This window comes from Hymenobacter terricola (assembly GCF_017921975.2).
In the GTDB taxonomy this organism is placed as follows: Bacteria; Bacteroidota; Bacteroidia; order Cytophagales; family Hymenobacteraceae; genus Hymenobacter; species Hymenobacter terricola.
In genome coordinates, this window is the sequence record NZ_JAGEMO020000077.1 from 1 (window position 1) to 46,805 (window position 46,805).

The following is a 46,805-nucleotide window of genomic DNA, read 5'->3' on the forward strand; positions in this document are numbered from 1 at the left end:
GTTCGCGTCCCCCGCGCCGTTTCAACGATTGCAACCGGCGCGGGGGACGCGAACCACAAAGTTCGCGCTACTATGCCCAATCAATTCCGCGTCCACGCAGCCCTATTCATTGTTGCCGTCATTTACGCCGGCAGCTATTCGCTTTCCAAAGACGTGATGCCGGTTTACATGACCCCGTTTGGCATTGTGACGCTGCGGGTATTGGGCGCGTCGAGCTTCTTTGCCCTCATCAAATACTTCGTGGCCCCGCGGGATAAAATCATTGGCTGGGCCGACAACCGACGCTCCATTATCTGCGGCATTTGCGGCATTGGAGTCAACCAGATGCTGTTTTTCAAGGGCCTGAACTGGACTTCGCCCATTAGCGCCTCCCTGCTGCAAACCATCGCGCCGATTATCGTAGTCATTGCTTCGGCCATCTTGTTGAGCGAGAAAATCACGCTGCCGCGCGTGCTGGGCATTGCCGTGGGGGCAGCCGGCGCGGCCTCGCTCATCCTCAGCCGCAACGCCCAGGCGGCCATCTACCCGCACGCCACCCTCGGCAACCTGTGCATCCTGGCCAATGCCACGGTTTTCGGCCTCTACCTGGTGCTGGTGCAGCCGCTGATGCGCAAGTACCACGCCTTCGCGGTGCTGGCGCGAGTGTTTTTGGTGGGAGCCATCATCGCCGTGCCCTTCGGCTGGAAGGAAGCCCTAACGGCCAACTACGCCAGCTTCCCCCTGAAAATCTGGCTGGAAATCGGCTACATGGTGGTTTTCCTCACCATCCTGGCCTATTTGCTGAACAACTGGGCCCTGAAATACGCCTCCCCCGCCCTGCTCGGCGTGTACATCTATCTCCAGCCGGTGCTGGCCGTGCTCATCGCCGTGGCCTTGGGCAAAGACAGTTTTAGCTGGGGCAAAGCCGGCCAGGCCGTGCTCATCTTCCTGGGCGTGTGGCTGGTGAGCCAGAGACCGAAAGGCGCGCCCGCGCCGGCCGTGCCGCTGGAAGCGGTGCAGGATTAGTTGTCCTGGTTAATCAGGTTCACCACCAGCGTGACCATAGTATCCTTGTCCTCCGGCTTGCTTTCGGCGATGAGCAGCGTGAGAGCCACCAGCGCATTATCGGCCAGCCGGCGCGAGCCATCGGGGTGATACAGGCACTTATTCCGGTCCAGAAACCATACGAACAGAAAGGCGGCAATGCGCTTATTCCCATCTGAAAACGAGTGGTTTTTCACCACGAAATACAGCAGGTTAGCTGCCTTTTCCTCCACACTTGGATACAAGTCCTCGCCGCCAAAGCTTTGGTAAATGGACCGTACTGAACTTTGAAATGAGGCATCTTTTTCCCGACCAAACAGTGCACTACCGCCAAACTGCGTGCGCAGGCTGTCCACGGCTTCCAAGCCCGCTTCGTAGGTCAGTTCAAAAGGCTCTTCGGTAGCCGTGCCGCGCACCCGCAGGCGCTGGTGGTCATATTGGTCAAGCACGTCGAGGGCGCGGGCATAGTCACCCAGCACCCGCAACAAGGCCTCTGACTGGTCGGAAGTCAATTCCTGATTAGCCGCCACTTCGCCTTGCAGCTGCACCAGCCGCTTGAGGTCGGCCAGTTGGCGGGCGCTTTCGCGCAGGCGCTTCTCATTGAGGGCATAGCCCTGCACGAGGTATTGGCGCAGGATACTGGTTGCCCACTGGCGGAAATGAGTACCGCGCAAAGACTTGACCCGGTAGCCGACCGATATTATGACGTCCAGATTATAATGTTTGGTGCGGTATTGCTTACCGTCAGCGGCAGTTGTCAAGGAATCCTTGACAACTGCCGCTTCATTCAATTCTCCTTCACGAAAAAGATTCCTGACGTGAAGGCTTACATTTTGCTTGGTTGTGTCGAAAAGCTGAACCATCTGCGCCTGCGTCAGCCACACGGTTTCGTGGTCCAACTGTACTTCTAGTTGTGTTTGCCCATCAGGTGCCTGGTAGAGCAGAATGTTATTTGTAGGGGTCATCTTAAACGAGGAATTACAGAAGCAATGTAACCGCTAAAAACGAAAGGGGGCCCGGCTGAATCAGCCGGGCCCCTTTCGTTTTCAACAGGCAAATTCTACAAGTGAATCACCTCGCCGTACGCCGCCGCGGCGGCTTCCATAATGGCTTCCGACATGGTGGGGTGCGGGTGCACCGACTTAATGATTTCGTGGCCGGTGGTTTCCAGCTTGCGGGCCACCACTACTTCGGCAATCATTTCGGTCACGTTCGAGCCAATCATGTGGGCCCCGAGCCATTCGCCGTATTTCTTATCGAAGATTACCTTCACGAAGCCGTCTTTCACGCCACCAGCGGCGGCTTTGCCCGAGGCGGAGAAGGGAAATTTTCCCACCAGAATGTCGTAGCCTTTTTCCTTGGCTTCGGCTTCGGTGTAGCCCACGCTGGCGATTTCGGGCGAGGCGTAGGTGCAGCCGGGGATGTTCTGGTAATTGAGCGGCTCGGGGTGATGGCCGGCAATTTTCTCAACGCAGATAATGCCTTCGGCCGAGGCGACGTGGGCCAGCGCGGGGCCGGGAATGATGTCGCCGATGGCATAGATGCCGGGCACGTTGGTCTGGTAGAAATCGTCGACCAGCACGCGGCCGCGCTCCACTTTGATGCCCAGCTCTTCGATGCCGATGTTTTCCAGGTTGGTGGTCACGCCCACGGCGCTCAGCACCACGTCGCACTCAATTACCTGCTCACCCTTGGCGGTTTTAACGGTTACCCGGCAGCCCGCGCCGCTGGTGTCCACTTTGGTTACTTCGGCGCTGGTGAGCACGTTGACGCCGATTTTGCGGAACGACTTCTCCATCTGGCGCGATACTTCCTCGTCCTCCACCGGCACGATGCGGGGCAGGTACTCCACCACCGTCACCTCCGAACCCATGGTGCGGTAGAAATAGGCAAACTCGACGCCGATGGCGCCCGAGCCCACCACCACGAGGCGCTTGGGCAGTTGCTCCAGGGTCATGGCCTTGCGGTAGCCGATGATTTTTACGTTATCAACCGGCATGGTGGGCAGCTCGCGCGAGCGGGCTCCGGTAGCCAGGATGATGGATTTGGCTTCCACCATTTCCTTGCTGCCGTCGGCCTTGGTCACCTCCACTTTGCCGGGGGCCACCACTTTGCCGGTGCCCATCACGGCCTCAATCTTATTCTTTTTGAACAGGAAGTTGATGCCCTTGCTCATGCCGTCGGCCACGCCGCGGCTCCGGTTGATGACGGCGCCGAAGTCGTAGCCAATGCCTTCGGCCTTGAGGCCGTAATCGCCGGCGTGGTTGAGGTATTCGAATACCTGCGCCGATTTGAGCAGGGCTTTGGTGGGGATGCAGCCCCAGTTGAGGCAGATGCCACCCAGCGACTCGCGCTCGATTACGCCCACTTTCAAGCCCAGTTGCGACGCCCGAATGGCGGCCACGTACCCGCCGGGGCCGCTGCCGACCACGACCAAATCAAATTGCAATGCCATAAAATTCTCGGAAAGAAAAAAAGTACACCGGGCCCGGCTGGGGGACCCACCCAATTGTGGCCGCAAAGATAACCGCGCTCCCGCCCCCCATCGCTATTCTGCTCTTCCCGATTCGGACACGCAACAAAGTAGGGCCGCAGTACGTGCTACAGCTACTATTGCGTTGTCTCCGTATAAGCCTCCGGCTACGGCGCAGCTCGCCGTGGCCCTCATCATTCTGCATTCATGAAATCAATTTTCCGCGCTCCTTTGGCGGCCCTCGGGCTGCTGGCTTTCCTCACCAGCTGCGCCACCACCGTTACCGAGAAGGAGAAGCCCTCCAACACGAGCCAGCTCATGACGGCGCCCACGGCGACGGACGCCCGCCGGCCCGACTCGACCGGGGCCGCCACCACGGCCCCCGATGCCCGTACCCCCAGCCCGGCCAATGGCATTGACGCCACGCCCGCCACGGCCGTGGCCTCCGATGCCGCTTCGGCCTCCGCCCTGGCTGCCGACCGGCCGGACCCGAATGCGCTGTCGGCGGCGGCGGCGTCGGCCGAACGGGCCAAGGAAAAGAAGATGTCGGTGGTTGATTACCGCAACATGCTCACCGCCGCCGATGCCACCCTCAAGGGCAACCCCAAAGACCCGGCCGCGCTGCTGCAGCGGGCCAAGGCCAAGAGCTACCTCAGGCAGTACGCCGAGGCCCTGCCCGACTACACGGCGGCCATCAAATACCAGCGCAACAACCCCGATGCCTACTACAATCGCGGCGTCAACCGCCTGATGATGAAACAGTACAAAGCTGCTTCGGTTGATTTCTCCGGTGCCATCAAGTACCGGGCCGATGACAAGGAGTCGTATTTTGGCCGGGGCGTAGCCAAGATGCAGATGTACCAGTACAAGCCCGCCGTGGCCGACTTTACGAGGGCCATCCAACTCGATTCAACCTACGCTGACGCCTGGGAATACCGCGGCATCAGCTATTCCTCGTTTGATAAACTCTCGGAAGCCCGGCGCGATTTGGAACAGGCCGCCAAGCTCAACCCCGAAGCCGCCAAAAGCCTGAAGCGCTACGTGGGCAACGAGGAAGGCAAAGCACCCATCAAGCCTGCCCCGGCGGCCCGCACCGGCGGCTACCACCCCAAGCCCGGCCAGCACTAGAAAGTAGCTTGGCCTCGGCGAGTGCGAGCGCAGCGAGCATCGTGCGATAGGAATTGGGAGAACCGTAAGGCAAAAGCCCCGACTCAACAGACGCGGGATGCTCGCTGCGCTCGCGCCCGGACTCGCCGAGGCCAAGCTACTTCCCGCCAAACAGCAGCTTGAAGTAGAAGCCGGGTTTGCGCAGCTGCTCGCGCAGGTCCAAATCCATAAACATCATGGAGAGCGTGGCGGCCAGTGTGGGGTTGCTCACCGCGCGGTTGGCCACGATGTTGAACAGGCTGGGGAAGTTCAGCAGCCGCTGCATCACGCGGCTCAGGCGCAGCTCCTGGCCGAGGCGGTTGTACACGGCTTTGTCGTAATTCTTCAGGAATTCGGGGCTGAAATCGTTCTTTTTCACCGCCTCCGCGGCCCAGATGGCGGCGTGCCGGCCGCTCACCATGGCGTGCGAAATGCCCTCGCCCGAAAACGGGTCGATGAGCGAGCCGGCATCGCCGAGCAGGAAATAGCCGGCCCCCGACAGCGCCCGCCGCTTCGAGCCCAGCGGCAGGCCGAAACCCTTCACCGGCCCCAGCCGCGTGGCCCCCACGAAGCGCGGGGCCAGCGCCGGGTGCGTGGTCAGAATCTCGTCGAGCCGCTGGCGCAGGTTGATTTTCTTATCGGCCACGGTTTTCGAGAGCATGCCCACGCCCACGTTCGCCTGACCGTTGGGCAGCGGGAAGACCCAGAGGTAGCCCGGCAGAAAGTCCTTGATGAAGTGCAGCTCGATGAAATTATCGGGGCTCATCCCGCTCACGCCGTCGTAGTAGGTGCGCAGGCCGGCGCAGTGGTGGTCGGGCTCCAGGGCGTGGCCGGCCACTTTGCGGGCGAACTCGGACTGGGCACCGTTGGCGACGAGGAGCAGGCGGCAGGTGGCGATTTGCTGGCCGGCTTTGTCGAAGAGCTGCCAGCCGGCGAGCGTGCGCTCGGTGCGGGCCACGTCCACGTTTTCGCGGAAGTCGATTTCGGGCCGCTGGCGCACTTCTTCGACCAGGAAATTATCGAAATCGATGCGCTTGGCGACGTGGCCGGCGGTGGCATCGGCGGCTTTGTCGAACTTAGGCTTGAAGGGGATGCTGAGCTTGCGGCCGTTGGGCGCGATGAAGTCGATGCCCCAGCTGGGAATCTGGAGGGGCGAGGCGGCCAGCTTGGCGTGCAGGCCGGGCGCGATGCGCTTCAACTCGTTGATGACCTTGCCGCTGAGGGCATCGCCGCAGGTTTTGTCGCGCGGGAAAGCGGCGCGGTCCAGCAGCAGGCAGGCGTGGCCGGCGTTGGCGAGGTGCAGGGCGGCGGCGGCCCCGCCGGGGCCCGCGCCCAGGATGCAGATGTCGTGGTAAGGCATAATATGAGGCGAAGTTAGGCCGATGTCGCGCGAACGTAGCGCGGACTTTGTAGTCCGCGCCCCCGCGCCATTTCAACCGTTCAGACACGCGGACTACAAAGTCCGCGCTACGTGTGCGCTACTTACCTTCGCCCCATGACCAACACACTCACCGGAAAAGTGGCCCTCGTGACGGGCGCTTCCAAAGGAATTGGCCGCGCCATCGCGGCGCATTTCGCCCAGCTCGGCGCCGATGTCGCCTTCACGTATTTATCCTCAGTTGAAAAAGGCCAGGCCCTGGAAACCGAGCTTTCGGCCGCCGGCACCAAGGTAAAAGGCTACCGCTCCGACGCCTCCGACTACGCTCAGGCCGAGAAGCTGGTGGAAGACGTGGTGGCCGATTTCGGCAAGCTCGACATCCTCGTCAACAACGCCGGCATCACCCAGGACGGCCTGCTCATGCGCATGAGCGAGCAGCAGTGGGACAACGTGCTGAACGTGAACCTCAAGTCCGTCTTCAACCTCACCAAAGCCGCCACCAAGCCCATGATGCGCGCCAAAGCCGGCTCCATCATCAACATGACCAGCGTGGTGGGCATCAAGGGCAACGCCGGGCAGGCCAACTACGCCGCCAGCAAGGCCGGCATCATCGGCTTCACCAAATCGGTGGCCCTGGAGCTGGGCTCGCGCAACATCCGCTGCAACGCCGTGGCCCCCGGCTTCATCGAAACCGAAATGACCGACGCCCTCGACCCCAAGCAGCTGGAAGAGTGGCGCAAGGCCATCCCGCTCAAACGCGGCGGCCGGCCGGAGGACGTGGCGAAGGCGACGGCTTTTCTGGCCTCCGATGATTCGGCCTACATCACCGGCCAGGTGCTGCAAGTGGATGGCGGGATGCTGACGTAAGACGTCGCTTATCCAAGGCTTTTCCTACCGCTTCATCCATTCCTGAAACAGGCTGTCATAATCGTTACTCCTCCTTTTGGGGATGGGGTATAGATAATAACAGCCTGTTTCAGTTACCAGTGTGTAGTTGCTGTGCGGAGTAAAGCCACCTCTAGCCGTGAAAATAACATTAAACCGTTTGGGTCCGACGTTCATTAGATAGTAGGAGCATAAACCATCCGTATTTATTCCGTCTATGCTGCTTCTCACTATTGAATCATTATACCGACCTAAATGAGTTGAAGCCATCCGCTCATCAAGGTTTCTTTTGAATTTCTCAGCCCTGCTGAAACCCACATCGGGGAAGCACCAAGTTGTGCCAGGCGGAGGTGGCTTTATAATGATTTCTGACGGCAAAAACTGATAACCGCTTTTTGCCCAGCCGTAGCCGGCGCTAATAAATCCGCCAGCAAAGCCTAGAATCAACAGCAACGGGAAGGTTACCCATTTTGAAGTCAGCACTTTTAGATAGGGTTCTTTCCGGCTTATCCTTTTCATAATTAGGCAAACCCGATGGGCCGTTTTTTCGAGGTTTTACTTCGCACCAGAATTGGAGTAGCAATAGTAACGCTTGGGGTATTCTTATCGGTATGCGCCCCCGCCGCCTACCCGCGCCTGCTCCGCTTCCAGAGCCACCGCGCCGCTGAGGCCACTACCGCCCAAATAGCGCCCCAGCTCCGCGACGGCGACCTGATTTTCCACACCTCCCAATCGGCCCAGAGCCGGGCCATTCAGCTGGCCACGCACTCGGCCTGGAGCCACTGCGGCATTGTGTATAAAGAAGGGGAAAACTGGCAGGTGTTCGAAGCCGTGCAGCCGGTGAAGCGCACGCCGCTGGCCGATTGGGTGGCGCGGGGCCAGGGCGGCCACTTCGTCACCAAGCGGCTGGGCGACGCGGCCACCGCCCTCACCCCCGCCGCCCTGGCCCGCCTCAAAGCGGCCGGGCAGCCCCTGCTGGGCCACAAGTACGACCTGTATTTCGGCTGGTCCGACGACCGGATTTACTGCTCCGAGCTCATCTGGAAAGTGTACGAGCGCGGGCTCGGCCGGCAGCTGGGGCAGCTCCAGCACCTGCGCGATTTCGACCTGAACCACCCCGCCGTGCAGGCCAAGCTGCGGGAGCGCTACGGCGACAGCTTGCCGCTGAATGAAACCGTCATTTCGCCGGTCAGCCTCTTTAATAGTCCCGAACTGGTTACCGTGCTCCGCCGGTAGCCCAGCCGCCGGCTGGCCCCACCAAGCCGGTGGCGGGCCCTCCCGAGCAGCCACTTGGTTAGCGGGAGCTACCAGTTGCCTCTCCGGAGACACGACTTAGCCATCCAGACGTGCCACTTGCCTACCCACAGACGTCACTTAGCCATCCAGAGAGGCCATTTGACTATCCAGAGATGCCACTTAGCCATCCAGAGAGGCTATCTGGCTATCCGGAGACGTCACTTGGGCATCCGGAGAGGCTACTTGGGCATCCCAAGTCACTACATGTCGCTGGAAACGGCCTTTTTCTTCCCGCCGCCCCCCGCCCAACTGCGCCAAACCGGTTACCTTCCCCCTGCGTTGAACCAGCGGCCGGCGGCAACTTTGGCGGCGCGGGCCGACCTTTAGGGCGGTTGCCCGGTGTTTTACGACCTATCTTGCTCACCATGTCCACCCTCACGCTCACCTTCGACGACGATTTGGCCCGGCAGGCCCAGGAGTATGCCCAGCGCACGGGCACCGATTTATCGGTGCTGGTGGCGGAGCTGTTGCGGCCGGTGGTGGCGCTACCGGCCCGCAAGCGTCGCCCTCTATCACCCGAAGTCGAAGCACTTTCCGGGTGCATTTCCCTGCTTCCTGACTTCGATTACAAAACCGTTCTGGGCGAGGCTATTAGTGAGCGGGAGTGTTTATGAAGCACTATTTTCTGGATACCAACATTGTTATCGACTTTCTGGCCCATCGGGAGCCTTTTTGGGCGGGTGCGGCCGAATCGATGCAGGCTAGCTTTGATAAGCAGGTTCGCCTGCGCGTAGCCAGTCTGTCATTTGCCAACATTTATTACATCATCCGCCGGACTGGAACGGCTGAATATGCTCGTGAATTACTCGTGAGATTGGAGCGGCTAGTACGAATTGTAGCCATTGATGATGTTGTTATTCGACAGGCTTTGGCTAGCTCATTCAAAGATTTTGAGGACGGCATTCAGCATTATCTGCGTCGGTTTCAGCTATCGTTACTCGTGACACCAAGGACTTTCAGACCAATTCCCTGCCAGTAATTTCTCCAGCCCAAGCCCTGCTAGAATTCTAGCCTCTTGCTTTTCCAGCCTCGCTGTTTTCATCACTGACACTTTTGCTGACCACTCAATATTCCTCCTGGTTTATCCTGCTTTGCCTGGCCGTGGGCGCGGGCTACGCCGCCCTTCAGTACTCGGCCAAAGCGCCGTGGAGCACGCGCCTGAATTATACGCTGGCGGCGTTGCGCTTCGCCGTGGTGAGCTTTTTGTGCTACCTGCTGCTGGCCCCGTTCATCAAAACCACCACCACGCACACCGAGCAGCCCACCGTGGTGCTGGCCGTCGATAACTCACAGTCGGTAGCGCTGTTCACGCCCAAAAACGTGCTCATCCAGGCCACCAGCGGCCTCACCAGGCTGGCCGAGACGCTGCGCGGCCGGGGCTTCACCGTCGAAACCCGCACCCTGACGCCCACGCCCGGCCGCCCGGCCCGGCCCGATTCGCTGCGCTTCTCGGCCGCCACCACCGACCTCGACCAGCTCCTGGCTGGCACCCGCGACGCCTACGATGGCCGCAACCTGGCCGGCGTGGTCCTCGTGAGCGATGGCCTCGTGAACCAGGGCCGCAGCCCCGCCTACTCCGAGTTCAGCTTCCCGATTTACAGCGTGGCGGTGGGCGACACCATCCCCAAACGCGACCTGCGCCTCACCGGCCTCACCTACAACCGCGTGGCTTTCAGCGGCAATAAATTCCCCATTGAGGCCGAATTGGGTTTCGAAGGCTACGCCGGCGGCACGGCCACCGTAGAGCTGCGCGAGGGCAGCCGCGTGCTCGACACCCGCCGCGTGGCCCTGCCCGCCGGCCGCCGCCGCGTCAAAGCCACCTTCCAAATCACGGCGCCCGCGCCGGGCAAGCGCCGCTACGAGGTGCGCATCACGCCGCAGCCCGGCGAGTTTACCGAGCTGAACAACCAGCGCACGGCCTTCGTCGAAATCGTGAAGGGCAAGCTGCGCGTGCTGCTGGCCGGCGCCGCCCCGCACCCCGATTTGAAAGCCCTGCGCGCCGCCATCCTGGCCAACGACAACTTCGACCTCACCCTGGCCCTGCCCGGCGTGGACCCGCTCAAGGCCGGGGCTGATTTCGACGTGGCCATCCTGCACCAGCTGCCGGCTCAGGGCGGCCTCGGCAACGAGATTCTGGCCCAGGTGAAAGCCCGCAAAACGCCCGCCTTCTACATCCTCGGCGCGCAGTCGGACCTGGCGGCCTACAACCAGCTCGGCACCGGCCTCACCATCCAGCCGCGCGGGGCGCAGACCGATGAGGTGACGCCCGTGCCCAATCCCGGCTTCGCCCGCTTCGCCACCGATGAAGAATCGGCCCGCCGCTTCGCGCAGTACCCGCCCGCGCCGGTGCCCTTCGGCGACTACCGCCTCGGGGCCGGGGCCGAGGCTGCCCTCTGGCAGCAAGTGGGCCGCGTGCCCACCCAGAAGCCGCTGCTGGTTTTTGGCGGCCCGGCCGACCACCGCCAGGCCACCCTCCTCACCGACGGCAGCTGGCAGTGGCGCCTGAGCGAAGCCGTGGCCCACGACGACAAGCCCGAAGCCTACGACCGCCTCGTCATCCGCACGCTCCAGCTCCTCACCCAAAACGCCAACAAAAAGCGCCTCGACGTGTACCCCACGCAGGATGCCTTCGGCACCCAGGACGACGTGACGCTCGGGGCCGAAACCTACAACGCCGTCTTCGAGCGCCTCTACAACCAGAAAATCGACCTGGTTTTAAGCGACGAGAAAAAGCAAGCCCGTCGCTTCTCCTTCGCCAATGCTGAAGACGGCTCGCCCCTGCACCTGGGCCCGCTGCCGGCCGGCCTCTACCGCTACCAGGCCCGCGCCACATTGGGCGGCCAGGCGCAACAGGATACCGGCGAGCTGCTGGTCCAGTCGCAGCCTTTGGAAGCCCTGGAATCGAAAGCCGACCATAACCTATTGGCGCAGCTTTCGCGCCGCAGCGGCTCAAAGCTCTACTATCCGTCGCAGTTCGATAAGCTGGCCCAGGACATTGAGAAAGCGAATTACAAGCCGGTTATTTCTTCGGAGGAGGATTTGAAGGATTTGATAAATCTGAAGTGGATTTTCTTCGTGATTCTGGGCTTTTTGACGGTGGAATGGGCCGTGCGGAAGTATTCGGGCCGCGTGTAGAGTAGAACGATAAAAGAACGTCATGCAGAGCGCAGCGAAGCATCTTTACCGCGCAAGTAATCCAGATTAACCGCTTCGTTGAGCTGAATGACTGATGTACGTCTACATCCTCACCAACACCGGCCGCACGGTTCTCTACATTGGCGTAACCAACGATTTGCCCCGCAGGCTCTACGAACACAGCACCGGCCGAGGTGATGCCAGCAAATTCACCGGCCGATATCAAGCTGACTTGCTGGTTTATTTCGAGATATCGCCTGACCCTACGCAGGCAATAGCCCGCGAAAAAGTATTGAAAGGCTGGAGTCGCGCCAAAAACGACGCGCTGATTCAGGCGTTCAATCCAACCTGGCAACCCATTGATTTGGAAACTTGGGAGGGGTAAAGCGACGGAGCGATTGCCGTTGATTACTTGCGCGGTAAAGATGCTTCGCTGCGCTCTGCATGACGTTCTTTTATCGTTCGTCGTAAGGTAGAACCGCCCCCAAACCGTCCTCCCTCCTACTTTACCGAACCGATTATGAAAACACGAGCCATCCTAACCGGGGCCACCGGCATGGTGGGCGAGGGCGTCCTCCTCGAATGCCTGCAAAACGCTGATGTGGAGCACGTACTGGTGCTCACCCGCAAGCCCACCGGCCGCCAACACCCCAAAATGACCGAGCTGCTGGTACCCGATTTGGCAAACCTGAGCGCCGTCGAAAGCCAGCTGACGGGCTACAACGCCTGTTTTTTCTGCGCGGGCATCTCATCAGTGGGCATTTCGAAGGAGGAATACGAGCGCATCACCCACGACCTGACGCTGGCCGTGGCCGAAACCCTCGGGCGCCTCAACCCAACGATGACGTTCATCTACGTATCCGGGGCCAGCACCGACAGCTCCGAAACCAGCCGCCAGCACTGGGCCCGCGTGAAGGGCCGCACCGAAAACGAGCTGCTGGCCCTGCCCTTTCGGCAGGCCTACATGTTCCGGCCGGGCTACATGCACCCCATGCCCGGCCAGCGCAACGTGCCGGGCTGGGGCCGCGCCCTGGGCGTGCTCTACCCGCTGGTGCGCCGGCTGGCCCCCTCCTTCGCCAGCACCTTGCGGGAAGTAGCGCAGGCCATGATTATTGCCGCGCAGGACGGCGCGCCCAAGCCCGTGCTGGAAGTGCTGGACATTGTGGCCCTGGCCCACAGCCGCCCCACGCCGCAAGCCTAAAGCATTTGCCGGACCAATGCGCAACCCCCTAAAAACCTTCCTCATGGCAACCAGCGGCTTACTCGGCGCAATGATGATAGCCACCGTGGCCTTCATCAGTCTCAGCCCGCAGCTGGGCGGCAAACCCACCAAAACCGAGGTGCAGACATACATAAAATCGGGCCACTACGATGAGAAGAAGGGCGAATTCTTCAACCTGATTCCGACCCGCGAGCTGACGGGCGGCAGCATGCCGTCGGTGATGTGGAAGTTTCTGTTTCATAAATCGCCGCAGGCCGAGCCATCCCGTCAGCTGCCCACCCAGCCCCTCGATTCGCTGGCCATCACCCGAAAAACACCCGAAATGGTGCGCGTAACGTGGTTCGGCCACTCGGCCAGCCTGGTCGAAATTGCTGGCCAGAATATCCTGCTCGACCCCATGCTGAACATTGAGATGGGCCCCGTGAGCTGGGCCACGCCCAACCGCTACAACCGCACCCTGGCCATCGCGCCCGAAAAACTGCCGGCCATCGCCGCCGTCCTCATCTCCCACGACCACTACGACCACCTCGACTACGCCACCATCCGCAAAATCCAGGACAAAGTGGGGCATTTCTACGTGCCGCTGGGCATCGGGCCGCACCTGCGCCGCTGGGGCGTGCCGGCGGAGCGCATCACCGAAATGAGCTGGGGCGACAGCGCCAAAATCCCCGGCCTCACGCTGCGCTGCACGCCCAGCCGCCACTTTTCGGGCCGGGGCCTGGGCAACCGCAATTCCACGCTCTGGTGCTCCTGGGTGATGCAGGCCCCCGCCAAGCGCGTGTTCTACACCGGCGATGGCGGCTACGGCCCGCACTTCGCCGCCATCGGCCGGCAGTACGGGCCTTTTGATTTGGCCCTTGTGGAATGCGGCCAGTACAACGACAGCTGGGCCGACATCCACATGCGCCCCGAGCAAAGCGTGCAGGCCGCCCGCGACGTGCGCGCCGCCGTGATGCTGCCCGTGCACTGGGGCGCCTTCACCGAGTCGCTCCACGCCTGGAACGAGCCCGTGACCCGCGCCACTACCGAGGCGGCGCGCCTGGGCCAGGTCATCACCACGCCACACCTCGGCGAGCCGGTAACTTTGGGCACCGCGCTGCCGCAGCAACACTGGTGGTAGGAACGCGCCACGGCGCGTTCAATCGTTGAACGTACTATTATTGAATACTGCCCACGCGCCCGAACGCGCCGTGGCGCGTTCCTACCATGCGTTACCTCCTCCTCAACAAGCCCTACGAAGTCCTCACCCAGTTCACCGACGAGCACGGCCGCGCCACGCTCAAGGATTTCGTACCCGTGCCCGACGTGTACCCCGTCGGCCGGCTCGATTTTGACAGCGAGGGCCTGCTCCTGCTCACCGACGACAAAGCCCTCCAGCACCGCCTCAGCGACCCCAGATTCAAAGTCCCGAAAACCTACTGGGCGCAGGTCGAAGGCCTCGTTTCAGCCGAAGCGTTGGGACATCTGCGGCGCGGCGTGCAGATAAAAGACGGCCTCTGCGACCCCGCCCGCGCCACCGAAATCCCCGAGCCGGCCGGCCTGTGGGCGCGCACCCCAGGTATCCGCTACCGGGCCAATATCCCCACCAGCTGGCTCGAAATCAGCATTTCGCAGGGCATGAACCGGCAGGTGCGCAAAATGTGCGCGGCCGTGGGCCTCCCCTGCCTGCGCCTGGTGCGGGCCCGCCTGGGCGAATTGCCCTTGACCGGCCTGCAGCCCGGCGAGTGGCGCGACCTGACCGCCGCCGAAGTGGCAGGGCTGCGGAAAATATCCGGCGCGGTGCGGCGTTACTAGGCGCTTTTCCTGCCGATGAAACACCACTTTACCCGCCGCCGCTGGCTGCTCCTGCTGCTTCTCACCGGCTTCGGGGCCATGAATGCCGTGGCCTTTTTCCACGCCTGGCGCTTCACGCACTTCTCCAACGAGCCCGGCCTGCACTCGCCCAACCCCGAGCAGCTGGGCCCCGGCCAGAAGCTGTGGCTGCTGCTCACCGGCATCCGCAACCCCAAGCCCTTCAACGGCCCCAAGCCCGCTTTCCCGGTCGAAACCGTGACCATCGCCAGCCCCAACGGCCCGCTCGAAGCCTGGTACGCCCGGCCCGACAGCGGCCGCAGCCGGGGCACGGTGGCGTTGTTTCACGGCTACACCAGCAGCAAGTCGCACCTCATCCACGAGGCCGGCTACTTCCGTCGGCTGGGCTACGCCGTGCTGCTCGTGGACCAGGCCGGCAATGGCAATTCGGCCGGTTTCCGCACCACCGTGGGCTACCGGGAAGCCGATGACGTGGCGGCTGCCGTGCGCTGGCTACAGGATTCCGCATCGACCAAAACCCAACAACTGGCAACCAAAAACAAGCCCCTCATCCTCTACGGCGTGAGCATGGGCGCCGTAGCCATCCTCCGTGCCGAGGCCGAGCTGGGCATCCATCCCAGCGCCAACATCCTGGAATGCCCCTACGGCAACATGCGCCAGACGGCCTACAACCGCTTCGAATCCATGCACGTCCCCGCATTCCCGATGGCCGATTTGCTGGTGTTCTGGGGCGGCGTGCAAAACGGCTTCTGGGCCTACGGGCTCAACGCCGAGCACTACGCCACCCACATCCACACGCCCACCCTCCTGCTCTGGGGCACTGCCGACCCGCGCGTAACCCGCGTCGAAACCGATGCCATCCTCGCCCACCTCGCCGGTCCCAAAGCCCGCCACGACTTCCCCGGCGTGGGCCACGAGCCGTATTGGAAACGCTATCCGACCGATTGGGAGCAGCAGACGCGGGCGTTTCTGGATTCTGCTAAGCAGTTGCCAACTCCGATAGCCGGGAAATAACCCTGCCGTATAATTCTGCAACACTCCACTCTTTGATATCAGAAACCTGACCATCGCCAACCTCAATTATTATGGGTTGACCGGTTTGAGTGTAAGCGATATCTACAGTGTAAAACCACCGGCTCTTCAAAGCCTCTAAAGCTGGCCTTAGCACTTCAGGAAATGGAGTTTCTGCGGCTCCAAAAGCTTCATTCCGCACTACAAAGAACCGTTGTTCCGCTTGGCTTGATAGTCCGACGAACTCCCGCACAAACAGCAAATCCGGCGGGGCCACCTCATGCTTTTGCCACAGCACATCGAATTCGGTCCGCGAAGCAATTACCGATTCTGGGCCAAATGACTTGGTCAACCCTTTGATAAAACACTTGCCGGTCTGTTGCATGAAAGATTCAACAGCCGCTTCAGCATCCCCGGCAGCAACAAAGCTGCTTCGTGGGGTGAAACCCGAAATTGAATCGTACCAGCCAGTCGCCTGATGCGAAGCCAAATACATATCGCTCGAAACCAATAGCGGCGTCATGTTCGCCAGATTCTGGTATTCAGCAACTGACAACATCCAGCCTCTATATAAGCTAGGCCGTTGCGGATTGGGCTGCTGATAAAGTTTTTCCTGCTCTGAATCAAAAAGACACACCGAGTAGCCACAGCTACGGGCAACGTCCATTTCCTCTTGCCACATTGGGTCAACGGTGCGCTGGTAAGGCAGGCTCGGAAGGATAATATTGAGCATATGGACGGCAGTTCGCTGTGAATTCAGCGGCAAGAAAGCATACTTTCCGCCCCCTTGTCAGGAAAACAACACCCGCCCGAAACAATTCAGGCCACCGCGTCGGAGAAACCGCCACCAAGCGCCAAATCGGTGACAAACTGTCACCAAAACGACGCTGGTACGTTGCTTGTACCCCCCCGGTAGCGGCGGCAACGCTGCTTCGAACCTGACAACCTCCACACTTAACCAACACACCCCTCTCATGGGCAAAATAATCGGCATTGACCTCGGCACCACCAACTCGTGCGTGGCCGTAATGGAAGGCAACGAACCCGTGGTCATCCCCAACAGCGAAGGCCGCCGCACCACCCCCAGCATCGTCGCTTTCCTCGACGGGGGCAAGGGCGAGCGCAAAGTGGGCGACCCGGCCAAGCGCCAGGCCGTGACCAACCCCAGAAACACCATCGCCAGCATCAAGCGCTTCATGGGCCGCCAGTTTTCGGAAGTAACCGCCGAAAGCAAGTACGTAGCCTATGATTTGGTGCCCGGCGCCAACAATACGGTAGCCGTCAAAATCGGCGACCGCAACTATACGCCGCAGGAAATCTCGGCCATGGTGCTTCAGAAAATGAAGCAAACCGCGGAGGATTACCTCGGCCAGCCCGTCACCGAAGCCGTTATCACGGTGCCCGCGTACTTCAACGACGCCCAGCGCCAGGCCACGAAAGAAGCCGGTGCCATTGCCGGCCTCGACGTGAAGCGCATCATCAACGAGCCCACCGCCGCAGCCCTGGCATACGGCCTCGACAAGAAGCACAAAGACCAGAAAATCGCCGTGTATGACCTCGGCGGTGGCACGTTTGATATCTCCATTCTGGAGCTTGGCGATGGCGTGTTTGAAGTGCTGAGCACCAACGGCGACACCCACCTCGGCGGCGACGACTTCGACCAGGTTATCATCAACTTCCTGGCCGACCAGTTCAAGTCGGACAACGAAGGCCTCGACCTGCGCAACGACCCCATGGCCCTCCAGCGCTTGAAAGAAGCCGCTGAAAAAGCCAAAGTGGAGCTCTCCAGCTCGACCGAAACCGAAATCAACCTGCCCTACATCACCGCTACGGCCTCGGGCCCCAAGCACCTGGTGGTGAAGCTGAGCCGCGCCAAATTTGAGCAGCTCGCCGACGACCTCGTGCGCCGCTCGATGGAGCCCGTAAAAAAAGCCTTGTCGGACGCCGGTTTGTCGACTTCCGACATCAACGAGGTTATCCTCGTGGGTGGCTCGACCCGCATTCCCCGCATCCAGGAGGAAGTGGAGAAATTCTTCGGCAAGAAGCCTTCGAAAGGCGTGAACCCCGACGAAGTAGTGGCCATCGGTGCCGCTATCCAGGGCGGTGTGCTCACCGGCGAAGTGAAAGACGTGCTGCTGCTCGACGTGACCCCGCTGTCGCTCGGCATTGAGACGATGGGCGGCGTGATGACCAAGCTCATCGAGTCGAACACGACCATCCCCACCAAGAAATCGGAAACCTTCTCCACGGCTTCGGATTCGCAGCCTTCGGTGGAAATCCATGTGCTGCAAGGCGAGCGGCCCCTGGCCAGTCAGAACCGCACCATCGGCAAGTTCCACCTCGACAGCATCCCGCCCGCCCCCCGTGGCGTGCCGCAGATTGAGGTAATCTTCGACATCGACGCCAACGGCATCCTGAACGTAACCGCCAAGGACAAAGGCACCGGCAAAGAGCAGAAAATCCGCATCGAAGCCAGCAGCGGCCTGAGCGAGGACGACATCAAGCGCATGCGCGACGAAGCCGCTGCCAACGCCGAGTCGGACAAAGCCGAAACCGAGCGCATCACGAAAGTGAACGCCGCCGACTCGATGATTTTCCAAACCGAGAAGCAGCTGAAAGAGTACGGCGACAAGCTGAGCGGGGGCAACAAAACCGCCGTCGAAGGCGCGCTGGCCGACCTTAAGAAAGCCCACGAAAGCAAGGACCTCGCGGCCATTGACACCGCCATGACGGCCATCAACGCCGCCTGGCAGGCTGCCTCGCAGGAGATGTACGCCGCTGGCGGCGCCGAAGGTGGCCAGCCCGGTGCCGGTGGTTTCCCCGGCGCCGACGGCCAGCCCTCGAACGGCGACGGCCAGGGCCAGCCCGCCGGCGACCACGTCACCGACGTGGACTACGAAGAAGTGGACGGCAAATAATCTCGTGGATTTCGCGGATTTTGTAAACCGTTGAGAAGGGCCGGAAGCAATTGCTTCCGGCCCTTTTTTTATTGGCCTGCGGTTCATCAGTATTTTTTTCTGAGCTTGCTGCTTGAAAAATTATGTGACGGCCACTTTCCATTTCAAGCTACCCGATGGAAGAATTTCATCAATACCAATCCTTTGCCAATGCGGAAGTTGCTCAGGGACTGTTGAGTCTGTTTCGCCACCACAACATCGTGTACGAGACTGGTCTCGACGAACCGGCCTACAGCCTGAATATGGCGTTTAATCCCACCGATACCCGCTTCGTGGTGCGGCTGCGGCCCGATGATTTTGAAACGGCGCGGCGGCTGGAAGACGAATTCAACCACCATTTCACGGCCACGGCCGACCCCAACCATTACCTGTACACCTTCACCAACGACGAGCTGTTTGACATGCTGGTGAAGCCCGACGAGTGGAACAGCTACGACGTGACGCTGGCCGGCCAGATTCTGAGGCAGCGCGGCCGCAGCGTGACGCCCGATACCGTGCGCCTCCTGCAGCAAAACCGTTTGGTTGAAATGGCCAAGCCCGAGCCCAGCCAGAAGTCCTGGATTTTGGCGGGCTACGTTTTCGCGCTTTTGGGCGGGTTCATCAGCATTTTCATTGGCTGGCACCTGCGCAATCACACCAAGTTATTGCCCAACGGCGCGCAGGTTCCGGCCTTTAGCGCCGATGACCGGGCGCACGGACTCCGCATTCTGGTGTTGGGGTGCCTCGGCGCGGTGGCGTCGATAGCGCTGCGGGTTTCGCTCAGCAAGTAGTTTTTATCGCATCTTTTTAACCCTCCGCACCCGTTCGCGTAAGCACGTCCATTACGGCCTTAATCCTTGCGTAACATTCGATTTTATCCCACGGTCACATTTTATACATGAAAAACTCCTCCTCCTTATTTCCCGCCCGTGCCCTGGCGCTGGGTGCCCTGCTGCTGGCCACCAATGCCTGCAGCGTGAGCGAGCAAGTGAAAGACAAGCCCAGCGGCAAAAACGCCTCGACCGAAGCCCTCGAAAACGAGTCCTACACCCTGATGCAGTACCGCCTGAATTTTGTGGACGAGGCCAAGCTCGACGGCCAGGATATCCTGTTCGTGCGCCAAGCGGCCGACATTGCCTCGCCCCAGCAAGCCCAGCTGCAAACGGCCCTGCAAAAAGGCAACCTGCCGCTGCACCTCAAAATGCGCGTGTACGCCCGCAATCCCAGCCCCACCAACGTCCAGCTCAAGCAGCTCGATTACAAGCTGCTGCTCGATGGCAAGGAGCTGACGGCCGGCACCACCGGCGTCAATACTCAGCTCGAAGCCAGCGCCATCGAAACCCTGCCCATCACGGTGGACATGAACGTCAAGCCGGCCCAACTCAATGGCAGCACCCCGGCCGCCTTCGCTGCCGGCTTCACCGATTTCACCGCCGCCAACCGCCGCCTCACCGTCCGTATCCGCCCGATGTACGTGGGGGCCAGCGGCCGCCAAGTGCCCCCCGCCGACTTCGAATCCATTGAGTTGGTAACGGTAAAAAAGGCTGTTACGGTGAAGTAGACCGCAAGTTGGTTACCCTTTAGAACGTCATGCTACCTCTTGCGTCCGCAGAGCCGAAGCATGACGTTCTTTTTTATTCGCTTACTCGTTTCCTGCCGCCACGTCCGCCACGCCTTCTTCAATTTTTTCCTCAGCCTCTTCCTGGTCGTCATCGTCGGCATTTTCCAGCTCAAAATCCTGGGCGTGCCAGCCGTCGGGTTCGTAGCTGAGGCGGATGTAAATCGGGTAATGGTCGGAGCCGATGTGGGTGAGGCGTTCCAGGCGCTGGAGGCGGAAGTGCGCCGAGTGAAAGACGTGGTCGAGCGGCCAGCGCAACAGCTTGTAATCGGCGTGAAACGTGGGCAGCAGGCCCCGCCCGATGCGCGGGTCGAGCAGGCGCGACAGCCGGCGAAACAGCTCGGAGGTGTGCGACCACGCCACGTCGTTCAGGTCGCCGGCCACCACGGTGGGGCCGTCGTGCTCTTTAATAAACTTGCCCACCACCAGCAACTCCGCATCGCGGCGGGCGCTGTTCTTCGATTCCTGCGGGGCCGGGGGCTTGGGATGCAGGAAGTGCAGGTTCACGGGCAAATTGTTGGGCAACACCACACGCCCGTGAAACGAGGGAATATCGGGGTCGAGGAGGTAGCGAATCTGCGGCTCGCGCAGCGGCAGCCGCGAAAACACCAACATGCCGTAGGTATTGGGCAGCGGGGCGTGGCAGGTGTAGGGGTAGTCGGCTTCGATGCGCTGCAGCTGGCTCAGCCACCAGTCGTCGGTTTCCACGGCCAGCACCATGTCGGGTCGCCAGTGCCGGATGTGGCCCAGCAGGCGCGAGGCGTCGCGGTTATACATCAGCACGTTGGCCACCATCAGGCTGAGGTGATGGTCGGTATCATCGGCCGAGCGGCTGGCATCGGCCACTTGCTTGCGGTGCAGCGGCGTGTAGGGCCAGATGCGGCTCAGCTGGTACACAACGGCCACGGCCAGGCTCACCACAAAAAAGCTGTGCCCGAAGCTGCGGCTTGCGGGCAGCAGCAGCATGGCGGCCAGGCTGAGGCACAGCCCAGCCACAATTTGCAGGCGCGGAAAGTCGCAAATGCGAATCCACCACGCGGTTTGGCGGAAAACGGGCACCACGGTTACCAGCAAGCCCACGCAGCCCAGTATCCAGGCAAGCCAGTGGGCAGCCGTCAGCAAGCCGGATAGGAACAAAGGCATGGGGGGAAATGAGGATTGAGAAGGTGTGGACGATAGCACGTTATGCTCATCTGGCCCCTACACATCGTCCTGAAAGCCGCCCTTGCGCAATTCTTCAATCGTGCGCATCACCCGGTCTTTTAGCGTGGTGCGATATTTTTCCAGCACGTCGGCCAGGCGGGCGTTGTGAATTGCCAGCATCTGGGTGGCCAATACGGCGGCATTGGCGGCACTGTCGATGCCCACCGTGGCCACCGGCACGCCGGCTGGCATCTGAATCATGCTCAGCACCGAATCGAGCCCCTGAATGGACGTGGTGCTGTTGATGGGCACCCCAATCACGGGCAGGATGGTGAAGGCGGCCACCATGCCCGGCAGGTGAGCGGCCCCGCCCCCGCCGGCTATCAGCACGCGCAGGCCGCGCTTGCGGGCGCTTTCGGCGTACTCCACCATGCGGTGCGGCGTGCGGTGCGGCGATACCAAGGTGATTTCGTAGGGAATGCCGAACAGGCGGAGCAAATCGGCAGCGGCCGACATGATTTTCAAATCCGATTTCGACCCCATGATGATGCCCACCAGGGGCGTTTCGGTGGTGGGGCGGTCGTCGTCGGAGCCCGCCGAATGAGCGGCTGCAGAGGCGTCAAGAGTCATGAACTGGAAAGCGAGAAAGGCGGAAAGCAGAAACCCGGCCAGCAAAGCCGCGCCGTTGAGGCGGCAAAATAGGACATTTCCGCCCGGCCCGGCCCTTCCCCTACCTTTGCGCTCTATGGAAATTTTGCTGGCCACCTTCACTACCCTGTTTTCCATCGTCAATCCGTTCGGGGCGATGCCGGTTTTCCTCACCCTCACGGCCGACGACCGGGCCTCGGAGCGCGCCCGCACGGCCCTGCGCGCCTGCATCTACATGGTGTGCATTCTGTGCGTCGCCTTTTTTGGTGGGCAGTACATTCTGAATTTTTTTGGCATCAACATCCAGCATTTGCGCATCGCGGGCGGCATCCTGCTCATGCGCTCGGCCTTCGAGCTGCTCACGCCCGGCGGCAACCGCGACCGGGTCGGCCCCGATGCCCTCGAAGAAAGCAAGCAGAAGGACGACATCAGCTTCACGCCGCTGGCCATGCCCATGCTCTCCGGGCCGGGTTCGATGGCCATTTGCATCGGCCTCATCCGCCCCACTTATGTCGACAAGGCCATGACCGTGGCCGGCTTTGCGCTGGTGGCGCTGGCGGCTTTCATCATCCTCCTTTTTTCGCTGCGCCTCACCCGCGTGCTGGGCAAGCCGGGCATGGCGGCCATGTCGCGCGTCATCGGCTTCATCACGCTGGCTATCGGGGTTAATTTTCTGGCCTCGGCCATCGGCGTTCTGTTCCCCGGCCTCACGCGATAACGCCCCGTGCAAGCGCCCTTCGGACGTACCTTTGCGCTTCCTTATGCTAAAAAACGACCTTTTCCTGCGTGCCGCCCGGGGCGAAGCCACCGAGCGCACCCCCGTCTGGCTCATGCGCCAGGCCGGCCGCATCCTGCCCGAATACCGCGCCCTGCGCGCCCGTCTTTCCGGCTTCAAAGAGCTGGTGGAAACCCCCGCGCTGGCCGCCGAAGTCACCATCCAGCCCATCGACGCGCTGGACGTGGACGCCGCCATCATCTTCTCCGACATCCTCGTGGTGCCCGACGCCATGGGCCTGACCTACGAAATGGTGGAAGCCCGCGGCCCCCTCTTCCCTGAAGTCATCCGTTCGGCTGCCGACGTGGACAAGCTCCGCGTCCCCGACCCCGAAGAAGGCCTTGGTTACGTGCTGGAAGCCATTCGCATCACCCACCGCGCCCTCAACGGCCGGGTGCCGCTCATCGGTTTTGCTGGCGCGCCCTGGACTATCCTGGCCTACATGGTGGAAGGCCACGGCTCCAAAACCTTCTCCAAAGCGCGGGGCATGCTCTACAAGGAGCCCGCCCTTGCCCACCGCTTATTGGCGAAAATCACCGCCACCACCATCGCCTATCTTCAGGCCCAGGTGGCGGCCGGCGCGCAAGTCGTCCAGGTCTTCGATTCGTGGGCCGGCATCCTGCCCCCCGCGCACTACACCGAGTTTTCGACCCGCTACATCCAGGAAATCTGCGAGGCCCTGGCCCCGCTGGTCCCCGTCACTGTGTTTGCCAAAGGGGCCTGGTGGGCCGTGCCCGAGTTCGCCGCCATGCCCTGCCGCACCATAGGCCTCGACTGGAACCAGGACCCCGCCCAGGTGCGCCTGCAAGCCGGCACTAAAACCCTGCAAGGCAACCTCGACCCCTGCGCCCTCTACGGCACCCCCGCCCAGGTAAAAGCCGCCACCGAAACCATGCTCCGCCAGTTCGCCGGCGGCCCCCACATCGCCAACCTCGGCCACGGCGTCTACCCCGACACCAACCCCGACAGCGTCCGCGTCTTCGTGGAAACGGTGAAGGCTTGGCAGGGGTAGGGTTTACTTAGCACAGCTACTCATATACGAGCATTTATGCCTGGTATGTCTGAGGATTTGGTTCTGCTTGAGTTAAATGCCCGGTGGAATTGCGACCTACCTTTTGGCTGGGTGCCCATCACCGGCCCTGCCGACAACTCGAAGGAGATAAATATTTATACCCTGGAATCTTTTATAGAGTGGTTTGATGATGGCGCTATGAAACTGCTTCTTACGGATACATTCAGCATATCTGCTGTATATGAGGTTCAGGAAGGAGGAGCAGTAGCATTTGTTGAACTAGATAAGTGCGTATTCGGCTATAATGGATTCGAACATCTGTACACCGACGCTTCCTTTCAGTTCCTTCTTTACTTCTCACACGAGAATTCGGTAACAGCCGGTGGCAAGCACCTGATAGAAGCAATTCACCTCGCTTGGCCGGCTTACAAAAACCATTTCTGGAACCCCGATTTTCTTCAATAAATCAGAAGTAATACTTCTCCATCCATGTTCGGCCCCGTCTTTTACCTCACCCTGGCCCTGCTCCTGACGCTGCTGTTCTTCATGTGGCGTTGGTACCTGCGCAAGTCCGAGCGGTCGGGCTTCGAAACCTTCATGATGGTACTGATTTCGTTCGGCAGCCTCTCGCCCGTGTTTTTCTTGGTTTATCTGTTGCTGTTTCGCCGCTAAGCACGCTGATTAACCAGCCAGTTTCTTTCCCCGAATTACCCACCCCATGGACGTAAAAGACAGCAACGGCACCCTGCTCGCCGAAGGCGACTCAGTCACCCTCATCAAAGACCTCAAAGTAAAAGGCTCCTCCCTCACGCTCAAGCGCGGTACGGTGGTCAAAAACATCCGCCTCACCAACAGCGCCGCCGAAATAGAAGGCCGGGCCGGCGGCAGCACGATGGTGCTGAAAACCGAGTTTCTGAAGAAAGCCTAGCTACTTAGGCCGCCGCGGGCCTATGGGCTGGCCCGTGTTGCGGAGGAGCAAGGACGGGACAAGTATGAGGGTGCACTTTGCGTATATGAGCACCCACGTTGCGCGTAAGAGCGGGCTCATGGCGCGTATGAGCAGGCGCGTGGGCCGTATGAGATGGCAAAAGTGCCGTATAAGATGGCAAAAGGTTCTATGAGACGGCAAAAGTGCCGTATGAGATAGCAAAAGCGTCCTATAAGATGGCAAAAGTGCCGTATGAGACGGCAAAAGCCTCCTACGAGCATGTAAACCTCCCCTAACGGCGTTGAAGTTTGTTCGACAGAACGCTAAGCAGCCCCGCTTCCTGCGCTTCTTCCAGCAGCCGCAGTTTCTCCACGGGTACCACGCCCACTTGCTCGCACACCAGCCCGCCGCCCAGGTTGGCCAGCGCCGCCGTGAAGGCCGCTGGCTGCCCCAGCGCCACGCACAAGGCGGCAATACTGATAACGGTATCGCCCGCCCCCGACACGTCGGAAATGGTGCGTAAATGGGCCGGCAGGTACGTTTTTACTTCTTCCTGCTGGGCAAACACGCCGTATTCCGACAGCGTCACCAGCACAATTTCGGGTGTCAGCTCCTCCCGCAGCCGGGCCACGGCGGCCTCAAAACCCGCGCGGTCCGTGTTCGGCTCGCCGAACTCCAGCTTCAGGCCCTCGCGCAGCTCTTTCAGGTTGGGTTTGAAGAGCGTGCAATGGCGGTAGGCCAGGAAATTCTTCTTCTTCGGGTCGACCACCGTGGGGATGCCGCGCTGCCGGGCGCGGGCAATGCACTCCGTAATGATGACCTCGCTGAGCACACCCTTGTCGTAATCCTCGAAAATAACCACGTCGGCGCGGGCCAGCAGGTCGTCGTAGGCAGCCAGCAGTTGGGTGGTTTCGTCGGCATTCAGGTCCGTTTCCACTTCCGAGTCGATGCGCAGCAATTGCTGGCCGTGGGCCAGAATGCGCTGCTTCACCGTGGTGGGCCGCGCCGCGCTGCGGATAATACCAGCGTCGGGCAAATCCCGCTCCTGCAGCAGTTGTAGCAGCTGGTCTCCACCCGCGTCGGTGCCGATAACGGCGCACAGCAGCGGCGTGGCGCCGAGGGCCTGCACGTTCAGGGCCACGTTGGCAGCCCCACCGAGGCGGTTTTCGGTACGCGCCACGTGCACCACCGGCACCGGCGCCTCGGGCGAGAGCCGCGTGGCGCGGCCCCACACGTAAGCGTCCACCATGACGTCGCCAACGATGAGGACGCGCAGATTATTGAAGTTTTCGAAAAGCGTATTCAGGGAAGAAGCGGGCATTGGGCAAAGGTAGGAACGCGCCACGGCGCGTTCGCACATCGCACGGTTGTTGCTGACGGCAGTTTTGCGGCGAACGCGAGTCCACGCCGAACGCGTCGTGGCGCGTTCCTACAGTTTCGCCAGGCTCACTTTGATGCGCCGAAACGCTTCCACCAGCTTCTCATCGGCGGCGGCGGTGCTGAAACGCAGGCATTCCGGGGCTCCAAACGCCTCGCCGGACACAGAGGAAACGTATGCGTCGTTGAGTAGGAACAAAGCCAGGTCCGAGGAATCGCGGATGGTGCTGCCATCGGGCGCAGTACGGCCAAAGAAGGCCGATACTACCGGGAAGATGTAGAACGCGCCGCTGGGCGTGGGCGTGTTCAGGCCCGGAATGTCTTTCACGGCCTCCAGCACCAGGTCGCGGCGGCGGCGGTAAGCGGCGGCCATCGCATCGGACGAAGCGCGGCCCCCGGCCAGCGCGGCCACCCCCGCCCGCTGCGCGATGGAGCAGGTACCGGACGTAACCTGGCCCTGCATCTTCTCGCAGGCGGCAGCAATATCGGCGCGGGCCGCCAGGTAGCCCAGCCGCCAGCCCGTCATCGCATAGCCCTTCGAAAAGCCGTTGACAGTAATAACCCGGTCCTTGATTTCGTCGAAATTGGCCAGGCTGGCGTGCTCGCCCACGAAGTTGATGTACTCGTAAATCTCATCGGCTAGGGCGTACACTTGCGGGTGGCGGGCCAGCACTTCGGCAATAGCGCCCAGCTCCTCGCGGCTGAAAACTGCACCCGTGGGGTTGCAGGGCGAGGAATACATGATGAGCTTGGTGCGCGGTGTGATGGCAGCTTCCAGCTGCGAGGCCGTCGCTTTGTAGTTGTTTTCCAGGGTTCCCACCAGCGGTACGGGCACGCCTTCGGCCAATTTCACCATCTCCTCGTAGCTCACCCAGTAGGGCGAAAACACGATGACTTCCTCCCCCGGATTCACGAGGCTGAGCACGGCATTGGCCAGCGCCTGCTTGGCCCCGGTGCTCACCACAATCTGATTGGGCAGGAAATCGAGGTTGTTATCCCGCTTGAATTTGACGCAGATGGCCTGCCGCAGCTCCGGAATGCCGGGCACGGGCGTGTAGAACGTGTAGCCGTCATCAAGCGCCTGTTTGGCGGCGTCCTTGATGTATTGCGGGGTCTGAAAATCCGGCTCCCCAAAGCTGAGGTTGATAACATCGAAGCCCTTGGCGGCCAGCTCACGGCCCTTTTTGGCCATGGCGATGGTGGCCGACTCATTCATCGCCAGCAGGCGGTCGGAAAGCGGCGAAACGGCGGCAAGTGTAGCAGTATCAGACATGGCCAGCAACAGTAACGTGAAAAAGCAAATCTACGGCAGTAGTACCGTAGCAATGTAGCGCAGAATTTGTGGTCCGCATCGCCATCCCATTTAAACGAATTGTTCCGGGACGCGGACTAAAAGCCCATGCTACACGCTACTGCCCCAGCCGATTCCAGCAGCGCCAGAGCACGCTCAAATCCGTGCCCGGCTCGTAATCTTTGGCGTAGAGCAACTCCAGCCGCCGGAGCGTCACCTCGTTGAGCGGGGTGGTGGACATGGCTGCATCGGCGGGCGAGAGGATGGCGGGCGTGGCCCCGGCCGGGCCGGCCAGGTGGTGCAGGCCCACCCAGGTGCGGGTGCCCAGCAGCACGGCCGCGCAATTGCGCAGGAAGCCCGCTTTGTTGGGTTGAAACCAGACCAGTAGCGGGGCCAGCAGCAGCAGCGCGGCGCTGGTCAGCACGTCGAGCAGGCGCTTGGCGCGGGCCTGCTGGGGCTGGTAGAGGTTCAGGGCGATGTCGAGGGTGTAGTAGTCGCCGGGCGCGTCCTTGCTGCTGCTGCCGATGATGTACTGGCTGTCCTCGGGCAGGATTTTGTAGGCCACCGGCGGGTCGGCGGGCAGGCTGAGCATGAGGGCGATAATCTGGCTGGCGGGCAGGTCCTTGCCGCAGAAAATCAGCTCATCCAGCGCGTAGAGGCGGATGATGTCGGCCAGCTGGCGCAGCTCGCCCAAGGGGTCTTCAACGGGGGAATGGGGGAACGGGTGGATGGGTGGAGGGCTTGGGGCCGCGGCGGCGGCGACTGCCGTTTCCGCCGGGGCCACCTCCACGTAGCCAATTACGCGGGCCTGCACGCTGGCGGCTTCCAGCAGGTGGCGCACCCGCTCGCTCTCCGGGCCCGAGCCCACGATGGCAATGTTTTTCTGGCGCCGCTCGCTCAGGTGCAGGTTTTTGTATTTGATGAAATGGGCCACCAGCTGCCGGCCCACCAGCGCCGCCACGGCCCAGGCCCCGCCCAGAATAATGAGCGCCTTCGAAAAGCGCCAGGCATCCAGAAAGTTCGAAGCGGCCGAAATCAGCAGCGTGCCCACGAAAATGCCGCGCACCACCCGCGAGGTGCGAACCGGCCGGTCGTAGCCGCCGCTGAGGTAGGCCGAAGTGAGCCAGACCACGATGTAGGCCGGCACCGCCACCGCCATGTACTGCGGCGGGTAGTCGCCGGGCACGAACTTGTGGTTGCGCTCCCAGTAGGTTTTCAGGAAGTACATGCCGCCCCAAATCAGGCCGGCATCGAGCAGCAGCGGGGCGGCGCGCACTGCCAGCCGCTCCAACACGGCCGCGCCCGCCCGCAGCCAGATGGCGGCGTTTATCAGCAGCGAAAACAGGCCCGCGCGGCCCGGCGCGAAGTGCTTTTGGGCAAAAATTACCATCGCCCGGTAGAACACAAACACGTAGTTCACGCTCGTGCGCTTCGTGCTTTCGCCCTTGTAATGGATGATGCGGGTGCCGGGGAAATAATAGTTTTTCCAGCCGCCCTGGGTGAGGCGGTACGAGAGGTCGATGTCCTCGCCGTACATGAAATAATCTTCGTCGAGCAGGCCCACCTGGTCGAGCGCGGCCTTGCGGAGTAGCATAAACGCGCCGCTCAGTATCTCAATCTCGTGGGTCTGGTCCTTGTCGAGAAAGCCCAGATGGTAGCGCCCGAAGGTGCGCGACTTCGGAAAAACCCGTGCCAGCCCGAACATCTTGTAGAAGGCTACGGCCGGCGTGGGCAGCCCGCGCTTGCTTTCGGGCAGGAATTTGCCCTGGCCGTCCAGCATTTTCACGCCCAGCCCGCCGCAAGTCGGGTGCGCGGCCATGAACTCGCAGCAGGCCCGGAAAGTGTCTTCCTCCACCACCGTGTCGGGGTTCAGCAGCAGCTGGTACTGGCCGGTGGCGCGGCGCAGGGCCTGGTTATTGCCTTTCGAAAAACCCGGATTGTCGCGGTTGGCAATCAGAATAACCTCCGGAAACCGGGCCCGCACCATGGCCACCGAGCCATCGGCCGAGTTATTGTCGACCACGAATACCTCCACCGGCTGCCCCAGCTTCTCCACGGCCCGCCGCACCGAAAGCAGCGCCTGCTCCAGGAAATAGCAGACGTTGTAATTGACAATGATAACGGAGAGCTTCACCACGAAGGGCGAAATTAGAACGAGTACCCCGAAATTTCATTTCGGCCACCAGAATCCGTTGTTCTGACGGGCCGAAATAGAAGTTTCGGGGTACTCGTTCTTTGAGGCGGCGGGTGCGCCTACCGGGCCTGCCGCAGGCGCTCCACAATGCTGCGGCCCAGCGTAATCTCATCGGCGTACTCCAACTCGCCACCCACCGGAATGCCGCGGGCAATGGTGCTGATGTGCACGTTGGGCAGGTCGCGCAGGCGGCGCGAGAGGTAGAAGGCCGTCGTGTCGCCCTCCATCGTGGGGCTGATGGCGAGGATGACCTCGCGCACTTCCGAATCTTCGACGGCGGCCCGCTCCACCAGGGAATCGATGTGCAAATCGGACGGGCCTACGCCTTCGATGGGGGAAATAACGCCCCCCAGCACGTGGTAGACGCCTTTATACTGGCCCGTGTTTTCGATGGCAATGACGTCGCGCACGTCCGACACCACGCACACCAGGCTGTGGTCGCGCAGCTTGTTGGCGCAGATGCCGCATTCTTCCGAGTCGGAAATGCTGTGGCAGGTGCGGCAGTAGGTTATTTCAAACCGCATTTTGGCCAGGGCTTCGGCCAGCGAGGCGGTGGTGTCCATCTCGGCTTTGAGCAGGTGCAGAGCCAGGCGCAGCGCGGTTTTGCGGCCGATGCCGGGCAAACGGGACAGCTCGCCCACTGCGTTTTCAATCAGTTTGGAAGGAAACTCCATTCAGAATTTTAGTTATCAGTGTTTGTTGTCAGTTGTTAGCCGCGCATCACCAGAACCACCTGACAACTGACGACCAACAACTGACAACTAGACCACATCGGCCGAAATGCCACGGTCGTGAATGGCCGTACAAAGCGGCTCCAGCTCCTCGTAGGTGCCAATTTTGACGGCGCACTTGCCCTTGTAGTGGATGAGCAGGGTGCACTGCTCGGCCTGCTCGGGCTGGTGGCCGCACACGTCCATCAGGGTTTTGATGACGTGGTCGAAGGTGTTGATGTCGTCGTTGTACACGACGAGGTTGCGCAGCTCAACTTCTTCTTCGAGCAGCAGGACGTCCTCATCGTGCTCAATTTGCGGGCGGGTATTCATAGGGCAAATTTACGCAGGAAAGCCCGCGTTGGATAGCGGATAATAACTCCAAACGCGCCTAATTCGTTTCGCGGTATTCAGTTGATTTGCCGGGGTTGGGGCGTAGTTTTCGGCCCCCGTCCTGCGCCGCCGGGTGGCCGTTCAGCCGCCGGCTTTTCTTATTATCCCCGCTCCGCAATGCCCGTCCCCTCCCCCGACTTCAAAAAAGCCCTCAAACGCCTCACCGAACCCGAGAAGGAAGCGCTGCTGCTGCGCGCCGTGCGCCGCGACGCGGAGCTGTACGAAACCTTCCGCTTCGAGCTGCTGGCCGACGTGACCCTGGGCCAGGTGCAGGAAGAAACCGCCGACCGCATCCACGAGCTGTTCACCGTGGCCGTGTCGGGCCGCTTGCTCAACCGCAGCCTCGTGAAAGCCCTGCGCGCCAGCGTACAGGAGGCTGCCCGCGCCCGCCGCATCACCAAAAGCAAGCAGCTCGAAATCGACCTGCTGGTGTACATCCTGCGGCAGGCCATCGACAACTACTCGGGCCAGTTCGACAGCGTGTGGGACGGGTTCTACAACGCCACGGCCCGGCTGGCGGCCCGGCTGCCGGCGCTGGTGCTCAAAAGCCTGCACGAAGATTTATGGGTTGAATACCAGACCGAATTGAACGAGGTCTTGCATGAGTTGCACAGCCGCAAGAAAAGCCACAATTTGAAATTTGAGCTGCCTCGCAAGTTTGAAATTCCAGATTAGCCCAAAAACAACGAAGCCCGCCAAATATTGGCGGGCTTCGTTGTTTCAAATAAAGGATTTCGCAGACAAATAATCCGTGAAATCCAGTTAATCCGGCTCAATCCGTGATTAGGCTTTCTTGGCGATGACGTTGAAGGTCAGGTCGAAAGTGTCGTAGATGGCTTTGTCGCCGATGCTCTCGAAGAAGGACTTCGAGCCGTACTTCAGGCCGAACTTGGTGCGGTCGATGGTCACCTTGCCGGTGGCGGAGGCCAGGCCGTCTTTCACGCCGGCTTTGGCGGGGAAGCTGATGCGCTGCGTGATGCCTTTGATGGTCATATCGCCGGCAATGGTCACGTTATCGGCATCCTTGGCAGCGCCTTTGATGGGCGTTACGCTCACAATTTTGAAGGTCGAGGTGGGGAACGTAGCTACGCCGAAGAAGTCGTCGCTGCTCATGTGGCCCACAAATTTGCCTTGGCTTTCGGCATCTTTAATGTCGGTGGCCACCAGCGTTTTCATGTTCACGGTCACGGTGCCACCCACGATGGAGCTGCCTTTCACCAACAGCTCGCCGTCGCTGAACTGCATGGTACCGGTGTGGCCGTGGGTCACGGCTTTGCCTTCCCAGCCCAGGGTGCTCAGCTGCGGCTGCAGCTTGTAGGCGGGGGCGGGAGCAGCTACGTTGGCCACTTTGGGGGCCGAAGCAGCGGGAGCTACGCCGATAACGGCAACAGCAAGCAGGGCGGGCAACAGGAATTTTTTCATCTGAAAAAGGAATTATAAAAAAGGTAAGAAGCAATGTTTTACGGACGGGCCGTAACGAAAAAATATGCCAAAGTGGCGTTGAAAATCAATTAACAGCTAAGAAATTACTCAACCGTGCGAATCTTATCGAGCAGGGCATTAAGCTGGCGCATCTCCTCCTCGCTGAGCTGGCTGATGCCATCGGAGTAAATGACGCCGGCTTGCTCAATCTGGGTGAGCAGGTCGAGGCCGGTTTTGGTGATGCGGATATCGACGGCGCGGCGGTTGGCCGGGCACACGGTGCGCGTCACCAGTTTCTTTTCCTCCAGCCGGTCCACAATGCGGGAGGCGTTGCTGGTCTTGTCCAGCATCCGGTCGATGAGCAGGGCCACGGTGGCGGGCAGCGGGTGCTGCCCCCGCAAAATGCGCAGAATGTTGAACTGCGGCAGCGTGAGGCCAAAGGGCTTGAATGCCGCCGCCTGGCGCAGCTGCATCCACCCGGCCGTAAATGCCAGGTTGATGTGTGCCTTCTGGTGTTCGTTGTGAAAAACTGGCTGCTTGATTTCGTCTTCGATACGCATGGTTGGTAATGGAATCGGATACAAATTTATGTAGGTACATTTAATGTTGCAACATTGTTCCCTGTTATTTTTATTTTTTTTCAAAACTAGCCGAACAGCACGCGACCTAACTGCCGCGAAACCCGTACTCCCGCACATTCACCCTCATTGCTCAACCGTCATGCATCGCCTCCTAGTTCTCTTATTCGCTGCCAGCTGCCTGGCCACCGCTCCCCGCCTCGCCGCAGCCCAGGACGGCGGCTTCCCCGTCCAAACCACCGCCCGCACCCAGTTTGTGTTCAAAAACGGCGAGGTTATGCGCCGCGAAGGCAGCCAGCTCACGCCCCTCACCCAAAACGTGAAACTGGCCAACGGCACGAAAATCAACTACAAAAACGGCATTGTGGAAATGCCCGCCGACAAAATATTCCCCCAGGGCAAAAAGCTAACGCTGCGCGAAGACGACTACGTGCGCGCCGATGGCGGGGTGGTTTTTGCCACGCCAGCCAGTGCGGCCGCGGCGCAAGGCAAGCCCGCCCCGGCCGCCGGCGCCAAGTACGAAACCTATGTCCAGCACGGCCTCAGCTCCTCCGGCCCAGCCATGCAGGTTTCCCTGCTCAATAAGAAGGTGGAGCTGCTGAACCAGAAAATCAGCCTGCTCAGCCAGGGCCGCACCGACCAGCCCGACACCAAGGCCATCGACGCCCAGCTCACCCAGGTCGATACGCAGCTGGCCGCCCAGAAATAGCTTCGGACTACTCCCGCAGCGACAGCTGGCCCGCTGCCTCGGTTACTATTTTGAACGGCTCGTCCTTCACAATCAGGAACCCGTCAAGGTCGTGCACGTCGGCTAGGGCGCTGATTTGCAGGGCGGCCGCAATGCCTACGCTCGTTTCCACCATGCAGCCCAGCATGGGCAGCAGGCTGTGGGCGCGGGTGCGGCGCAGCAGCTCAATGCCGCGCCGGAAGCCGCCGGCTTTCATCAGCTTCACGTTCACGCCGTGAAATTGCCGGGCGATTTCGGCAAAGTCCGCCGTGTCCGTCACCGACTCGTCGGCCACCAGCGGCACGGCGCTGCGGGGGCGCAGGTAGCGGTAATCATCGGCCAGCGCGGCGGGCAAGGGCTGTTCCAATAGGTGCAGGCGCAGGCCGGGCAGGGCCGCCGTTTGTTCCAGAAACTGCAGCACGCTGTCGGCATCGGGCCAGGCTTCGTTCCCGTCCACCAACAGGGCGTGGCCCGGCAGCGCGCGGGCCACTTCGGAGAGCAGGGCCAGGCCTTCGGCTTGGTTTACCTTGATTTTGAGCAGTTGAAAGCGGGCCGCGTCCTGCTCCCGCAGAAACTCAGCCACGGCGCCGGGCGCCATAATCGGCAGCGAAAAGGCCGTGGGCACCTTCCCGGCGGGCGGGGGCACGCCCAGCCATTGCCACACGGGTTGGCCGGCACGGGCGGCCAGCCATTGCACCAGTGCGGCTTCCAGGGCAAAGCTCAGGGCGTGAGCCACGGGCTGCTCCGCCAGCAGCGCATCCAGTTCCGCCAACGTTTCAACCTGAGCCAACCCGGTGGCTTGCAGGCCTTCAAATTGCTGCTGCAGTAGCTCCGGCGTTTCGTTGTAGCGCACATTGGGGGCTGCTTCGCCAGTGCCGCGCTGGCCGTGGCCACTGACCTGGAGCAGTAGGTTGGTTTTCGTGGCTGAGGTGTTGCGGGATATTTTCCAGACGTAGCGCAGGGCAAGCAGGTGTGGAGTCAGGGTCCAGATGGGCATGGGCGAAGGTATATTTTTTCATGGTTGATGGCCCAAAAAAACGTTTTGAATCAAATATTTTTTTCTCAGCAACCGGGTAAAACATCTGCCTGCCCCTGCTTAAAAGATGTTTTATCTAAAAAACTAGTAAATCATCACAAAAAGCGGATATTTGTTGAGTCATACTCCTTCAAATTTCAATCCATAACTCACTCTTCTTTCTGTATGAAGTTACCTCTATTCTTTTCGCTCATGCTGAGCGGCTTAGTCTTGGCCAACGCGCCTCAGCAGGCACTCGCACAATCCAAGAAATCGGTCCAGACCAGCGGTTTTATCCCGTGGTTCACGGTAAAAAACAACACCATGGTGGTGCAGACCGGCGATAAGACCAAGCCGCTCTCCGAAGATGTGACCCTGCCAAACGGCATTCGCGTCGAGTACCGTACCCAGTCCATTGTGCTCACCAATGGCACCCGCGTATTGTTGAAAGAAGGCGATATGCTGAGCTTGAATGGGGAATTCCTCAAGAAGTCGCCGATGACGGCAGCTGTGCCAGCACCTGTCAAGGCGGCCCCCGTCGCGGAGGCCACCGCCGTGGCCGCACCGGCTCCCGCACCTGTTGCTGCTGCCCCGGTGGTTGCGCCGGCCACTGCCTCAACTTTCACCTACAGCCCCGCCGCGCCGGTTAACGGCAAGCTCAAAGGCGTGGTGGAGCTCGGAGCCAGCGGCTTCAATATGTTCATCATCCGGGTGGATGACCAACACAACTGGAAGCTGGAAAAATCGGAGTTCGGCAACAGCCTCGTGATGGAGAACATGGCCACGGAAGATGACGTGCGCACCGGCCTGAAGGCGTACATCGGCAAAATGCTGGACTTCGGCGTGGGCGGGCACGACATTCATTTCGTGGTGAGCTCCGGGGCCTCCCTCTCGCCCGAAACCCGGCGCATTACCAAAGGCCTGGAGGCCTTGAAGTACGTAGTCAACACCGTGACGCCCGAGCGCGAAGGCGCGCTGGGCCTGCGCGCGGCCCTGCCGCCGGCTTTTGCCAACAAAGCGTTTATGTTCGACATGGGCTCGGCCAACAGCAAGATTGCGTGGCTGGCCGGCGGCCAACCGCAGGTAACCGACACCTACGGCTCCAAATACTACGAGAAAAACATCGACGATGCGAAGGTGGCCGCCGAGGTCAAAGCCAAGGCGGAGAAGATTCCTGCCCGGCTGCGCGGCACTTGCTTCATCATCGGCGGGGTACCCTACGAACTGGCCAAAGCCGTGCGACAGGGCCAGGAGCACTACACCGTACTCCGGGCCGCCGACGCGTACCCGCAACTCACCGGTGCCAAAATCAAATCGGGCCTGAACATCTACCAGGCCGTGGCCAGCGCCACTGGCTGCCAGCAATTCGTGTTCGGCTACGATACCAACTTCACCATCGGCTACTTGCTGTCGCTGCCCTAGCGCCCGCGTGGCGTGCTATCGGGCCTTGTCCGAAGCCCTCCCGGCCCCCTCGCGGTGTGGCCGGGAGGGCTTTTTTTGGGCCCGGCCCCGGCCCGGCCATCGTGCCCACATCGGAACAGGCAGCGCTTTTTACTCCAAAATGCCCCGGCAATTGCGCTCGCGGGCGGAGGCCCCCACAACCTGGTACTGGCTGCCAGTAACTCATATTGGGACACGTCAGCAACTTCATTATCGGCTACCGGCTTTCGTTGCCCTAGCCGCCTCACGCCCCTGGCAGTGGGGCTGCCGGCCGAATAATGCCGTTCTTTAGGCCCTCATTCCGCCTTTGCGGCCACTAATTAACTGCATGCCAAAATCCCGCTTACCCCTCCTCGCTCTTCTTTTTCTCGTTCTGGCCAGCTTGGTCACGGTGCTGGCGGCCAACAATATGGTGGCCTTGCCACCGGCCGTGCCGGTAGCAGTCCGCTGGCTGGCCCTGCTGCTGGTGGGGGCCGCCGTGGCTCCCCGCCGCTCGCTCACCCTCTGGATTGTGGTGAGCATGCTGGTCGGCATTGAGCTGGGCCACGACGCCCCCGGCGTGGCCATGAACCTTAAAGTATTGAGTGATGCATTCTTGCGGCTGGTTAAAACCATTATCGCGCCGCTAGTTTTTGCCACGCTGGTTGTGGGCATTGCCGGCCACGCCAACCTGAAGCAGGTAGGCCGCATGGGCCTCAAAGCACTGATTTACTTTGAAGTCGTTACCACGTTTGCCCTTTTCATCGGGCTCGCAGCCATCAACCTGACCAAAGCCGGCGTGGGCATCAGCCAGGCGGGGGTAAAAGAAGAAGCTCTGGCCGCCGCCCCGCCCCAAACCGCCGCCGACATCATCCTGCACATCTTCCCCGAAAACATCGCCAAATCGGTGGCCGAGGGACAGGTGCTGCAAGTCGTGATTTTCGCCATTCTCTTCGCCATCGGCTTGGCCCTCACCCCGGAGCGTCCCCGGCGCGTAATGCTCGAATTCTGTGAAAGCCTGTCGGAGGTGATGTTCAAGTTCACCAACGTGGTGATGTATTTCGCGCCGCTGGGCGTGGGCGGCGCCCTGGCCTACACGGTGGGCAAAATGGGCTTTGCGCCGCTGCTCAACGCCTTGCAGCTGCTGCTCACGCTCTACGGTGCCCTCATCGCGTTTGCGGTGCTGGTGCTGCTGCCGGTGGCGCTGCTGGCCCGCATTCCGCTGCGCCGCTTCATTGCGGCCGTGGCCGAGCCGGTCAGTATTGCCTTCGCCACCACTTCGTCGGAGGCGGCGCTGCCGCGGGCCATGGAGGCCATGGAAAGCATCGGCGTGCCGCGGCGCATCGTGGCATTTGTGATGCCCACGGGCTATTCCTTCAACCTGGATGGCACCACGCTGTACCTTTCCCTGGCCGCCGTGTTTGTGGCGCAGGCGGCCGGCGTGCCCCTCACTTTCGGGCAGCAGCTGCTGATGGTTTTCACGCTGATGCTGACCAGCAAAGGCGTTGCGGGCGTGCCCCGGGCGTCGCTGGTTATTCTGCTGGCCACGGTGGCATCGTTCAACCTGCCCGCCTGGCCGGTTTTCATCATCCTGGGCATTGATGCGCTGATGGACATGGCCCGTACCGCCGTGAACGTGCTGGGCAACTGCCTGGCTTCGGCCGTGGTGGCGCGTTGGGAAGGGGAGTTTGTGGACGACTACCACGGGCCCGACCTCACCGCTGTACAATAGCAGAAGGTTAATATTCGAAATTGAACTAAAACAGGGTGGGCGGTTTTAATTCAGTCACGGGTTTTTTTCTGCCATTCGCCGAGAAAGTGCCCTTCTACCCGCATTATCCCCTAATTTAGCTACTGATTACGAAGTTGCAATCTCATTTCGGCTTGATTAGGTATTTTTTGACTTTCTCCTTTTCTTTTTCTGATATTCTCACTACCTTACAACTATGAAATTTCCTCGTCACCTCGCCTTGCTGGCTTTCGGTCCGGCTCTGCTAGCGGCCCCCGCCTGCGTGTCGGTAAAGTCCCAGATGAAGAGCACGCCTTCGGCGGCCATCTCCAAGCGCCTGCCGGCGCTGGAAGTCCTGGCCGACCAGGGCCCGCTTGCGATGAACGACGGTGCATTGCCCGAAGACCCGTTGAAGTTGTTCCAACAGGAGTGCCGCATCAACCTGACCGAGCCCACGGATTCGGCCACGTACGGTTACGCCAAGCTCATCGTGAAGAAGGTGAAAACCCTGCGCACCGGCCGCGCCGTGCAGGGCCTGCAGGTGCTCACCTTTATGGTGCCCGCCGTCATCGGCATTCCCCTGGAATGGTACAAAACCACCCTGCAAGCCGAAGTACAGGTGAGCGACGCGGCTGGCAACCTGCTGGGTTCCTACGTTGGCACCGGCACCTCCGAAGTGAAAGTGGCCATGTACCACGGCTACTCGCAAACCGCTGCCCCCCGCCTGGCCGATATCATTGCCCTGCGCGGCGCCATGGCCCAGATTCGGCCCCAGCTTGATACGGCCACGGCCCGCCTGCGGCCGTTGCTCCTCGCCGGCGGCACCGTGGAAAACCCCACGCTGCCCGCTTCGCAGGTGGTGACGGGCAGCCGCTAGGCCCCGCTCGGGCGGGCATTGCCCCTGTATTGCTTGGCCCGTAGCACCCACTCCCGCTGTCCGGCGAAGTGGGTGCTACGGGCCTTATCTTTGGGCTTGATATGTCCTACCTCCTGCCCGCCCGGTTTTCTGTCCTTTCTCTGTTGAGCGCCGCCCTGCTGCTGAGCGGCTGCTGCGCCAACAACGTGTGCGATTGCGACGACGCCAAAGCCGATGCGGTTGAGCTGCGGTTTGACCCTCTTTTTCTGACGAGTGACCTGGATACCGTTCTCATCAAGCGGTATCCGAAAGATTTTAATGCCACTACCATCCCGGAGACGGTTACGCTTATCCGCAACACGGCGCATGCCCGCGACTCCGTCCTGCTGAACAACAACTCGCCTTTTGCCCAGGTTGGCACCACCAAAATCAACAGCTACCGGTATGTGGTGCAGTATTACGTGCAGCAGCCCGGCAGCAAGCCGGTGGCAACTACCGCGCTGGTAATTGATAAAATAGACCTTCAAGGCAGTTTCCAGGGCGATGGCTGCTGTACTTGCTATACCAATTCCCGGAAAATAGTTTACGCGATGGGCAGCGTTTTTGACCTCACCGGTCAGTCACGGCCCATCATTACCATACCCAGGTAGCCTGGCCGCCTGCGGCGCGCGTATTGAATCTGCCGCGCTGCAACGATTGGCCGGAAATCCGTGTTTTTCGTCCCTATGCCCGCTGAACCTTTACTGCCCACCGCCCCGACGGTACCTGCCCCGCGCAGCGCCACGGCCCCGTCCTCGTTTCCCTTTCGCTCAACGCTCAGCCTGGAGCCGCTGATTGCGTACTGGCAGGAGCGCGAGCAAGCATCCAATGCGGGCGTGGCCCTGCTGGCCCGCGCCATCGGCGAGCAGGTGGCGCAGGCGTCCTGGTGCCGGGGCCCGCTCACCGATTTTGCGGAGCTGGAATGCAACTGCGACCTGATTGAAACGCTGATGCTGGCCGTGTTTCCGCCGGCGTCGTTTGCTTCCGATATCAGCGGGGTGGTGGGGCCGTTTCAGCGGCGCAGCTTCTACTCCACGCGCCACTTCGAGGAGGTGATGCTCAACAAGGACCGCATCATCAAGCAGCCGCTGAACATTGACGTGGCGGCCATGGACCGGCAAATGGGGCTCATGGCCTATCACCTGGTGCTGCACCGCGTTTACGGGGCCGACCTGCCGCCGCTGGGCACCATTGTCTTCACGGTGCCCGATTACCAGATTGGCCTGTACCGGCATTATGGCGTCGATTTCAACTCGGATTTTGTGACGGTGAAGGTGGTGGGCGAAGCGCCGGCATTGAGCCCCGAGCAGCTGGAGCTGCTGGTGCATAACCGCCACCGGCCGGAGCTGTGGCGCCAGCTGCTGCCGCCCGAGCATTTCGAGCTGGAAGGCTTCAACCTGCTGCAGCTGGTGGACATCACCGACCAGGAAATTCTTTCGGAGCTGAAATACGACCTGCTGGAGCGCGACGTGCTGCAAACCCCCGCCCGCTTCGAGCAGATTCAGGAGAAGCTGCGAGTGCTGTTTGCGCAGCCGGCGCTGCAATTGGGCATCGCCGCTTACGACGAGAAGAAGCGGGCGTTTGTGGATTTTGGCCGCAAAATCAACCACAGTTTCCTCACCAAGCAGGTGCAGCACCAGTCGGCCGACGGCAGCTTCCGGCTGATTTATGAGCGCCTGCTGCGGGAGAAGGAGCCGCTGGTGCTCAAGGATGTGACCACGGCCGACATTCCCGAAGACCTGCGCCAGCAAATTCTGAGCCTGGGCATTCACTCCGCCATATTGGCCTTGCTGCCCTACGGCGACGACACGGTGGGCCTGCTGGAGCTGGGCACGCCCGATGTGGGCGGCCTCGACGAGTTCGACATGGACAAGGTGTCGCAGTTCGTGCCCTTGTTTGCGGTGGCCGTGAAGCGCAACGCCGAGGACCTGCAGGCGCGGGTGCAGTCCATCATTCGGGAGAAATTTACGGCCATCCACCCCACCATGGAGTGGCGGTTCATGGACGCGGCCCGCAACCTGCTGGCCAAGCTCGACGCCGGCAACCGCTCGGCCGAGATGGAGCCCATCGTGTTTGAGGAAGTGTACCCGCTGCACGGCTCCTGCGACATTCGGGGCAGCAGCACGGTGCGCAACGAAGCCATTCAGGGTGACCTTATCGAACATCTTACGCTGGCCAACAAAGTCCTGAAAAAAGCTTCGGAGTACCAGCAGCTGCCCATTCTGGACGAGCTGAAGTTCTACGTCACGAAGCACCTCAAGCGGCTGAGCGAGGGCATGCTGACCGGCGACGAGGCCAATATCTACGATTCGCTCACCCGCGAAGTGGAGCCGCTGTTTGAGTACCTGGCCACGCACACGCCCGAGCTGCGCCCGGTCATCACCAAGTACTGGAGCAACATCGACCCCAAGCTGGGCATTCTCTACAAGCGCCGCCAGGACTTCGAAATCAGCGTGACCACGCTGAACGATGCCGTGAGCGACTACCTCGACGAGGAAGAGGAAAAGGCCCAGTTGATGTACCCGCACTACTTCCAACGCTACAAAACCGACGGCGTGGAGTTCAACATCTACGTAGGGGCCACGCTGGTGCAGAACAAGCCATTCGACCTGGTGTTTCTCAAAAACCTGCGCCTGTGGCAGCTCCTCACGATGGTGGAAATTACGCGGCGCACCGCCGCCCTGAAACACACCCTGCCCGTGCCACTCGACACCACGCAGCTCATCCTCATCCACGGCCAGGCGCTGAGCATCCGCTTCCGGCAGGACGAGCGCCAGTTCGACGTGGACGGCGCCTACAACATCCGCTACGAAATTATCAAAAAGCGCATTGATAAAGCCACCGTGCTGGGCACCGGCGAGCGGCTGACCCAGCCCGGCACCATTGCGCTGGTGTATGCCCAGAGCCGCGAGGCCGTGGAATACTTCGAGTACATCGACTACCTTCAGGACCGCGGCCTGCTGGCGCCCGGCGTCGAAGAGCTGGAACTAGAGGAGTTGCAGGGCGTGAAAGGCCTGCTGGCGTTGCGGGTGCAGGTGCGCCTGTAGGGAGGCATTTTTCAGCCCTCCTCCCCCATCACGGCTTTTTCCTCTTTCCAGAACAGCTTGAGCCCGGCCCGGCAGACCACCAGCCACGCGGCCCCGCCGGCAAAGCCGGCCAGCACATCGGTGGCGTAGTGGGCGTGCAAGTACACGCGGGTGAGGCCAATCAGGGCTTCCCAAAGCAGCAAGGGCAGTACCCAGGCCGGCCGCTTAAAATGCCGGGCCAGCAGCCAGGCCAGGCAGCCGTAGAAGATGACGCCCAGCATGGCGTGCCCGCTCGGAAAGCTCAGGCCCCAGGTTTGGAGCAGGGCATTGCTGGGCCGGGGCCGATTGAAATACATTTTCAGTAGCTGGTTCAGGAGCACGCCGCCGAGCATGGCCAGCACCAGTTCGCCCGCTTCGCGCCGATAGCCGGCCCAGCGCAGCCACAAGGGCCCGATGATGCTGGCAGGCAGCAAAAACGGCAGCGCCGCAAAAAATGTAACGAACCGCACCGGCCCCGTGAGGCCGGGCTCGGCCCGCCGCCAGCCATCCACCACGCCCGACGCCCAGGTATCGAGCGCTACCGAATGCTGGACGAACACGACGCGGGCCAGATAAAAAAACACGGCGAATGCCGCCACAAACAGCACGGCCCCCAGTGCAACTTCGGCGGTGAGCAGGCCGGCCAGGGCCAGCAAACGGGAGGTGAGGCGATACATAGGCACACGGGCCGGTGAATGAGAACGAAGAACAAACGAAGGAATAGCTCCAAATACGAAAAACAAAAAAAGCCAGCCCGACGGGGGCTGGCTTTTTAAAACGTGCGCTCGGGGAGACTCGAACTCCCACACCTTGCGGAACTGCCGCCTGAAGACAGCGCGTCTACCAATTTCGCCACAAGCGCATGCAGGGGGCAAAAAGCCGCTCTTCCCGATAAGAAGTGCGGCCTTTTGATGGTGCAAAGATACAGGCTCAATTCACAGTGGCGCAACATTGCCCGTATTTTTTTCGCGTCTTCGCCGTCGGGAACGATACCGCCAATTGTTTTTCAGTTACTTGCCAACGCATTTTTTTTCTTGATGCCGCGCTTTTACCCATGCCTCACCTTCCCGCTACCCCTTCTCCTGCGGCCGCAGCCACCGAAAACCTGACTGGTTTCGACCGGGTGACGTGGTGCTACGATGCCTTGGCGGGCCTCGTGTTTGGGCCGGCGCTTAAAAAGGCGCAACGCGCCGCGCTGGGCGGCCTGCCCGGTGGCGCCCCCCACGTGCTCATTTTGGGTGGCGGCACGGGCTGGGTGCTGGCCGAAGTGCTGAGCCAGCGGCCGGCCGCTACGGTGCTGTACCTCGAAGCCTCACGCAATATGCTGGCCCGCGCCCGCGCCCGGCTGAGCCGGGAATGCCCGCAGGCGATGCCCCAGGTCGAGTTTCGGCACGGCACGCAGGCGGCGCTGGGCCCGGCCGAGGGCTTCGATGCGGTCATCACCTTTTTTGTGCTTGACTGCATTGCTGGGGCCGACATGGCTGGGGCGCTGGCGCGGCTGCGGGCGGCCCAGCGACCCGGCGCCCCGTGGCTGCTGGCCGATTTCCGGCCCGCTCGCCGGGGCTGGCGGCAGGTATTGCTCGCGCTGATGTACACTTTTTTCCGCCTTACCACGGGGTTGCAAGCGCGGGAACTGCCGGACTTGCGGGCGGCTTTGGCCCACCTGGGGCTACAGTTCTCCAGCCGCGGCACCTTTTTTGGCGGAGCCGTGGAAGCCCTGGTGTTTACTGAACAGCAGCTTACACCTCACCCTTGAAATTTAATAACGCTGTTTCCCAGCGCTGAAACATAATTTTATCAGTACCAAGGGTACTTTACTGAGTAATTTCCCTTATTTTATTGTAAATTTTCTGAACTTTGCGTGTCAGCTATAGCCGCGCCGCCTTCTACTTTCCTTGATTCAATGTCATTTCTGTCCATGAAACAATTCGCTACTGCTATTGCCTTATTGGGCCTGACCGCGGGGGCTACCGGCGCCCAGGCCCAAACCAAAGCGGATACGGGGCCGGCCGTGCGCTACACCGTGGCGTTCCCCAATGCCGTGCACCACGAGGCCAAGGTCACGGCTACGTTTGCGGGGCTGCCTGGCGGGCCGCTGCACGTGCGCATGGCGCGCAGCTCACCGGGCCGCTACTCCCTGCACGACTTCTCCAAAAACGCCTATTACGTGGTGGCAACCGACGGCGGCAACCACCCGCTACCCCTCAACCGGCCCGACCCCTACGGCTGGGACGTGACGCCCGGCGCCGACGGCATCGTCATCCTCAGCTACACGCTGTACGGCGACCAGACCGATGGCACCTACGTGGGCATCGACCAGCAGCATGCCCACCTCAACCTGCCCGCCGCGCTGTGCTATGCCATGGGCCTGGAAGGCCGCCAGACAGAGATAAAATTTGAGCTTCCCGCCACCTGGAAAGTGGCGACCCAGCTGCGGCCCGGAGGCGATAAAAACACGTTTACGGCGCCCAACCTGCAGTATATGATGGACAGCCCGGTGTCGCTGGGGGCGCAGCAGGTGCGCTCCTGGCCGGAAGGCGACCAGACCATTGAGTTGGCCACGCTGTACCAGGGCCCGGCGGCCGACCTGGATGACTACGCCAAGAAAGTGCAGAAGGTGGTGAAGGAGGAGAAAGCCATTTTCGGGGAGTTGCCGAAGTTCGATTTTGCCCGGTACACTTTCGTGGCCGACTACCTGAGCCAGGCCACTTCCGACGGCATGGAACACCGCAACTCAACCTCCGTCACCAGCCCGCGCCCGCTGAAGGGCGAGGACGAAACGAAAAACCTGGGCACCGTGGCCCACGAATTCTTTCATTCCTGGAACGTGGAACGCCTGCGCCCGAAGGACCTGGAACCCTTTGACTTTCAGCGCGTGAACATGAGCGACGGGCTGTGGTTTGCCGAAGGCTTCACGCAGTACTACGGGCGGCTGGCCCTGCGCCGGGCCAAGCTGATTGAGGACGAGGATTTTTTTGACGACATCAGCCGCTGGGTGAACCTGCGCCAGAACAGCCCCGGCGCCCGCTACGCGTCGGCCATCGACATGAGCCGGCAGGCCGCGTTCACGGACGGCGCGGGCAGCAGCGACCCCACCAACGGAGTGAACACGAACTTGTCGTATTACGACCAGGGCGCCGGCCTGGCGCTGGTGCTCGACTTGCAGCTGCGCCAGTTCCACCGCACTTCGCTCGACAAGTTTATGCAGGCCATGTGGCAGCAATACGGCAAGCAAGCCAATTACGCCCCGGGCAACCCCTACACGGTGAAGGACTTGCAGCGGGTACTGGGCGAAGTAAGCAAGGACACGGTGTTTGCCAGCCGCTTTTTTCGGCAGTTCGTGTACGGCCGCGAGCAGCCCCGCTTCAGCGAGAACTTGCTGGTGGCGGGCCTGGCCGTGATTCCTACCCGGGCGCTGGGTGCGGCCCTGTCCAACCAGGTCGAATTTGATGACCAAGGGCGGTGCCTCGTGGCCTACAACACGCAAATCGGCTCGGGCCTCTACAAGGCCGGCATCGACCGGGGCGACCAGCTGGTGGTGCTCGACGGCAAGGAAATCAAAAGCGCGGGCGACCTCGACGGCGTGCTGCACAAGCACTCGCCCAGCGACGTGGTATTCGTGAAAGTGAAAACCCGGGGCGGCGTGGAGCGCACCACCCAGCTCATCCTGGCCGAAGACCCCAACGTGCAGGTGAAGCCGGTGGAAGCCGTGGAAAAAATGGTGTATTCGCCCAACCAGAAAACCCTGCGGGAAGCGTGGCTGGCCAGCCAGGCCACGAACTAAGCACGTATTCCAAGGCAAGACCCCGGTGGGCCGGCATCGCGCAAAGCGGGCCGGGCCGCCGGGGCTTTTTGCGGGGCACAATCGTATGCGGCCGGATTGCCTAATATCTTTACCTTTGAACGGTTGAAGGTGTTTTTGCCCGGCTTCCGGTGCACCCCTGGCCCGCTGATTTTTGGCCGCTTATATATTCATCTCCTTTTCTATTCTTTCCATGGAAATTTTCGATAAGCTCACCCACGCCGCCAAGGAGTTTTTCATTGAGCCCGAGGGAGGGGCGCCCGCGCCTACCACGCCGCCCACCACCCAGTACGGCGCCGCCGCTCCGGCGCCGCCAGTCGGCAACCCGGCCGGTGCCGCCGCGCCCTTCGCGGCCCCGGCCGTAACCCAGCCCGAACAGCGTCACCTCGACCACATTGCGGGCCTGCTGGCCGGCGATGGCAAGGACTTTGGCGCCTATATGAAGATGGTGAAGAGCATGGCCGCCGCCGGCATGAGTGGCCCCCTGCTCTACCAAACGGCTTTTAATGCCTTTTCGGCCGTGAACGGCGGGACCGTGCCGGCCCTGCTCGCATCGGCCTCGCAGTTTGAGCAAGCCCTGAGCACCGACCGCGACAAAGTGCTGGCCCGCCACCGCGAGAAAATGGGCGAAGTCACCGTTCCCGGGGCCACGCCCGGGCTGGTAGTGCAGCTCACGGCCCAGGAAAAAAAGCTGGCCGCCGACCTCGCCGACCTCACCCGCCAGCTCCAGGCCAAGCAGCAGCAGCTCCTCCAAACGCAACAGCAGCTGGCCGAAGAGCGCCAGAAAACGCAGGCCGCGCTGGCTTCCTATGAGCTGGCCAACTCCGCGGCCATGGCCGAGCTGCAAGCCCACCACAAGGCTGCGGAAGCCTTTTTGAACGCCGCTGGCACGAAGTAGAGCGTCATTCACCACCGAGAATGGCAAAGAATGACGTTTCAGAATTTCCACAACACTTTTTTTCTGCTCGATGAATACACCTTTACTCGGCCCGCCGTCGCCCGCCGATGGCCTGCCCTCCTGGCAAAAACCCGAAAAAGTCGCGGCCTGGGTTTTCGTGGCCCTGCTCGCCGGTATGGGCGTGTACTACTGGGGTCGAATCTTGCCATATCTTATTGATATTGTATTCGATACCGTGAAGCTGGGCATTGGCCTGGGGACGCTGTTCGTGCTGTTTTTGCTGGCCACCAACAAGCGTATCCAAGCGGGATTGTGGTACCTGGGCCAACGCATTTTCCGGACGGCAGCCAGTCTTTTTGTGAATACCGACCCCATCGGCATCATGGAAGACTACATCCGCAACACCGAGAAGGAAGCCCGCAACATGGAGGAGGAAGTGGGCCACATCGAAGGCGCCAACGAGCTGGTGAAGCGCAAGATGGACGCCAACCGCACCCAGATGCAGGAGTACCTGGCCCTGGCCGATTCGGCCACCCGCCAAGGCGAAAAGGACAGCGCCGACAGCTACGCCAGCCGCGCCGCCCAACTGGAGGACTACAACCGCCGCCTTTCCCCCATGGCGACCACCACGGCCAACGTGAGCCTGGTGATGCGCCAAATCCTGAAAGCCGCCCTGCGCCAGATTGATAACAGCAAGTTCAAGGTCAACCTCTTGAAGGATGAGTATGAGTTGGTGAAGCGCACCAGCTCCGGCATGCGCGCGGCCATGAACATCCTGCGCGGCGACCCCGACAAGAAGTACTTCTTCGACCTGGCCACCGACCGCGTGGCCCAGGACATGGCCCAGCA

At 61.1% G+C, this 46,805-nt stretch carries 47 protein-coding genes and 1 tRNA gene; 31 read left to right on the top strand and 17 right to left on the bottom strand.

Annotated features, from left to right (window positions below; genetic code table 11):
• Nucleotides 1-72 precede the first annotated feature (72 nt).
• Nucleotides 73-1,005, top strand: coding sequence for a DMT family transporter (locus J4G38_RS23880; protein ID WP_210521487.1), 933 nt, complete (start codon nucleotides 73-75; stop codon nucleotides 1,003-1,005).
• Here the strand turns inward: J4G38_RS23880 and rhuM are convergent.
• A complete protein-coding gene (gene rhuM / locus J4G38_RS23885; protein ID WP_210521486.1) occupies nucleotides 1,002-1,988 on the bottom strand; it encodes a RhuM family protein in 987 nt (328 codons plus the stop codon). The genes J4G38_RS23880 and rhuM overlap by 4 nt on opposite strands.
• 95 nt (nucleotides 1,989-2,083) lie before the next feature.
• Entirely contained in the window at nucleotides 2,084-3,478 is a 1,395-nt protein-coding gene (gene lpdA / locus J4G38_RS23890) for a dihydrolipoyl dehydrogenase (RefSeq protein ID WP_210521485.1), read from the bottom strand.
• A 225-nt stretch (nucleotides 3,479-3,703) separates the two neighbouring features.
• On the opposite strand from lpdA, the gene J4G38_RS23895 reads away from it, so the two are divergent.
• Nucleotides 3,704-4,624, top strand: a complete 921-nt coding sequence (locus J4G38_RS23895; RefSeq protein WP_210521484.1) for a tetratricopeptide repeat protein — start codon at nucleotides 3,704-3,706, stop codon at nucleotides 4,622-4,624.
• Nucleotides 4,625-4,760: 136 nt separating this feature from the next.
• On the opposite strand, the gene J4G38_RS23900 is transcribed toward J4G38_RS23895, so the two are convergent.
• Nucleotides 4,761-6,002, bottom strand: a complete 1,242-nt coding sequence (locus J4G38_RS23900; RefSeq protein WP_210521483.1) for an NAD(P)/FAD-dependent oxidoreductase — start codon at nucleotides 6,000-6,002, stop codon at nucleotides 4,761-4,763.
• 135 nt (nucleotides 6,003-6,137) lie between these two features.
• Here J4G38_RS23900 and fabG point away from each other — a divergent pair, with 135 nt between their 5' ends.
• The gene (gene fabG, locus J4G38_RS23905; protein ID WP_210521482.1) at nucleotides 6,138-6,887 is read left to right on the top strand and encodes a 3-oxoacyl-[acyl-carrier-protein] reductase; all 750 of its coding nucleotides are present in this window, start codon (nucleotides 6,138-6,140) and stop codon (nucleotides 6,885-6,887) included.
• A 24-nt stretch (nucleotides 6,888-6,911) separates the two neighbouring features.
• Here the strand turns inward: fabG and J4G38_RS23910 are convergent, their stop codons facing one another.
• Entirely contained in the window at nucleotides 6,912-7,424 is a 513-nt protein-coding gene (locus J4G38_RS23910; protein ID WP_210521481.1) for a hypothetical protein, read from the bottom strand.
• Between the two features lie 15 nt (nucleotides 7,425-7,439).
• On the opposite strand from J4G38_RS23910, the gene J4G38_RS23915 reads away from it, so the two are divergent.
• The 9 genes from J4G38_RS23915 (at nucleotide 7,440) to J4G38_RS23955 (ending at nucleotide 15,384) form a co-directional block, all read left to right on the top strand.
• Nucleotides 7,440-8,141 carry a YiiX family permuted papain-like enzyme gene (locus tag J4G38_RS23915; RefSeq protein ID WP_210521480.1) on the top strand — a complete coding sequence of 234 codons (702 nt, stop codon included), beginning with the start codon at nucleotides 7,440-7,442 and terminating at the stop codon, nucleotides 8,139-8,141.
• A 425-nt stretch (nucleotides 8,142-8,566) separates the two neighbouring features.
• Nucleotides 8,567-8,815 carry a DUF6364 family protein gene (locus tag J4G38_RS23920; protein WP_210521479.1) on the top strand — a complete coding sequence of 83 codons (249 nt, stop codon included), beginning with the start codon at nucleotides 8,567-8,569 and terminating at the stop codon, nucleotides 8,813-8,815.
• The gene (locus J4G38_RS23925; protein ID WP_210521478.1) at nucleotides 8,812-9,180 is read left to right on the top strand and encodes a type II toxin-antitoxin system VapC family toxin; all 369 of its coding nucleotides are present in this window, start codon (nucleotides 8,812-8,814) and stop codon (nucleotides 9,178-9,180) included. Before J4G38_RS23920 ends, J4G38_RS23925 begins: the two co-directional genes overlap by 4 nt.
• Nucleotides 9,181-9,254: 74 nt before the next feature.
• Entirely contained in the window at nucleotides 9,255-11,336 is a 2,082-nt protein-coding gene (locus J4G38_RS23930; RefSeq protein WP_226163766.1) for a VWA domain-containing protein, read from the top strand.
• 94 nt (nucleotides 11,337-11,430) lie between these two features.
• Nucleotides 11,431-11,721: a GIY-YIG nuclease family protein gene (locus J4G38_RS23935; RefSeq protein WP_210521477.1), complete on the top strand. Its 291-nt coding sequence runs from the start codon at nucleotides 11,431-11,433 to the stop codon at nucleotides 11,719-11,721.
• A 135-nt stretch (nucleotides 11,722-11,856) separates the two neighbouring features.
• Nucleotides 11,857-12,537, top strand: a complete 681-nt coding sequence (locus J4G38_RS23940; RefSeq protein WP_210521476.1) for an NAD-dependent epimerase/dehydratase family protein — start codon at nucleotides 11,857-11,859, stop codon at nucleotides 12,535-12,537.
• 16 nt (nucleotides 12,538-12,553) lie between these two features.
• Nucleotides 12,554-13,678: an MBL fold metallo-hydrolase gene (locus J4G38_RS23945; protein ID WP_210521475.1), complete on the top strand. Its 1,125-nt coding sequence runs from the start codon at nucleotides 12,554-12,556 to the stop codon at nucleotides 13,676-13,678.
• Between the two features lie 86 nt (nucleotides 13,679-13,764).
• Nucleotides 13,765-14,352 (top strand): pseudouridine synthase, encoded by a 588-nt coding sequence (locus J4G38_RS23950; RefSeq protein WP_210521474.1) that lies wholly within the window; start codon nucleotides 13,765-13,767, stop codon nucleotides 14,350-14,352.
• Nucleotides 14,353-14,367: 15 nt separating this feature from the next.
• Entirely contained in the window at nucleotides 14,368-15,384 is a 1,017-nt protein-coding gene (locus J4G38_RS23955; protein ID WP_210521473.1) for an alpha/beta hydrolase, read from the top strand.
• On the opposite strand, the gene J4G38_RS23960 is transcribed toward J4G38_RS23955, so the two are convergent.
• A complete protein-coding gene (locus J4G38_RS23960) occupies nucleotides 15,350-16,114 on the bottom strand; it encodes an ATP-grasp domain-containing protein (protein WP_210521472.1) in 765 nt (254 codons plus the stop codon). The two genes, J4G38_RS23955 and J4G38_RS23960, sit on opposite strands and share 35 nt — an antisense overlap.
• Before the next feature lie 241 nt (nucleotides 16,115-16,355).
• Here J4G38_RS23960 and dnaK point away from each other — a divergent pair, with 241 nt between their 5' ends.
• The 3 genes from dnaK (at nucleotide 16,356) to J4G38_RS23975 (ending at nucleotide 19,878) form a co-directional block, all read left to right on the top strand.
• Nucleotides 16,356-18,299, top strand: coding sequence for a molecular chaperone DnaK (gene dnaK, locus J4G38_RS23965; protein ID WP_210521471.1), 1,944 nt, complete (start codon nucleotides 16,356-16,358; stop codon nucleotides 18,297-18,299).
• Between the two features lie 155 nt (nucleotides 18,300-18,454).
• Nucleotides 18,455-19,108 carry a hypothetical protein gene (locus tag J4G38_RS23970; protein WP_210521470.1) on the top strand — a complete coding sequence of 218 codons (654 nt, stop codon included), beginning with the start codon at nucleotides 18,455-18,457 and terminating at the stop codon, nucleotides 19,106-19,108.
• Nucleotides 19,109-19,215: 107 nt separating this feature from the next.
• Nucleotides 19,216-19,878: a hypothetical protein gene (locus J4G38_RS23975; RefSeq protein WP_210521469.1), complete on the top strand. Its 663-nt coding sequence runs from the start codon at nucleotides 19,216-19,218 to the stop codon at nucleotides 19,876-19,878.
• A gap of 81 nt (nucleotides 19,879-19,959) precedes the next feature.
• Here the strand turns inward: J4G38_RS23975 and J4G38_RS23980 are convergent, their stop codons facing one another.
• Together J4G38_RS23980 and purE are read right to left on the bottom strand one after the other, a co-directional pair.
• On the bottom strand, nucleotides 19,960-21,078 hold the full coding sequence (locus tag J4G38_RS23980) for an endonuclease/exonuclease/phosphatase family protein (RefSeq protein WP_210521468.1): 1,119 nt from the start codon (nucleotides 21,076-21,078) through the stop codon (nucleotides 19,960-19,962).
• A 57-nt stretch (nucleotides 21,079-21,135) separates the two neighbouring features.
• Nucleotides 21,136-21,621 (bottom strand): 5-(carboxyamino)imidazole ribonucleotide mutase, encoded by a 486-nt coding sequence (purE, locus tag J4G38_RS23985; RefSeq protein WP_226163774.1) that lies wholly within the window; start codon nucleotides 21,619-21,621, stop codon nucleotides 21,136-21,138.
• A gap of 202 nt (nucleotides 21,622-21,823) precedes the next feature.
• Between purE and J4G38_RS23990 the strand changes: the two genes are divergently transcribed.
• The 5 genes from J4G38_RS23990 to J4G38_RS24010 are packed head-to-tail and all read left to right on the top strand — an operon-like array spanning nucleotide 21,824 to nucleotide 24,441.
• Nucleotides 21,824-22,444 carry a MarC family protein gene (locus tag J4G38_RS23990; protein ID WP_210521466.1) on the top strand — a complete coding sequence of 207 codons (621 nt, stop codon included), beginning with the start codon at nucleotides 21,824-21,826 and terminating at the stop codon, nucleotides 22,442-22,444.
• A gap of 43 nt (nucleotides 22,445-22,487) precedes the next feature.
• Entirely contained in the window at nucleotides 22,488-23,513 is a 1,026-nt protein-coding gene (hemE, locus tag J4G38_RS23995; RefSeq protein ID WP_210521465.1) for a uroporphyrinogen decarboxylase, read from the top strand.
• 45 nt (nucleotides 23,514-23,558) lie between these two features.
• On the top strand, nucleotides 23,559-23,978 hold the full coding sequence (locus J4G38_RS24000; protein ID WP_226163768.1) for a hypothetical protein: 420 nt from the start codon (nucleotides 23,559-23,561) through the stop codon (nucleotides 23,976-23,978).
• 24 nt (nucleotides 23,979-24,002) lie between these two features.
• Nucleotides 24,003-24,185, top strand: a complete 183-nt coding sequence (locus J4G38_RS24005) for a hypothetical protein (RefSeq protein WP_210521463.1) — start codon at nucleotides 24,003-24,005, stop codon at nucleotides 24,183-24,185.
• 46 nt (nucleotides 24,186-24,231) lie between these two features.
• The gene (locus J4G38_RS24010) at nucleotides 24,232-24,441 is read left to right on the top strand and encodes a zinc ribbon domain-containing protein YjdM (RefSeq protein WP_035567109.1); all 210 of its coding nucleotides are present in this window, start codon (nucleotides 24,232-24,234) and stop codon (nucleotides 24,439-24,441) included.
• A 292-nt stretch (nucleotides 24,442-24,733) separates the two neighbouring features.
• On the opposite strand, the gene J4G38_RS24015 is transcribed toward J4G38_RS24010, so the two are convergent.
• From J4G38_RS24015 to J4G38_RS24035, 5 genes are all read right to left on the bottom strand, one after another.
• Complete coding sequence (locus J4G38_RS24015; protein ID WP_210521462.1) at nucleotides 24,734-25,762, bottom strand: bifunctional heptose 7-phosphate kinase/heptose 1-phosphate adenyltransferase; 1,029 nt, start codon at nucleotides 25,760-25,762, stop codon at nucleotides 24,734-24,736.
• Between the two features lie 108 nt (nucleotides 25,763-25,870).
• Complete coding sequence (locus tag J4G38_RS24020; protein WP_210521461.1) at nucleotides 25,871-27,091, bottom strand: pyridoxal phosphate-dependent aminotransferase; 1,221 nt, start codon at nucleotides 27,089-27,091, stop codon at nucleotides 25,871-25,873.
• 136 nt (nucleotides 27,092-27,227) lie between these two features.
• Entirely contained in the window at nucleotides 27,228-29,243 is a 2,016-nt protein-coding gene (locus J4G38_RS24025; RefSeq protein ID WP_210521460.1) for a glycosyltransferase family 2 protein, read from the bottom strand.
• 119 nt (nucleotides 29,244-29,362) lie between these two features.
• The gene (gene recR / locus J4G38_RS24030) at nucleotides 29,363-29,977 is read right to left on the bottom strand and encodes a recombination mediator RecR (protein ID WP_210521459.1); all 615 of its coding nucleotides are present in this window, start codon (nucleotides 29,975-29,977) and stop codon (nucleotides 29,363-29,365) included.
• Nucleotides 29,978-30,064: 87 nt separating this feature from the next.
• On the bottom strand, nucleotides 30,065-30,346 hold the full coding sequence (locus J4G38_RS24035; RefSeq protein ID WP_210521458.1) for an ATP-dependent Clp protease adaptor ClpS: 282 nt from the start codon (nucleotides 30,344-30,346) through the stop codon (nucleotides 30,065-30,067).
• Between the two features lie 177 nt (nucleotides 30,347-30,523).
• On the opposite strand from J4G38_RS24035, the gene J4G38_RS24040 reads away from it, so the two are divergent.
• Nucleotides 30,524-31,081 carry a hypothetical protein gene (locus J4G38_RS24040; RefSeq protein WP_210521457.1) on the top strand — a complete coding sequence of 186 codons (558 nt, stop codon included), beginning with the start codon at nucleotides 30,524-30,526 and terminating at the stop codon, nucleotides 31,079-31,081.
• Nucleotides 31,082-31,189: 108 nt separating this feature from the next.
• Here the strand turns inward: J4G38_RS24040 and J4G38_RS24045 are convergent, their stop codons facing one another.
• Both J4G38_RS24045 and J4G38_RS24050 read right to left on the bottom strand, forming a co-directional pair.
• On the bottom strand, nucleotides 31,190-31,828 hold the full coding sequence (locus J4G38_RS24045) for a YceI family protein (RefSeq protein WP_210521456.1): 639 nt from the start codon (nucleotides 31,826-31,828) through the stop codon (nucleotides 31,190-31,192).
• Nucleotides 31,829-31,932: 104 nt separating this feature from the next.
• The gene (locus J4G38_RS24050; RefSeq protein WP_210521455.1) at nucleotides 31,933-32,388 is read right to left on the bottom strand and encodes a MarR family winged helix-turn-helix transcriptional regulator; all 456 of its coding nucleotides are present in this window, start codon (nucleotides 32,386-32,388) and stop codon (nucleotides 31,933-31,935) included.
• Between the two features lie 160 nt (nucleotides 32,389-32,548).
• Here J4G38_RS24050 and J4G38_RS24055 point away from each other — a divergent pair, with 160 nt between their 5' ends.
• Nucleotides 32,549-33,115: a DUF6799 domain-containing protein gene (locus tag J4G38_RS24055; RefSeq protein ID WP_210521454.1), complete on the top strand. Its 567-nt coding sequence runs from the start codon at nucleotides 32,549-32,551 to the stop codon at nucleotides 33,113-33,115.
• A gap of 7 nt (nucleotides 33,116-33,122) precedes the next feature.
• Here J4G38_RS24055 and J4G38_RS24060 read toward each other — a convergent pair whose 3' ends face one another.
• Entirely contained in the window at nucleotides 33,123-34,130 is a 1,008-nt protein-coding gene (locus J4G38_RS24060; RefSeq protein WP_210521453.1) for an enolase C-terminal domain-like protein, read from the bottom strand.
• A gap of 204 nt (nucleotides 34,131-34,334) precedes the next feature.
• On the opposite strand from J4G38_RS24060, the gene J4G38_RS24065 reads away from it, so the two are divergent.
• From J4G38_RS24065 to J4G38_RS24085, 5 genes are all read left to right on the top strand, one after another.
• Complete coding sequence (locus J4G38_RS24065; protein WP_210521452.1) at nucleotides 34,335-35,570, top strand: DUF6799 domain-containing protein; 1,236 nt, start codon at nucleotides 34,335-34,337, stop codon at nucleotides 35,568-35,570.
• A gap of 346 nt (nucleotides 35,571-35,916) precedes the next feature.
• Complete coding sequence (locus J4G38_RS24070) at nucleotides 35,917-37,299, top strand: dicarboxylate/amino acid:cation symporter (RefSeq protein ID WP_210521451.1); 1,383 nt, start codon at nucleotides 35,917-35,919, stop codon at nucleotides 37,297-37,299.
• A 214-nt stretch (nucleotides 37,300-37,513) separates the two neighbouring features.
• Nucleotides 37,514-38,173: a hypothetical protein gene (locus J4G38_RS24075; RefSeq protein WP_210521450.1), complete on the top strand. Its 660-nt coding sequence runs from the start codon at nucleotides 37,514-37,516 to the stop codon at nucleotides 38,171-38,173.
• Between the two features lie 101 nt (nucleotides 38,174-38,274).
• Nucleotides 38,275-38,802: a hypothetical protein gene (locus J4G38_RS24080; protein ID WP_210521449.1), complete on the top strand. Its 528-nt coding sequence runs from the start codon at nucleotides 38,275-38,277 to the stop codon at nucleotides 38,800-38,802.
• A 75-nt stretch (nucleotides 38,803-38,877) separates the two neighbouring features.
• On the top strand, nucleotides 38,878-41,238 hold the full coding sequence (locus tag J4G38_RS24085; RefSeq protein ID WP_210521448.1) for a GAF domain-containing protein: 2,361 nt from the start codon (nucleotides 38,878-38,880) through the stop codon (nucleotides 41,236-41,238).
• Between the two features lie 11 nt (nucleotides 41,239-41,249).
• Here J4G38_RS24085 and J4G38_RS24090 read toward each other — a convergent pair whose 3' ends face one another.
• Together J4G38_RS24090 and J4G38_RS24095 are read right to left on the bottom strand one after the other, a co-directional pair.
• Nucleotides 41,250-41,933 (bottom strand): phosphatase PAP2 family protein, encoded by a 684-nt coding sequence (locus tag J4G38_RS24090; RefSeq protein WP_210521447.1) that lies wholly within the window; start codon nucleotides 41,931-41,933, stop codon nucleotides 41,250-41,252.
• Between the two features lie 103 nt (nucleotides 41,934-42,036).
• Nucleotides 42,037-42,118, bottom strand: a tRNA-Leu gene (locus tag J4G38_RS24095).
• 192 nt (nucleotides 42,119-42,310) lie between these two features.
• Between J4G38_RS24095 and J4G38_RS24100 the strand changes: the two genes are divergently transcribed.
• From J4G38_RS24100 to J4G38_RS24115, 4 genes are all read left to right on the top strand, one after another.
• A complete protein-coding gene (locus J4G38_RS24100; RefSeq protein ID WP_210521446.1) occupies nucleotides 42,311-43,012 on the top strand; it encodes a class I SAM-dependent methyltransferase in 702 nt (233 codons plus the stop codon).
• Nucleotides 43,013-43,174: 162 nt separating this feature from the next.
• Entirely contained in the window at nucleotides 43,175-45,040 is a 1,866-nt protein-coding gene (locus J4G38_RS24105) for a M61 family metallopeptidase (RefSeq protein WP_210521445.1), read from the top strand.
• A gap of 211 nt (nucleotides 45,041-45,251) precedes the next feature.
• Nucleotides 45,252-45,956, top strand: a complete 705-nt coding sequence (locus tag J4G38_RS24110) for a hypothetical protein (protein WP_210521444.1) — start codon at nucleotides 45,252-45,254, stop codon at nucleotides 45,954-45,956.
• Nucleotides 45,957-46,026: 70 nt separating this feature from the next.
• On the top strand, nucleotides 46,027-46,805 hold a 779-nt coding region (locus tag J4G38_RS24115; RefSeq protein WP_226163770.1), incomplete at its 3' end, for a PspA/IM30 family protein.

Bases quoted from the DNA above. Each gene is read 5' to 3' on its own strand.
- J4G38_RS23880 (WP_210521487.1), top strand. From the start codon at position 73: ATGCCCAATCAATTCCGCGTCCACGCAGCCCTATTCATTGTTGCCGTC.
- rhuM (WP_210521486.1), bottom strand. From the start codon at position 1,988: ATGACCCCTACAAATAACATTCTGCTCTACCAGGCACCTGATGGGCAA.
- lpdA (WP_210521485.1), bottom strand. From the start codon at position 3,478: ATGGCATTGCAATTTGATTTGGTCGTGGTCGGCAGCGGCCCCGGCGGG.
- J4G38_RS23895 (WP_210521484.1), top strand. From the start codon at position 3,704: ATGAAATCAATTTTCCGCGCTCCTTTGGCGGCCCTCGGGCTGCTGGCT.
- J4G38_RS23900 (WP_210521483.1), bottom strand. From the start codon at position 6,002: ATGCCTTACCACGACATCTGCATCCTGGGCGCGGGCCCCGGCGGGGCC.
- fabG (WP_210521482.1), top strand. From the start codon at position 6,138: ATGACCAACACACTCACCGGAAAAGTGGCCCTCGTGACGGGCGCTTCC.
- J4G38_RS23910 (WP_210521481.1), bottom strand. From the start codon at position 7,424: ATGAAAAGGATAAGCCGGAAAGAACCCTATCTAAAAGTGCTGACTTCA.
- J4G38_RS23915 (WP_210521480.1), top strand. From the start codon at position 7,440: ATGGGCCGTTTTTTCGAGGTTTTACTTCGCACCAGAATTGGAGTAGCA.
- J4G38_RS23920 (WP_210521479.1), top strand. From the start codon at position 8,567: ATGTCCACCCTCACGCTCACCTTCGACGACGATTTGGCCCGGCAGGCC.
- J4G38_RS23925 (WP_210521478.1), top strand. From the start codon at position 8,812: ATGAAGCACTATTTTCTGGATACCAACATTGTTATCGACTTTCTGGCC.
- J4G38_RS23935 (WP_210521477.1), top strand. From the start codon at position 11,431: ATGTACGTCTACATCCTCACCAACACCGGCCGCACGGTTCTCTACATT.
- J4G38_RS23940 (WP_210521476.1), top strand. From the start codon at position 11,857: ATGAAAACACGAGCCATCCTAACCGGGGCCACCGGCATGGTGGGCGAG.
- J4G38_RS23945 (WP_210521475.1), top strand. From the start codon at position 12,554: ATGCGCAACCCCCTAAAAACCTTCCTCATGGCAACCAGCGGCTTACTC.
- J4G38_RS23950 (WP_210521474.1), top strand. From the start codon at position 13,765: ATGCGTTACCTCCTCCTCAACAAGCCCTACGAAGTCCTCACCCAGTTC.
- J4G38_RS23955 (WP_210521473.1), top strand. From the start codon at position 14,368: ATGAAACACCACTTTACCCGCCGCCGCTGGCTGCTCCTGCTGCTTCTC.
- J4G38_RS23960 (WP_210521472.1), bottom strand. From the start codon at position 16,114: ATGCTCAATATTATCCTTCCGAGCCTGCCTTACCAGCGCACCGTTGAC.
- dnaK (WP_210521471.1), top strand. From the start codon at position 16,356: ATGGGCAAAATAATCGGCATTGACCTCGGCACCACCAACTCGTGCGTG.
- J4G38_RS23970 (WP_210521470.1), top strand. From the start codon at position 18,455: ATGGAAGAATTTCATCAATACCAATCCTTTGCCAATGCGGAAGTTGCT.
- J4G38_RS23975 (WP_210521469.1), top strand. From the start codon at position 19,216: ATGAAAAACTCCTCCTCCTTATTTCCCGCCCGTGCCCTGGCGCTGGGT.
- J4G38_RS23980 (WP_210521468.1), bottom strand. From the start codon at position 21,078: ATGCCTTTGTTCCTATCCGGCTTGCTGACGGCTGCCCACTGGCTTGCC.
- purE (WP_226163774.1), bottom strand. From the start codon at position 21,621: ATGGGGTCGAAATCGGATTTGAAAATCATGTCGGCCGCTGCCGATTTG.
- J4G38_RS23990 (WP_210521466.1), top strand. From the start codon at position 21,824: ATGGAAATTTTGCTGGCCACCTTCACTACCCTGTTTTCCATCGTCAAT.
- hemE (WP_210521465.1), top strand. From the start codon at position 22,488: ATGCTAAAAAACGACCTTTTCCTGCGTGCCGCCCGGGGCGAAGCCACC.
- J4G38_RS24000 (WP_226163768.1), top strand. From the start codon at position 23,559: ATGTCTGAGGATTTGGTTCTGCTTGAGTTAAATGCCCGGTGGAATTGC.
- J4G38_RS24005 (WP_210521463.1), top strand. From the start codon at position 24,003: ATGTTCGGCCCCGTCTTTTACCTCACCCTGGCCCTGCTCCTGACGCTG.
- J4G38_RS24010 (WP_035567109.1), top strand. From the start codon at position 24,232: ATGGACGTAAAAGACAGCAACGGCACCCTGCTCGCCGAAGGCGACTCA.
- J4G38_RS24015 (WP_210521462.1), bottom strand. From the start codon at position 25,762: ATGCCCGCTTCTTCCCTGAATACGCTTTTCGAAAACTTCAATAATCTG.
- J4G38_RS24020 (WP_210521461.1), bottom strand. From the start codon at position 27,091: ATGTCTGATACTGCTACACTTGCCGCCGTTTCGCCGCTTTCCGACCGC.
- recR (WP_210521459.1), bottom strand. From the start codon at position 29,977: ATGGAGTTTCCTTCCAAACTGATTGAAAACGCAGTGGGCGAGCTGTCC.
- J4G38_RS24035 (WP_210521458.1), bottom strand. From the start codon at position 30,346: ATGAATACCCGCCCGCAAATTGAGCACGATGAGGACGTCCTGCTGCTC.
- J4G38_RS24040 (WP_210521457.1), top strand. From the start codon at position 30,524: ATGCCCGTCCCCTCCCCCGACTTCAAAAAAGCCCTCAAACGCCTCACC.
- J4G38_RS24045 (WP_210521456.1), bottom strand. From the start codon at position 31,828: ATGAAAAAATTCCTGTTGCCCGCCCTGCTTGCTGTTGCCGTTATCGGC.
- J4G38_RS24050 (WP_210521455.1), bottom strand. From the start codon at position 32,388: ATGCGTATCGAAGACGAAATCAAGCAGCCAGTTTTTCACAACGAACAC.
- J4G38_RS24055 (WP_210521454.1), top strand. From the start codon at position 32,549: ATGCATCGCCTCCTAGTTCTCTTATTCGCTGCCAGCTGCCTGGCCACC.
- J4G38_RS24060 (WP_210521453.1), bottom strand. From the start codon at position 34,130: ATGCCCATCTGGACCCTGACTCCACACCTGCTTGCCCTGCGCTACGTC.
- J4G38_RS24065 (WP_210521452.1), top strand. From the start codon at position 34,335: ATGAAGTTACCTCTATTCTTTTCGCTCATGCTGAGCGGCTTAGTCTTG.
- J4G38_RS24070 (WP_210521451.1), top strand. From the start codon at position 35,917: ATGCCAAAATCCCGCTTACCCCTCCTCGCTCTTCTTTTTCTCGTTCTG.
- J4G38_RS24075 (WP_210521450.1), top strand. From the start codon at position 37,514: ATGAAATTTCCTCGTCACCTCGCCTTGCTGGCTTTCGGTCCGGCTCTG.
- J4G38_RS24080 (WP_210521449.1), top strand. From the start codon at position 38,275: ATGTCCTACCTCCTGCCCGCCCGGTTTTCTGTCCTTTCTCTGTTGAGC.
- J4G38_RS24085 (WP_210521448.1), top strand. From the start codon at position 38,878: ATGCCCGCTGAACCTTTACTGCCCACCGCCCCGACGGTACCTGCCCCG.
- J4G38_RS24090 (WP_210521447.1), bottom strand. From the start codon at position 41,933: ATGTATCGCCTCACCTCCCGTTTGCTGGCCCTGGCCGGCCTGCTCACC.
- J4G38_RS24100 (WP_210521446.1), top strand. From the start codon at position 42,311: ATGCCTCACCTTCCCGCTACCCCTTCTCCTGCGGCCGCAGCCACCGAA.
- J4G38_RS24105 (WP_210521445.1), top strand. From the start codon at position 43,175: ATGAAACAATTCGCTACTGCTATTGCCTTATTGGGCCTGACCGCGGGG.
- J4G38_RS24110 (WP_210521444.1), top strand. From the start codon at position 45,252: ATGGAAATTTTCGATAAGCTCACCCACGCCGCCAAGGAGTTTTTCATT.